50 protein-coding genes and 1 pseudogene (2 of these 51 cut by a window edge) are annotated in these 57671 nt (G+C 60.1%); 23 read left to right on the top strand and 28 right to left on the bottom strand.

Features of this window, described 5'->3' with window-relative positions; translation table 11 throughout:
• The 4 genes from QYH43_RS02080 to QYH43_RS02065 all read left to right on the top strand — a co-directional run.
• On the top strand, positions 1-1341 hold the 3' portion of the coding sequence (locus tag QYH43_RS02080; RefSeq protein WP_301156083.1) for a glycosyltransferase. Its footprint begins 1251 nt before the window's first position; 1341 of the gene's 2592 nt are visible here — the last part of the coding sequence; the start codon falls outside the window, past its left edge; it ends in the stop codon at positions 1339-1341.
• Between the two features lie 188 nt (positions 1342-1529).
• Positions 1530-2681, top strand: coding sequence for a succinyl-diaminopimelate desuccinylase (gene dapE / locus QYH43_RS02075; protein ID WP_095058931.1), 1152 nt, complete (start codon positions 1530-1532; stop codon positions 2679-2681).
• Entirely contained in the window at positions 2681-3490 is an 810-nt protein-coding gene (locus tag QYH43_RS02070) for a putative RNA methyltransferase (RefSeq protein WP_095058932.1), read from the top strand. The genes dapE and QYH43_RS02070 overlap by 1 nt, the downstream gene beginning before the upstream one ends.
• A gap of 76 nt (positions 3491-3566) precedes the next feature.
• The gene (locus tag QYH43_RS02065; protein WP_095058933.1) at positions 3567-3944 is read left to right on the top strand and encodes a hypothetical protein; all 378 of its coding nucleotides are present in this window, start codon (positions 3567-3569) and stop codon (positions 3942-3944) included.
• A 110-nt stretch (positions 3945-4054) separates the two neighbouring features.
• On the opposite strand, the gene QYH43_RS02060 is transcribed toward QYH43_RS02065, so the two are convergent.
• Positions 4055-4264, bottom strand: coding sequence for a cold shock domain-containing protein (locus QYH43_RS02060; protein ID WP_053159625.1), 210 nt, complete (start codon positions 4262-4264; stop codon positions 4055-4057).
• Positions 4265-4501: 237 nt separating this feature from the next.
• On the opposite strand from QYH43_RS02060, the gene plsB reads away from it, so the two are divergent.
• From plsB to QYH43_RS02045, 3 genes and pseudogenes are all read left to right on the top strand, one after another.
• Positions 4502-7003, top strand: a complete 2502-nt coding sequence (gene plsB, locus QYH43_RS02055; protein WP_095152006.1) for a glycerol-3-phosphate 1-O-acyltransferase PlsB — start codon at positions 4502-4504, stop codon at positions 7001-7003.
• Positions 7004-7024: 21 nt separating this feature from the next.
• Positions 7025-7159, top strand: a pseudogene (locus QYH43_RS02050) (YbaY family lipoprotein); the annotation flags it as partial.
• A gap of 37 nt (positions 7160-7196) precedes the next feature.
• Positions 7197-7886, top strand: a complete 690-nt coding sequence (locus QYH43_RS02045; protein ID WP_095152005.1) for a DUF4197 domain-containing protein — start codon at positions 7197-7199, stop codon at positions 7884-7886.
• A gap of 109 nt (positions 7887-7995) precedes the next feature.
• On the opposite strand, the gene QYH43_RS02040 is transcribed toward QYH43_RS02045, so the two are convergent.
• Positions 7996-9333 (bottom strand): Fic family protein, encoded by a 1338-nt coding sequence (locus tag QYH43_RS02040; protein ID WP_095152004.1) that lies wholly within the window; start codon positions 9331-9333, stop codon positions 7996-7998.
• 142 nt (positions 9334-9475) lie between these two features.
• Positions 9476-9757, bottom strand: coding sequence for a DUF6124 family protein (locus QYH43_RS02035; protein WP_095152003.1), 282 nt, complete (start codon positions 9755-9757; stop codon positions 9476-9478).
• A gap of 1197 nt (positions 9758-10954) precedes the next feature.
• Between QYH43_RS02035 and QYH43_RS02030 the strand changes: the two genes are divergently transcribed.
• Positions 10955-12492 (top strand): IS3 family transposase gene (locus QYH43_RS02030; RefSeq protein WP_095152002.1). Its coding sequence is split into 2 segments (ribosomal slippage): positions 10955-11423 and positions 11423-12492, totalling 1539 coding nucleotides; the frame shifts between segments, so codons are not numbered across the junction.
• A gap of 160 nt (positions 12493-12652) precedes the next feature.
• On the opposite strand, the gene QYH43_RS02025 is transcribed toward QYH43_RS02030, so the two are convergent.
• A complete protein-coding gene (locus QYH43_RS02025; protein WP_095152001.1) occupies positions 12653-15718 on the bottom strand; it encodes an efflux RND transporter permease subunit in 3066 nt (1021 codons plus the stop codon).
• 6 nt (positions 15719-15724) lie between these two features.
• Positions 15725-16825 carry an efflux RND transporter periplasmic adaptor subunit gene (locus tag QYH43_RS02020; RefSeq protein ID WP_301156077.1) on the bottom strand — a complete coding sequence of 367 codons (1101 nt, stop codon included), beginning with the start codon at positions 16823-16825 and terminating at the stop codon, positions 15725-15727.
• 93 nt (positions 16826-16918) lie between these two features.
• Between QYH43_RS02020 and QYH43_RS02015 the strand changes: the two genes are divergently transcribed.
• Entirely contained in the window at positions 16919-17563 is a 645-nt protein-coding gene (locus QYH43_RS02015) for a TetR/AcrR family transcriptional regulator (RefSeq protein WP_095151999.1), read from the top strand.
• Positions 17564-17694: 131 nt separating this feature from the next.
• Here QYH43_RS02015 and QYH43_RS02010 read toward each other — a convergent pair whose 3' ends face one another.
• Positions 17695-18477 (bottom strand): class I SAM-dependent methyltransferase, encoded by a 783-nt coding sequence (locus QYH43_RS02010; protein ID WP_095061703.1) that lies wholly within the window; start codon positions 18475-18477, stop codon positions 17695-17697.
• Between the two features lie 93 nt (positions 18478-18570).
• Between QYH43_RS02010 and QYH43_RS02005 the strand changes: the two genes are divergently transcribed.
• Positions 18571-19191 (top strand): energy transducer TonB, encoded by a 621-nt coding sequence (locus QYH43_RS02005; RefSeq protein WP_095061705.1) that lies wholly within the window; start codon positions 18571-18573, stop codon positions 19189-19191.
• A 29-nt stretch (positions 19192-19220) separates the two neighbouring features.
• On the opposite strand, the gene QYH43_RS02000 is transcribed toward QYH43_RS02005, so the two are convergent.
• From QYH43_RS02000 to ppc, 6 genes are all read right to left on the bottom strand, one after another.
• Positions 19221-20042, bottom strand: a complete 822-nt coding sequence (locus tag QYH43_RS02000) for an oxaloacetate decarboxylase (RefSeq protein ID WP_095151998.1) — start codon at positions 20040-20042, stop codon at positions 19221-19223.
• A gap of 33 nt (positions 20043-20075) precedes the next feature.
• Positions 20076-20936, bottom strand: a complete 861-nt coding sequence (locus QYH43_RS01995) for a DUF72 domain-containing protein (protein WP_301156071.1) — start codon at positions 20934-20936, stop codon at positions 20076-20078.
• Positions 20936-21241 (bottom strand): hypothetical protein, encoded by a 306-nt coding sequence (locus QYH43_RS01990; RefSeq protein WP_095061711.1) that lies wholly within the window; start codon positions 21239-21241, stop codon positions 20936-20938. The genes QYH43_RS01995 and QYH43_RS01990 overlap by 1 nt, the downstream gene beginning before the upstream one ends.
• A gap of 217 nt (positions 21242-21458) precedes the next feature.
• Positions 21459-22133 carry a tRNA (adenosine(37)-N6)-threonylcarbamoyltransferase complex dimerization subunit type 1 TsaB gene (gene tsaB, locus QYH43_RS01985; protein ID WP_095058697.1) on the bottom strand — a complete coding sequence of 225 codons (675 nt, stop codon included), beginning with the start codon at positions 22131-22133 and terminating at the stop codon, positions 21459-21461.
• Between the two features lie 93 nt (positions 22134-22226).
• On the bottom strand, positions 22227-22874 hold the full coding sequence (gene adk, locus QYH43_RS01980) for an adenylate kinase (RefSeq protein WP_095058696.1): 648 nt from the start codon (positions 22872-22874) through the stop codon (positions 22227-22229).
• Between the two features lie 287 nt (positions 22875-23161).
• Positions 23162-25792, bottom strand: a complete 2631-nt coding sequence (gene ppc / locus QYH43_RS01975; protein WP_095151996.1) for a phosphoenolpyruvate carboxylase — start codon at positions 25790-25792, stop codon at positions 23162-23164.
• A 199-nt stretch (positions 25793-25991) separates the two neighbouring features.
• Here ppc and QYH43_RS01970 point away from each other — a divergent pair, with 199 nt between their 5' ends.
• From QYH43_RS01970 to QYH43_RS01960, 3 genes are all read left to right on the top strand, one after another.
• Positions 25992-26336, top strand: a complete 345-nt coding sequence (locus QYH43_RS01970) for a pilin assembly protein (RefSeq protein ID WP_095058694.1) — start codon at positions 25992-25994, stop codon at positions 26334-26336.
• A 318-nt stretch (positions 26337-26654) separates the two neighbouring features.
• Positions 26655-27068, top strand: a complete 414-nt coding sequence (locus QYH43_RS01965; protein ID WP_095151995.1) for a DUF4398 domain-containing protein — start codon at positions 26655-26657, stop codon at positions 27066-27068.
• A 46-nt stretch (positions 27069-27114) separates the two neighbouring features.
• Positions 27115-27912, top strand: coding sequence for an OmpA family protein (locus tag QYH43_RS01960; RefSeq protein WP_095151994.1), 798 nt, complete (start codon positions 27115-27117; stop codon positions 27910-27912).
• A gap of 77 nt (positions 27913-27989) precedes the next feature.
• On the opposite strand, the gene QYH43_RS01955 is transcribed toward QYH43_RS01960, so the two are convergent.
• The 15 genes from QYH43_RS01955 to QYH43_RS01885 form a co-directional block, all read right to left on the bottom strand.
• Positions 27990-28319, bottom strand: a complete 330-nt coding sequence (locus QYH43_RS01955; protein ID WP_095058691.1) for a hypothetical protein — start codon at positions 28317-28319, stop codon at positions 27990-27992.
• Positions 28316-29230 (bottom strand): alpha/beta hydrolase, encoded by a 915-nt coding sequence (locus tag QYH43_RS01950; protein ID WP_095058690.1) that lies wholly within the window; start codon positions 29228-29230, stop codon positions 28316-28318. Before QYH43_RS01950 ends, QYH43_RS01955 begins: the two co-directional genes overlap by 4 nt.
• Positions 29231-29377: 147 nt before the next feature.
• A complete protein-coding gene (locus QYH43_RS01945; protein ID WP_095058689.1) occupies positions 29378-30655 on the bottom strand; it encodes a flavohemoglobin expression-modulating QEGLA motif protein in 1278 nt (425 codons plus the stop codon).
• Positions 30656-30688: 33 nt separating this feature from the next.
• The gene (locus QYH43_RS01940) at positions 30689-31243 is read right to left on the bottom strand and encodes a hypothetical protein (protein WP_095151993.1); all 555 of its coding nucleotides are present in this window, start codon (positions 31241-31243) and stop codon (positions 30689-30691) included.
• Positions 31244-31282: 39 nt separating this feature from the next.
• Positions 31283-31999 carry a TetR/AcrR family transcriptional regulator gene (locus QYH43_RS01935; protein WP_177450558.1) on the bottom strand — a complete coding sequence of 239 codons (717 nt, stop codon included), beginning with the start codon at positions 31997-31999 and terminating at the stop codon, positions 31283-31285.
• A 99-nt stretch (positions 32000-32098) separates the two neighbouring features.
• On the bottom strand, positions 32099-33601 hold the full coding sequence (gene lysS, locus QYH43_RS01930; RefSeq protein WP_095151991.1) for a lysine--tRNA ligase: 1503 nt from the start codon (positions 33599-33601) through the stop codon (positions 32099-32101).
• Positions 33602-33696: 95 nt separating this feature from the next.
• Positions 33697-34792, bottom strand: a protein-coding gene (prfB, locus tag QYH43_RS01925; protein ID WP_143498399.1) for a peptide chain release factor 2 whose coding sequence is annotated in 2 segments (ribosomal slippage) — positions 33697-34719 and positions 34721-34792 — 1095 coding nt in all. Because the reading frame shifts where the segments join, the coding sequence is not laid out codon by codon here.
• A 246-nt stretch (positions 34793-35038) separates the two neighbouring features.
• Positions 35039-36040: a PleD family two-component system response regulator gene (locus QYH43_RS01920; RefSeq protein WP_095058682.1), complete on the bottom strand. Its 1002-nt coding sequence runs from the start codon at positions 36038-36040 to the stop codon at positions 35039-35041.
• A 48-nt stretch (positions 36041-36088) separates the two neighbouring features.
• The gene (locus QYH43_RS01915) at positions 36089-37099 is read right to left on the bottom strand and encodes a chemotaxis response regulator protein-glutamate methylesterase (RefSeq protein ID WP_095058681.1); all 1011 of its coding nucleotides are present in this window, start codon (positions 37097-37099) and stop codon (positions 36089-36091) included.
• Positions 37096-39372, bottom strand: a complete 2277-nt coding sequence (locus tag QYH43_RS01910) for a hybrid sensor histidine kinase/response regulator (protein WP_095151989.1) — start codon at positions 39370-39372, stop codon at positions 37096-37098. Before QYH43_RS01910 ends, QYH43_RS01915 begins: the two co-directional genes overlap by 4 nt.
• Positions 39369-40049, bottom strand: coding sequence for a chemotaxis protein CheW (locus tag QYH43_RS01905; RefSeq protein WP_095151988.1), 681 nt, complete (start codon positions 40047-40049; stop codon positions 39369-39371). The genes QYH43_RS01910 and QYH43_RS01905 overlap by 4 nt, the downstream gene beginning before the upstream one ends.
• Positions 40046-41317: a protein-glutamate O-methyltransferase CheR gene (locus QYH43_RS01900; RefSeq protein ID WP_095151987.1), complete on the bottom strand. Its 1272-nt coding sequence runs from the start codon at positions 41315-41317 to the stop codon at positions 40046-40048. Before QYH43_RS01900 ends, QYH43_RS01905 begins: the two co-directional genes overlap by 4 nt.
• A complete protein-coding gene (locus QYH43_RS01895; RefSeq protein WP_095058677.1) occupies positions 41314-41850 on the bottom strand; it encodes a chemotaxis protein CheW in 537 nt (178 codons plus the stop codon). Before QYH43_RS01895 ends, QYH43_RS01900 begins: the two co-directional genes overlap by 4 nt.
• Positions 41850-43472 (bottom strand): methyl-accepting chemotaxis protein, encoded by a 1623-nt coding sequence (locus tag QYH43_RS01890; protein ID WP_095151986.1) that lies wholly within the window; start codon positions 43470-43472, stop codon positions 41850-41852. Before QYH43_RS01890 ends, QYH43_RS01895 begins: the two co-directional genes overlap by 1 nt.
• 230 nt (positions 43473-43702) lie before the next feature.
• On the bottom strand, positions 43703-44395 hold the full coding sequence (locus QYH43_RS01885) for a tellurite resistance TerB family protein (RefSeq protein WP_095151985.1): 693 nt from the start codon (positions 44393-44395) through the stop codon (positions 43703-43705).
• Positions 44396-44589: 194 nt separating this feature from the next.
• Here QYH43_RS01885 and QYH43_RS01880 point away from each other — a divergent pair, with 194 nt between their 5' ends.
• The 8 genes from QYH43_RS01880 to QYH43_RS01845 all read left to right on the top strand — a co-directional run bounded on the left by QYH43_RS01880 (position 44590) and on the right by QYH43_RS01845 (position 54181).
• Positions 44590-45504, top strand: coding sequence for a LysR family transcriptional regulator (locus QYH43_RS01880; protein WP_095058674.1), 915 nt, complete (start codon positions 44590-44592; stop codon positions 45502-45504).
• 101 nt (positions 45505-45605) lie between these two features.
• Positions 45606-47093, top strand: coding sequence for a gamma-aminobutyraldehyde dehydrogenase (locus tag QYH43_RS01875; RefSeq protein WP_095058673.1), 1488 nt, complete (start codon positions 45606-45608; stop codon positions 47091-47093).
• 225 nt (positions 47094-47318) lie between these two features.
• The gene (gene ydcS, locus QYH43_RS01870) at positions 47319-48470 is read left to right on the top strand and encodes a putative ABC transporter substrate-binding protein YdcS (RefSeq protein ID WP_095058672.1); all 1152 of its coding nucleotides are present in this window, start codon (positions 47319-47321) and stop codon (positions 48468-48470) included.
• Positions 48471-48634: 164 nt separating this feature from the next.
• Positions 48635-49672: an ABC transporter ATP-binding protein gene (locus QYH43_RS01865; RefSeq protein ID WP_095151984.1), complete on the top strand. Its 1038-nt coding sequence runs from the start codon at positions 48635-48637 to the stop codon at positions 49670-49672.
• A gap of 1 nt (position 49673) precedes the next feature.
• Positions 49674-50621 carry an ABC transporter permease gene (locus QYH43_RS01860; RefSeq protein WP_053162175.1) on the top strand — a complete coding sequence of 316 codons (948 nt, stop codon included), beginning with the start codon at positions 49674-49676 and terminating at the stop codon, positions 50619-50621.
• Entirely contained in the window at positions 50611-51420 is an 810-nt protein-coding gene (locus tag QYH43_RS01855; protein WP_095151983.1) for an ABC transporter permease, read from the top strand. The genes QYH43_RS01860 and QYH43_RS01855 overlap by 11 nt, the downstream gene beginning before the upstream one ends.
• Positions 51421-51596: 176 nt before the next feature.
• Entirely contained in the window at positions 51597-53021 is a 1425-nt protein-coding gene (locus QYH43_RS01850) for a gamma-aminobutyraldehyde dehydrogenase (RefSeq protein WP_095151982.1), read from the top strand.
• 653 nt (positions 53022-53674) lie between these two features.
• Positions 53675-54181, top strand: a complete 507-nt coding sequence (locus QYH43_RS01845; RefSeq protein WP_095151981.1) for a Bro-N domain-containing protein — start codon at positions 53675-53677, stop codon at positions 54179-54181.
• 300 nt (positions 54182-54481) lie between these two features.
• Here the strand turns inward: QYH43_RS01845 and QYH43_RS01840 are convergent, their stop codons facing one another.
• The gene (locus QYH43_RS01840; protein WP_095058665.1) at positions 54482-54667 is read right to left on the bottom strand and encodes a hypothetical protein; all 186 of its coding nucleotides are present in this window, start codon (positions 54665-54667) and stop codon (positions 54482-54484) included.
• A gap of 415 nt (positions 54668-55082) precedes the next feature.
• Here QYH43_RS01840 and QYH43_RS01835 point away from each other — a divergent pair, with 415 nt between their 5' ends.
• Complete coding sequence (locus tag QYH43_RS01835; protein WP_301156061.1) at positions 55083-56708, top strand: glucan biosynthesis protein D; 1626 nt, start codon at positions 55083-55085, stop codon at positions 56706-56708.
• Between the two features lie 366 nt (positions 56709-57074).
• Positions 57075-57671: the 5' portion of a glutamate/aspartate ABC transporter substrate-binding protein gene (locus QYH43_RS01830; RefSeq protein WP_095058663.1), read on the top strand. The gene runs 318 nt beyond the window's last position; the window shows 597 of its 915 coding nt (coding positions 1-597); its start codon is at positions 57075-57077; its stop codon lies off the right edge, out of view.

The following is a 57671-nucleotide window of genomic DNA, read 5'->3' as shown; positions in this document are numbered from 1 at the left end:
ACGTACCGCCCGAAAGTGTCGATCCACGTGCCTTGCTACAACGAGCCGCCGGAGATGGTCAAACAGACCCTCAACGCCCTGGCCAACCTCGACTATCCGGATTTCGAAGTCCTGATCATCGACAACAACACCAAGGACCCGGCCGTGTGGGAACCGGTGCGCGACTACTGCGAAACCCTCGGCCCGCGCTTCAAGTTCTTCCACGTCGCACCGCTCGCCGGTTTCAAGGGTGGCGCGCTGAACTACCTGATTCCGCACACCGCCAAGGACGCCGAAGTGATCGCGGTGATCGACTCGGACTACTGCGTACACCCGAACTGGCTCAAGCACATGGTCCCGCACTTCGCCGACCCGAAAATCGCCGTGGTGCAGTCGCCGCAGGATTACCGCGACCAGAACGAAAGCACCTTCAAGAAGCTCTGCTACGCGGAATACAAAGGCTTCTTCCACATCGGCATGGTCACCCGCAACGACCGCGATGCGATCATCCAGCACGGCACCATGACCATGACCCGCCGTTCGGTGCTCGAAGAACTGGGCTGGGCCGACTGGTGCATCTGTGAAGACGCCGAACTGGGTCTGCGCGTGTTCGAAAAAGGCCTGTCGGCGGCGTATTACCACGACAGCTACGGCAAAGGCCTGATGCCCGATACCTTTATCGACTTCAAGAAGCAGCGTTTCCGCTGGGCCTACGGGGCGATTCAGATCATCAAGCGTCACACCGCCAGCCTGCTGCGCGGCAAGGACACCGAACTGACCCGCGGCCAGCGTTACCACTTCCTCGCGGGCTGGCTGCCATGGGTCGCGGACGGCATGAACATCTTCTTCACCGTCGGCGCCCTGCTGTGGTCGGCGGCCATGATCATCGTGCCGCAACGGGTCGATCCGCCGCTGCTGATCTTCGCAATCCCGCCGTTGGCGCTGTTCGTGTTCAAGGTCGGCAAGATCATCTTCCTGTACCGCCGCGCAGTGGGCGTGAACCTGAAAGATGCGTTCTGCGCGGCTCTGGCCGGGCTGGCGCTGTCGCACACCATCGCCAAAGCGGTGCTGTACGGTTTCTTCACCAGCAACATTCCGTTCTTCCGCACGCCGAAAAACGCCGATAACCACGGCTTCTGGGTGGCGATTTCGGAGGCCCGTGAAGAGATGTTCATCATGCTGCTGTTGTGGAGCGCCGCGCTGGGGATCTACCTGGTGAATGGCCTGCCGAGCAACGACATGCGCTTCTGGGTCACCATGCTGCTGGTGCAGTCGCTGCCGTACGTCGCGGCGCTGATCATGGCGTTCCTGTCGTCGCTGCCTAAACCTTCGGTCGAGACTGAAACGGCACCAGCGGTCTAAATCTTTGCCGATGCACTAAACGGCGGCCAATGGTCGCCGTTTTGCTTTAAGATAACCGCCATTTTGCGCGCGCCACCCCAACACTGTAGGAGCTGGCTTGCCAGCGATCAAAACCACGCGGTTCGCCTGATACACCGCTATCGCCGGCAAGCCGGCTCCTACAAAATGCCTTGCACCGGAGTTTTCCCATGACGGCCTACGCCGACCTTTCGCCGACCCTCCAACTCGCCATCGACCTGATCCGCCGTCCGTCCGTGACGCCGATCGACGCCGATTGCCAGAAGCAGATGATGCAGCGCCTGGGCGATGCCGGTTTCACACTGGAGCCGATGCGCATCGAAGATGTGGATAACTTCTGGGCGACCCACGGCAAACACGACGGCCCGGTGCTGTGCTTCGCCGGTCACACCGACGTGGTCCCGACCGGTCCGGTCGCCGCCTGGCAGATCGAGCCGTTCAACGCGCTGATTGACGAGCACGGCATGCTCTGTGGTCGTGGCGCCGCCGACATGAAAGGCAGCCTCGCCTCCATGACCGTCGCCGCCGAACGCTTCGTCGCTGACTACCCGGATCACAAGGGCAAGGTCGCGTTCCTGATCACCAGTGACGAAGAAGGTCCGGCGCATCACGGGACCAAGGCTGTGGTTGAGCGCCTCGTCGCGCGCAAGGAACGTCTGGACTGGTGCATCGTCGGCGAACCGTCGAGCACCACGCTGGTGGGTGACGTGGTCAAGAACGGCCGTCGCGGCTCCCTCGGCGCCAAGCTGACCGTCAAAGGTGTGCAAGGTCATGTGGCCTACCCGCACCTGGCCAAGAACCCGATCCACCTCGCCGCCCCGGCCCTGGCCGAATTGGCCGCCGAGCATTGGGACCACGGCAACGATTTCTTCCCGCCGACCAGCTTCCAGATTTCCAACGTGAACTCCGGCACTGGCGCGACCAACGTCATCCCCGGTGACCTGGTGGCGGTGTTCAACTTCCGTTTCTCCACCGAGTCCACCGTCGAAGGCCTGCAAAAGCGCGTCGCCGACATCCTCGACAAGCATGGCCTGGACTGGCACGTCGATTGGGCGTTGTCCGGCCTGCCGTTCCTCACCGAGCCGGGCGCATTGCTCGATGCGGTGTCGTCGAGCATCAAGGACATCACCGGCCGCGAAACCAAGGCGTCCACCAGCGGTGGCACGTCCGACGGCCGCTTTATTGCGACCATGGGCACGCAAGTGGTTGAGCTGGGGCCGGTCAACGCGACCATCCACCAGGTCAACGAGCGCGTGCTGGCCGCTGACCTCGATGTGCTGACCGAAATCTACTACCAGACCCTGATCAAGTTGCTCGCCTGATGCTTTCTTGCCCAATCTGCAGCGAGCCGCTCAATGCGGTGGACAACGGCGTGGTGTGCCCCGCCGGGCATCGCTTCGACCGTGCACGTCAGGGTTACCTGAACCTGTTGCCGGTGCAGCACAAGAACAGCCGTGACCCTGGGGATAACCAGGCGATGGTCGAGGCTCGCCGTGACTTCCTGAACGCCGGCCACTATGCGCCGGTGGCCAAGCGTCTGGCGGAGCTGGCCGCTGATTACGCGCCGCAGCGTTGGCTCGACATCGGTTGTGGCGAGGGTTACTACACCGCGCAAATCGCCGAAGCCCTGCCAAATGCCGAAGGCTATGCGCTGGACATATCCCGGGAAGCGGTCAAACGCGCCTGCAAACGCAACCCGCAACTGACCTGGTTGATCGCCAGCATGGCGCGGGTGCCGCTGGCTTCGGGCAGTTGCCAGTTCCTGGCCAGCGTGTTCAGCCCTCTGGATTGGGCAGAAGCCAAACGCCTGCTCAGCCCTGGCGGCGGCCTGATGAAAGTCGGCCCGACCAGCGGCCACCTGATGGAATTGCGCGAACGGCTGTACGACGAAGTCCGCGAGTACATTGACGATAAGCATCTGGACTTGGTGCCGGAAGGCATGACGCTCGCCCACAGCGAAACCCTGGAATTCAAGCTGACGCTGGTCAGCGGTCAAGACCGGGCGAACCTGTTGGCGATGACACCCCACGGCTGGCGCGCCAGTGCCGAACGCCGGGCGGCAGTCATCGAACAGGCCGAGCCGTTCGAGACCACCGTGTCGATGCGCTACGATTACTTCGTTCTTCAATAACTTTTTGGTTCCGGGCGAGTGCCCGAGGCCGGCTAAATCCGCGAATGGATTTTTCAGACACGCAGTGAGGACATCCATGCGCCAACCCGATATCGAGATTTACCTCAAAGACGCCGACGTCGACCACAAGGCCATCTCGGCCTGGCTGGGCGCGGCATTGGGCCCATGCACCGACTGGGTGCAAAAGGGCCAGACCTACAAGTGCAAGGCCGGCAACGTGCCGGTGACCTGGTTACCCAAAGCCGTAGGCAAATGGAACAGCCTGTACCTGGAAAGTGACCAGACGCCGTGGGAAGACGACATCGCCTGCGCCCGCGCCGCATTTGCCGCGCTGAACGTCGAAGTGCGTTGCGCACCGGGTACGTGGGTCGAGGAAGAAGGCGAAGAAACGGCGGATCGCTGGATTCGCATCAGCGTCGACGGTGAAGAAGAAATCACCTGGAAAACCGCCTGACATTGCTGGATGTAACGTGAACCTGTAGGAGCCGGCTTGCTGGCGATCCATGCACCTCGGTGCATCAGGATTGTCGCCTTCGCTGGCAAGCCAGCTCCTACAGGACCGTATTACAGACCTACCACATCCTCAGCCTGCAACCCCTTCTGCCCTTCCACCACCGCATATTCGACCTGCTGCCCTTCAGCCAGCGAGCGGTGTCCTTCGCCGCGAATCGCGCGGTAATGCACGAACACATCCACCCCGTCTTCGCGCTGAATAAAGCCATAACCCTTGGCGTCGTTGAACCACTTCACGTTGCCGGTTTCACGTGTTGCCATTTGTTCATACTCCCTTTTTATTATTGGTCGGGCTTTTCGCAGGAAAGCCTCGGGAACGTCAATCTGCACCCGGCGTCCCCTTGAAGGGCTCCGGCAACAGACGGCCGAGTATATGACAGGTAACAAAACTCTCAACTCAAGATTACTTCGCCGCTTTTTTGCCGATTTTCGATGAATCCGGCACACTATCGGCCTCCCGAGCAAACGCTCGGTTTTATTCACTCATGCAGAAGCCGTATGACCCGCTCCCCGTTCCGCCGTCTTGTGTTTGGCACCCTGCGCCGACTGTTGTATCTCTGGGTTCGCTCCGAAACGATCAACCAGTCGTCGTTCACCCTCAACCTCGACCGCAGTCGCCCGGTGTTCTACGTCCTGCAAAACCCTTCGCTGACCGACCTCGCCGTGGTCGACACCGAATGCAGCAAGGCCGGCCTGCCGCGCCCGGTGCTGCCGGTCTCGGTGGGCAATCTGCTGGAACCTGCCGCGTTCTTCTACCTGACGCCGGAACCGGACTGGCTCGGCCGCCAGGACAAGCGCGGTGCGCCGCCCACTTTGACCCGCTTGGTCAGCGCCTTGAGCCAGAACGCCGCTGAGGATGCGCAGATCATTCCGGTCAGCGTGTTTTGGGGTCAGTCGCCGGACAGCGAAAACAGCCCATGGAAATTGTTGTTCGCCGACAGCTGGGCCGTCACCGGTCGCTTGCGCCGACTGCTGAGCGTCATAGTGCTGGGACGCAAGACCCGCGTTCAATTCTCCGCGCCGATCCACCTGCGCGAGCTGATCGATCACAACAAGGGCCACGAACGCACCGTGCGCATGGCCCAGCGCATCCTGCGGGTGCACTTCCGCAACCTCAAGGCGGCAGTGATCGGCCCGGACATTTCCCACCGGCGCAATCTGGTCAAAGGCTTGCTCAATCAGCCGATGGTCAAGCAAGCGATCCTCGACGAAGCCGAGCGCGAGAACATCTCGCCGGAGAAAGCCAAGGCTCAAGCGCTGCGCTACGGCAACGAAATCGCCTCGGACTACACCTACACTGCGATCCGCTTTATGGAAGTGGTGCTGAGCTGGTTCTGGAACAAGATTTACGACGGCGTCAAGGTCAACCACATCGAGGGCGTGCAGAAGGTTGCCCAGGGTCACGAAGTGATCTACGTGCCGTGCCACCGCAGCCACATCGACTACCTGCTGCTCTCCTATCTGCTGTTTCGCAACGGACTGACCCCGCCGCACATTGCCGCGGGCATCAACCTCAACATGCCGGTGATCGGCGGTCTGCTGCGTCGCGGCGGCGCCTTTTTCATGCGCCGCACGTTCAAGGGCAATCCGCTGTACACCTCGGTGTTCAACGAATATCTGCACACCCTGTTCACCAAGGGCTTCCCGGTGGAGTACTTCGTCGAGGGTGGCCGCTCGCGCACCGGGCGCATGCTGCAACCGAAAACCGGGATGCTGGCGATCACCCTGCGCAGTTTCCTGCGCTCGTCGCGCATGCCCATCGTCTTCGTGCCGGTGTACATCGGTTACGAGCGCGTGCTGGAAGGCCGCACCTACCTCGGCGAACTGCGCGGCGCGGCCAAGAAGAAAGAGTCGATCTTCGATATTTTCAAAGTGATTGGTGCACTCAAGCAGCGCTTCGGCCAAGTGGCGGTGAACTTCGGTGAGCCGATCAAACTGGCGGAATTCCTCGACGGCGAACAGCCGGACTGGCGCAAACAGGAACTCGGCCCGCAGTTCCGACCGGCCTGGCTCAACGAAACCACCAACCGCCTCGGCGAGAAAGTCGCCCGGCATCTGAACGAAGCGGCGGCGATCAACCCGGTCAACCTGGTGGCACTGGCGCTGCTGTCGACCACCCGACTGGCGCTGGACGACCGGGCGATGGCGCGGGTGCTGGATCTGTACCTGGCGCTGCTGCGCAAGGTCCCGTATTCGCCGCACACCACCCTGCCGGAAGGTGACGGTCGAGCGTTGATTGACCATGTAAAAGATATGGACCTGCTGTCAGAGCAGAGCGATGCCTTGGGCAAGATCCTGTATCTGGACGAACAGAACGCCGTCCTGATGACCTACTACCGCAACAACGTCCTGCACATCTTCGCGCTGCCGGCACTGTTGGCGAGTTTCTTCCAAAGCGCCTCACGCATGAGTCGCGAACAGATCCTGCGCTACACCCGCGCACTGTATCCGTACCTGCAATCGGAACTGTTCATTCGCTGGTCGATGGACGAACTGGACGCCGTGATCGATCAATGGCTGGAGGCCTTCGTCGAGCAAGGCCTGCTGCGTTTCGAAAACGACGTGTACCTGCGTCCGGCGCCGAGCTCGCGGCATTTCGTGCTGCTGACCTTGCTGTCAAAAAGCATCGCCCAGACGTTGCAGCGCTTCTACATGACCGTGTCCCTGCTGCTCAACAGCGGTCAGAACAGCATCAGCGCCGAAGAACTGGAAGACCTGTGCACGGTCATGGCCCAGCGCCTGTCGATCCTCCATGGCCTGAACGCCCCGGAATTCTTCGACAAGAGCCTGTTCCGCCACTTCATCCAGACCCTGCTCGACCTCGAGGTGCTCAAGCGCGATGAAGCGGGCAAACTGAGCTATCACGAACTGCTCGGCGAACTGGCTGAAGGCGCAGCCAAACGGGTATTGCCGGCGGATATTCGTCTGTCGATCCGTCAGGTAGCGGTGCATCGCAGTGAAGATGCGGCGGATCAGATCGCGCCCCCACCACAAGCCTGATGCAAAAACTGAGGGAGCGAGCCTGCGATCGTGCTCGATGAACAGAAAGGCCCGGTCAAAGGCCAGGTGCCCCTGCCATTCCATCTGAGTTACGATCCGGCCCAGGACAAACCGGGTCATCGCTACTCTTTCAGCACGCGTATTGAAGTCGACGGCAGTCCGCTAAATTCATCCTTCGAACAAGGAAGCTCTCATGCTCCGCCCTACCCTTCGCTTTGCCGGCCTGTGCGCAGGCTTGATGATCAGTGCCAACGCCATGGCATTGGCACTGACCGACCTGTCACAGAAAGACGCCACCGGCGGACTCAAGGACGCCCTGACCCAAGGCGCGCAACTGGCTGTTAAACAACTGGGTACGCCAGGTGGTTTCAGCAACAACCCGGATGTAAAAATCGAACTGCCGGGCAAGTTGGGCAAAGTCGCCAGCAAAATGAAACAGTTCGGCATGGGTGATCAGGTCGATGAGCTGGAAGCCAGCATGAACAAAGCGGCGGAAACCGCCGTGATCCAGGCCCAGCCGATCCTCGTGGACGCCGTGAAGAAAATGACCGTGGAAGATGCCAAGGGCCTCCTCAGCGGTGGCAACGATTCGGCCACCCAGTACCTGAACAAGACCAGCCGCGAACAGATCCGCGCCAAATTCCTGCCCATCGTCAAACAAGCCACCGACCAGGTGGGCCTCGTCCAGCAGTACAACTCGTTCGCAGGGCAAGCGGCGACCATGGGCGTGGTAGATGCGAAGAGCGCCAACGTCGAAAACTACGTCACCGAGCAGGCGTTGAATGGCTTGTTTGAAATGATCGGTAAACAGGAAGAAACCATCCGCCAGAACCCGGCGGCTGCGGCGACCAGTTTGGCGAAGAAGGTGTTTGGTACGCTCTAAACACGCCCCCATGTAGGAGCGAGCTTGCTCGCGATGAGGCCTCATGCGTCAGCATTGATGTTGGCTCATGTATGTACCGCAATCGCGAGCAGGCTCGCTCCTACGGGCATCAGGTTGCCTGCTGCGGACGTAAAAAGAACACCCATTCGCGCCCCATCTTGCGCCTCTCGAACAACTTCAACGCGACCAGCCCATTCAGGGTGGCCGACGCCATGCGGTAAGAACAGCCCAGATTCTCGCTCGCATTGACCGCCGTGAACTCCTTGGCCATTCCGCTCCTGGCCACTTGAAACAAGGTTCGCTGTTTCTCTGTGAGTCGGTCGAGAAAACCACTGGCCCGCAACCAGCAATCAAACTGCTGCGCATCGTCGAGACTTTTCCGATACGCCTCGGTAAAACTGCCCACAGCCCGCAGCACCACCGAACACTGGAACTCGATGAAATAGGTCAGGTCCAGGTCATCCGCTTCGGTATTCAAATACGATCGTCCGTACTTCAACGGCGCATTGCGCAACAGAACACTGATGGCGATGTAGCGGAACGCCGAAAAGTCATTCTTGAACATGAACCAGTAAAACAACGCCCGCGCCACCCGACCATTGCCGTCGCGAAAAGGATGCTCGTAACCCAATACAAAATGCAGCGCGATGGCTTTGATCAACGGATGAAGGTAGTCCGCTTGATGGGGGTTGTTGTGGGACTGGTTCATCCACTTCGCCAGCGCCTGCAAACGTGACACGAGCCCTGCCGCAGGTGGCGGTGAATGCACGGTGTTGCCCTCGCCATCCTGGACCACGACATCATCGTTGCTCCTGAAGGCGCCAGGCGAGTACTGCGAATCATCGATACCCTCGACACCCACTCGGTGCAGGGTTGCGATCAGCTCAACGCTCAGCGGCTCGTAACGCTGCTCCCAGGCAACGTTCATCATCTTGAAGTTGCCGATGACCATTCGCTCATCCGGCGTACGCGGCAAACGATGGCGCTTAAGCATGTCCTTGGCCACCCGCGTCGTTGTGGCTGCGCCTTCGAGCTGGCTGCTGCTGATGGCCTCGTCTTCGATCAGGTCATTGAGCCAATAACTGAAATGCGCGCGCTCGCCGATCTGGCCGGCTATGTATTCCAACACTGCGGTGGTGGCCTGACGATCAATGGCTTTTTGCGCCAACGGCGTCAGCAGCAATTGCAGCCAGCGCTCCGGCTCACCCAGTGGCAACAGTCTCGAATACTGTGCAGCTCGCGCTTTCTTGACCAAGGCCCAGCACAACGTCGAATCCAGACCCGGCGCCCAGCGACGACGCAAAGCATCAAAAGGCAGATAACGCCCTTGAACGTCCAGTGGCTTGAGCAAAGCCAGGTAGTCCGAAAGTCGTTCCTTGTGGGGCGAGCGCAACAGCCGATCGAACACCGGATCGGACCGGCCCAACAAGGTGGGTGGAGTTTTCATGGTGCTGTCTCAAACGGGTGTGGAACCGGGGTCTGAGTACAACACCTGAGCTTTGCAGCCTCAATATCAGACCGGTCCGAGATCAATGTAGGAACAAAGAATGCCCGCTGGCCGGTCCAGGTTCAGCGGGCTTTTTGTGGTGCTACTGCTTTTCTTCCAATTGGTCCAACACGCCGTTCACCGACAACTGCGCCAGGACAATCATCTGCTGAATGCCGAGCGCCAGATTGCACGTCGGGCCATTCAGGAAGGACGACAGCTCAGTTGCCATCACATTCGCCGAGGCGAGGGTTTCGTAGGCATGGACAAGGAGGGTTTCAGAATCGACACCTGGGCGGATGGTGAAGATTGGGCAGGGGCGAACGGTAGTGTCTTCGGACTGCTCAGGATTTTTTTCTGGGGGATTTGGGCTGGGCTTTATCATTGTGAAGCTCCTAACGAAAGTTGGAGCAGCCAGCATCACTTGCAGATGATGGGTGGCAGCTGTGTGCAGGTCTGCAAGACCGAGTCGTTAGGCAACCTCGGCAGACCCGAAGATCTCCCGCACACAGCCACCATAAATCGGTGGTCGCTAAAAAGCGCCACGATTATAGGTGCGCCTGTAGGCGCCTAACAAACTATTGGCGGGCTTGCAGTCCCGGTCACTGAATTGGCAGCGACGGTCACAGGCTAGAGATCGTGTTTCTGACGGGCAAGCTGAAAGTCTTGTGGGAAGGGTCTGATTATTTGATCTGGATCGACGAACATCGTTGACTGTCAGGCCGCCATCGCGAGCAAGCTTGCTCCTATGGGGATGCGCGGTGTACATGCAAAACCTGTAGGAGCGAGCCTGCTCGCGATGGTCGTTAACGATGACGCGGGCTGACTGACGGAGCGCGCTGCTCTTACGTTTTTCGCGAGCAGGCTCGCTCCTACAGAAGAGCAAAGCAGGGCAGCGTACACCCAAGCTCCTCACCACTTATCAGGCCGAGCGTTAGCTCGCCTGCAGCTTTTGATCCTGATCCACCCGCCCCCTCGAGAGGCCGAGAGGAGGTTCTGCGTAGTGGGTCACAGGCTAGAGATCATGTTTCTGACGGGCAAGTTGAACGTCTTGTGGGAAGGGTCTGAATGTTTGATCTGGATCGACGAACATCGTTGACTGTCAGGCCGCCATCGCGAGCAAGCTTGCTCCTACGGGGATGCGCGGTGTACATGCGATTCTGGCCACACCACAAAAACCTGTAGGAGCGCGTTGCTCTTACATTTTTCGCGAGCAGGCTCGCTCCTACAGAAGAGCAAAGCAGAGCAGCGTACACCCAAGCTCCTCACCACTCATCAGGCCGAGCGTTAGCTCGCCTGCAGCTTTTGATCCTGATCCACCCGCCCCCTCGAGAGGCCGAGAGGAGGTTCTGCGTAGTGGGCAACCCGGCATGGATGCCGGGTTAGCCGCCCCCGGCCATGGATGGCCGATGGCGGCGGGCCCACGGAGCAGGACCGGAGCGAGGGCATGCCGAGCCTGGGCGAGGCACCGAACGTCAGGGGCGAGACCTTTTGGTTCCTTTTGGGGCGTTCCCTCAGTGTCAGGCTACCTGTCGCCCTTGTTGATTGACTCAATCATTCAAGAGGGCGAAGGTGCACAACAATGTCCAACCTAGGCAAACGCTACGACAACGACTTCAAAGACTGGGTCGTTTTGCAAATGATGCCGCCCCTCAATCGATCAGTGGCAGAACTTGCCGTCGCGCTCAATCTCACGCCACAGTCGCTGCGAAACTGGAGACAAATGGCTAGAGATAAAGGCTTGATCGTTCCGGGAAACGGCAAGACCAGTGACCAATGGACTAGCACTGATAAGTTCAATGCTGTCATGGAAACGGCGCCGTTGAGCGAGGTGGAGATCTCTCAGTATTGCCGAATCAAGGGAATTTACCCTGAGCAAATCCAGCAGTGGCGAATGGCATGCCAGAACGCCAATCCGGTCGTTGACCTCAACTCTCGAACCTCTAAGACGGCTGAGCAGCGGCGTATCAAAATACTTGAACGTCAATTGATCCAGTCTGATGCCGGACGTGCGGAGGCGGAGGCCTTGCTGGATCTCAGAAAAAAAGCCAATGCGATCTGGGGCAAGGACAAGGAAGACTGATCGACGCCTCTGATCGTACGCAAGCCATGAAGTTGATAGCAGACGCGGTGCTAAATGGCGCTCGTCGATACCGAGCCTGCAATGAGCTGGGGCTGAGCCTGCGCACAGTTCAACGCTGGCGACACGCTGACTGTGACGGACGACAACTGGCTCAGCGGGCAGCTCCGGCTAACAAGCTCAGTGATACGGAGCGCCAAGCGGTGCTTGCCGCTGCCAATCAGGCTGGCTACGCCAGCCTCACCCCGCACCAAATCGTCCCGAAACTGGCCGATGAAGGTATCTATCTGGCGTCGGAGTCGACGTTTTACCGTGTGTTAAAAGCCGCTAACCAAAACGTGCGTCGCGGCCGAACCAAAGCCCCGAAACGCAGGGTACTGACGACGCATCGCGCTGACGCTCCCAATCAGGTGTGGTGTTGGGACATCACTTGGTTGCCCAGCACTGTCAGAGGTCGTTTTTTCTACTGGTATATGGTCAAGGATGTCTACAGCCGCAAGCTCGTCGCCAATGAAGTGCATGAGGTGGAATGTGCCGAACACGCCTGTGAGCTGCTTAGAAAGGGATGTTTGCGTGAGCATACTGCGGGTCGTCCGTTTGTGTTGCACTCGGATAACGGCCACGTTATGAGAGGCTCCTTGTTACGTGAAAGCATGGTGGCCCTGGGCGTAGAGCCGTCTTTTAGCCGGCCAAGGGTGAGCAATGATAACGCCTATGCGGAGGCACTTTTCCGCACTGCAAAATACTGCCCGCTTTGGCCGGATCAACCATTTGATACGGTCACTGATGCAAGGCTTTGGGTGCAGAAATTTATCGAGTGGTACAACGAAGATCACCGACACAGCGCCTTGAAATACGTGACGCCAAACGAGCGACACGAAGGCAAAGCGACGGCTCTATTACAAGCTAGAGCAGCACTTTATGAGGATGCCAGGGAAGCTAATCCGAGTCGCTGGAGTACTCGGACACGCAACTGGAAACTGGCAGATGCGGTGTATTTAAACCCAGAACGCCCTGCAATTAAGGGCGCAACGGGCTAACAACTGTAGGAGCAAGGCGACAGGTACCTTGACACGTACCGCGTTTGCCAAAAGGAACTCGCCGTAAGGGCGAAACCATAAGTGGCCATTACCGCAGAAATGGATATGTACTCAATCAACCAAGAACCTGGTCGGCCCGAAGGCCGCCAAGGTCAAACCCTCAAACCGACTCGTTGCGAACCCGAAACCACGCAGCATAAAGCGCTGGCAAAAACAGCAGGGTCAACGCCGTAGCCACAATCAACCCCCCCATGATCGCCACCGCCATCGGCCCGAAAAACACACTGCGCGACAACGGAATCATCGCCAGCACCGCCGCCAGCGCCGTCAACACAATCGGCCGGAACCGCCGCACCGTCGCCTCGATAATCGCCTGCCAAGGCTTCAGCCCCGCAGCAATATCCTGCTCGATCTGATCCACCAGAATCACCGAGTTACGCATGATCATCCCCGACAACGCGATCGTCCCGAGCATGGCCACAAACCCGAACGGCTGACGGAACACCAGCAAGAACAGCGTCACCCCGATCAACCCCAACGGCGCCGTCAGAAACACCATCGCCGTGCGTGAGAAACTGCGCAGTTGCAGCATCAGCAACGTCAACACCACCACGATGAACAGCGGCACCCCGGCCTTCACCGAGTTCTGTCCGCGCTCGGAATCCTCTACGGTGCCACCGACATCCAGCAAATACCCGTCCGGCAATTCGGCGCGAATCGGATCAAGCGTCGGCATGATCTGCTGCACCAACGTTGCAGGCTGTTCCTTGTCATAAATGTCGGCGCGCACCGTCACGTTAGGCAGGCGATTACGGTGCCAGATCACGCCCTCCTCGAAGCCGTACTCCAGCGTGGCGATCTGCGACAACGCTACACTGCGACCGTTGTCCGTCGGTATGGCCAGGCTCGGCAGCAACGACAGCTCCGTACGTTCATGCACGGTGCCGCGCAGCAGGATCTCGATCAACTCGTTGTCTTCACGGTACTGACTGACACTGGAACCGGTCAGCGAGCTTTGCAAAAACTTCGACAGGTTCGCCGTGCTCACGCCCAATGCCCGGGCGCGGTCCTGATCGATGTTCAGATACACGACTTTGCTCGGTTCTTCCCAATCGAGGTGAACGTTGACCACATGCGGGTTTTCCCGAACCTTGGCCGCGACTTTGCGCGCCAAGGCCCGAACTTCCTCGATGTGCTCACCCGTGACACGGAACTGCACCGGATAGCCAACCGGCGGGCCGTTTTCCAGACGCGTGACCCGCGAGCGCAGCGTCGGGAATTGTTCGTTGAGCGTCGAGATCAACCACGCACGCAGGGGTTCGCGGTCCTCGATGGTCTTGGCCAGCACCACAACCTGGGCGAAGCTCGCAGCAGGCAGTTGCTGATCCAGCGGCAGGTAAAAACGCGGCGAACCGGTACCGACGTAAGCCACGTAGTTATCGATCCCGGCCTTGTCCTTGAGCAAGGCTTCAAGGCGTTTGACCTCCTCGGCGGTGTTGCTCAAGGAAGCGCCTTCGGCGAGTTTCAGGTCGACCATCAACTCCAGTCGGCCGGACGCGGGGAAGAACTGTTGCGGCACAAAACGGAACAGCACGATGGAGGCAATGAACAACACCACGGTCGCCGCGATCACGGTTTTACGCCAGCGCACACACCATTCCACCACACGCCGGACGCGCTGATAGAACGGTGTTCCGTAAGGGTCTGGCTGACCAGGACCATGTTTCGCCGCATGAATTTTCGCCAGGTCCGGCAGGAGTTTTTCCCCCAGGTAAGGCACGAACAGCACCGCGGCCACCCACGACGCCAGCAGCGCGATGGTCACCACTTCAAAGATCGAACGGGTGTACTCCCCCGTGCCCGATTGCGCCGTGGCAATCGGCAGGAAACCGGCGGCGGTGATCAGCGTGCCGGTAAGCATCGGGAACGCGGTGCTGGTCCAGGCATAGCTCGCCGCTTTGACCCGGTCGAAGCCCTGCTCCATTTTGATCGCCATCATTTCCACGGCGATGATCGCGTCATCCACCAGCAGTCCCAGCGCCAAAACCAACGCGCCGAGGGAAATCTTGTGCAGGCCGATGCCAAGGTAATACATGCAGGCAAACGTCATCGCCAACACCAGAGGAATCGCCAGGGCGACCACCATGCCGGTGCGCACGCCGAGTGAGAAGAAACTCACCAACAGCACGATGGCCAATGCTTCGACCAACACCTGAATGAACTCACCAACGCCGGTTTTCACCGCCGCCGGTTGATCGGATACTTTGCGCAACTGCATGCCGATCGGGAGGTTTTTCTGGATACGGGCGAACTCGCCTTCCAGCGCCTTGCCCAGCACCAGAATGTCGCCGCCCTCCTTCATGGCGACAGCCAGACCAATCGCATTTTCCCCCATGAAGCGCATACGCGGCGCCGGTGGATCGTTGAACCCACGGCGCACATCCGCCACATCGGAGATGCGGAACGTACGATCACCTACGCGGATCGGGAAGTTCTTGATCTCGTCGACCGTACGAAAATTCCCCGTCACCCGTAGCTGCAATCGCTCGCTGCTGGTTTCGAAGAAGCCCGCCGTGGACACCGCGTTCTGTTCTTCAAGCGCCTGCTGCACCGTCCCCAATGGCAAGCCGAGGGTGGCGAGCTTGACGTTCGACAGCTCGATCCAGATTTTCTCGTCCTGCAAGCCGAGCAGGTCGACCTTGCCCACGTCCTTGACCCGTTGCAGCTGGATCTGGATGCGGTCGGCGTAATCCTTGAGCACGGCGTAGTCAAAACCTTCGCCGGTCAGGGCGTAGATGTTGCCGAAGGTGGTGCCGAATTCATCGTTGAAGAACGGCCCCTGAATCCCTGGCGGCAAGGTGTGGCGAATGTCGTTGACCTTCTTGCGCACCTGATACCAGAGCTCCGGGATCTCCACCGAGTGCATGGAGTCACGGGCGATGAAGGTGACCTGGGATTCTCCGGGGCGAGAGAACGAAGCGATGCGCTCGTACTCGCCAGTTTCCATCAGTTTCTTTTCAATGCGTTCGGTGACCTGGCGCGAGACTTCCTCGGCAGTCGCCCCCGGCCAATTGGTGCGGATCACCATGGCCTTGAACGTGAATGGCGGATCCTCGCTCTGGCCAAGCTTGGTGTAGGAAAGTGCGCCAACGATCGCCAGCAAGAGCATCAGGAACAGGACGATCTGGCGATTGCGCAGCGCCCAGGCAGAAAGATTGAAGCCCATCGGGGATTACTCCTTGTCGGCCAGATTGACCACGCGGTTGGAGCGATCCACCGGGCGCACGGATTGTCCGTCCAGAAGCACATGAACACCCGCGGCCACGACCCAGTCGCTGGCGTTGAGGCCTTCGAGCACCGGTACGTTTTTCTCGCCAAAGGCACCGATCCGCACCGGGGTCTTCTTCAAGGTGCTGTTGGCGCTGACGACCCAGACGTAGGTCACACCGCCTTCTGCGGTCAGCGCGGACAATGGCACCGACAGGGCCACGGTTTCGGCGGTCGGCACAAAGACACGGGCGCTCTGGCCGAGTTCGGCGGGCACTTTGGCGCTACTGAAAGCGATGCGCGCCGCGAAGGTGCGGGACTTGGGATCGGCAGCCGGCGACAGTTCGCGGATACGTCCGTCGAAACGCTGGTCCGGTTGCGTCCACAGCTCCACTGATACTGGCTGACCGACCTTGAAGCGACCGAAGCTTTGCTCTGGCAGGCTGATCAAGACTTCACGCTCGCCGTCGGTGGCCAGGGTAAACACGGTTTGCCCGGCCGCGACGACTTGCCCGACTTCCACCGCACGCTTGGCGACCACGCCATCCTGCGGCGCACGCAGCACGGCGTAGCTGGCCTGATTGGTCGAGACGTTGAATTCGGCTTTGATTTGTTTGAGACGCGCGTCACCGGAACGGTAAAGGTTTTCGTGATTGTCGTACTGCGAGCGGCTGACCAGCTGACGCTCCATCAGCGTTTTATAGCGATCACGCTCGGCGCGCACCATGCTCAGGTTGGCCTCGGCGGCCGCGACCTGGGCGCGCGTGGCTTCCAGTTGCAGGCGCACGTCCTGGGGATCAAGTTCCGCCAGAGGCTGATCGGCCTTGACCCGCTGCCCTTCGTCGACCAATCGTCGGCTGACCTTGCCGCCGATACGGAACGCCAGGTCCGGCTCATAGCGGGCGCGGACTTCACCGGGATAGCTTTCCATCGCCTGCGCCGACGGCTCTGGCTGAACCACCATGGCCGGACGGATGCTGACTTGCGGCGCTTCTTCGTGACCGCACGCCGTCAATAGAAATGCCAGGCTGACCGGCAACGCGAGGGGCAAGGCATAGCGGAACATGGTGAAGGACCTTTCGCTAATGGTGCTTGGAATAATTATACTGGCGAGTATGTTATTAATAGCAAACTCACCAGTCCAGTAATAAAAGCGAATATGCCGAACAATCTTTCAGCACCCAATGGCCCAGGCCGCCCCAAGGATCTGGCCAAGCGCCAGGCGATCCTCGACGCAGCGAAAACGCTGTTTTTGACCAAGGGTTATGCCAACACCAGCATGGATGCTGTCGCAGCAGAGGCCGGTGTGTCGAAGCTGACGGTCTACAGCCACTTCAACGACAAGGAGACGCTGTTCTCCGCCGCCGTGGTGGCCAAGTGCGAAGAACAACTGCCACCGCTGTTTTTCGAATTATCGGAAGGCGTGGCGGTGGAAACGGTGCTGCTGAACATCGCGCGCGGCTTCCATCAGTTGATCAACAGCGATGAGTCGGTGAACCTGCACCGCTTGATGATGACCCTGGGCAGCCTGGACCCGAAACTCTCGCAGATCTTCTTCGAGGCCGGGCCCCAGCGCATGGTGCATGGCATGGAGCGCTTGCTGAGCAAGATCGACGAAAGCGGCGCGTTGAGCATCGACAAACCGCACAACGCAGCCGAGCACTTCTTCTGCCTGCTCAAGGGCGCGGGGAATTTTCGTTTGCTGTACGGCTGCGGCGAGCCGCCGGTGGGTGAGGCGGCGGAGAGCCATGTGCGGGAAGTGGTGGGGTTGTTTATGCGGGCTTATCGGCCTGAGCGAACCTGATGGTTTGAGGGTGTCCGGGCTGACGCCTTCGCTGGCAAGCCAGCTCCTACAGGGTCCGAGGTGTTCCAAAATCCCGGGGCCGACACAAAACCTGTAGGAGCTGGCTTGCCAGCGATGAAGGCGACTCGGTCCTAAGGCTTGAGCGCCTTCTTCGGATAAATGTCATACCGACTGGACTTGCCATCCAGCGCATGACTCGGCTTCGGCCCTTCAATGCAGGGCGCCTTGCGCGGCCGCTTGACCACCACCCGGTGACTGGCCAGCGCGAGTGCCGCTTCGAGCAATGCCGGTGCATCCGGATCATCGCCCACCAGCGGCCGGAACAGGCGCATTTCTTTCTTCACCAGCGCGGTTTTCTCACGGTGCGGAAACATCGGATCGAGGTAGATCACCTGCGGCGGCTCCCCCTCCCAATTGCGCATCACCTCAATCGAATTGCCCTTGAGCAACCGCATGCGCGCCACGATCGGCGCCACGTCGAAATCTTCTGCACCCCGCGCGAGGCCATCCTCCAGCAAGGCGCCAATCAACGGCTGACGCTCGATCAGGCTCATCTCGCAGCCTAGGCTGGCCAGCACGAACGCATCCTTGCCAAGCCCCGCCGTGGCGTCCAGCACGCGCGGACGCACGCCTTGGGCGACGCCAACAGCCTTGGCGATCATCTGCCCGCTGCCGCCACCGTACAAACGGCGATGGGCCGCACCGCCCTCGACGAAGTCCACCCGCACCGGCCCCGGCGCATCCGGCCCAAGCTGTTGCAGTTGCAAACCCTGCTCGCCCACCTGCAAGGCAAACTCGCCGTCAGCCACTTGCAGCGGCAAGCCCAGGCGCTCGGCCCATTGTTCGGCTTGTGGCGCGAAGGCAGGGTTCAGCGCCTCGACATGGATGCGGCACACCGCGGGTTGATCAATCATCGGAAAACACGCTCAAAAAATTAATGATCGGCAAAAACGGCCGATAACAAAACTATCGAGCATTTTGCCAGAGCTGAGCGTCGACCGAGAGAAATGTCAGACTTTCAACCCACAATCACAGGTTTTATCTCGCCCTACGGCGATTACAACCTGCGAAACACCCAGGCACTGAGCGGTGTCAGTCACATCTGGCAAGATTTCTTTGCCCGTGCGCTGGCCGAACAGTCGGGTGAAGTGCTACCTGAATCTCTGAATTTTCCACCGGTCGATCTGGAAAGCCCGGTCGAACCCACCGTCGGCAGCGACTTGCTGGCGCACATCGTGTCCCAGCGTGAATGCGATGTGCAGGACAACGAAGTCCGCCCGCCCGAGCCGCTGTTCCTGCCGATTGCCGAATTCGAAATGGACCTGGCCGACAAGCCTTTCCCACCGTTCCCGGCGGATGAAATCGTCGCTCAGCAGAAGCAACAAAACTTCGAAAGCGGCTGGGTTCGCCCGATCGTCCTGAACGCCGGCCAACCTGTGCCGCACATCACCCCGGCGCCGCAACCCCGTCCACTGCACTTGCCGATTGCCGAATTTGAACTCGATTTGCTCGACAAGCCGTTCCCGCCGTTCTCGTCGGAAGAACGGGTGGAGCAACAGAAACAACTCGACTTCGACAACGGCTGGGCACGCCCGATTGTCCTGCAGAACCTGCGCATCGCCGCCTGATCCTCGTCCCCCCGCTACACACTCTATGTTCAACCCTTGAACAATTGATTGGCTTGGGCAAACGGCATGGAACGTGAAGTGAACCCGAACGTACCCGACGTCTGGATTTCTTCGGCGGCGCGGAAGAATTCGCCATACGCCGCCAGCGCGAGCGCCGAGCCCACGCTGATGCGCTTGACGCCCATTTCACTCAACTGCGCGACCGTCAGCTTCAGACCGCCCGACATCAAAATGTTCACCGGCTTGGGCGCCACCGCACGCACCACCGCCAGTACATCCTCGGCGTTGCGCAGGCCCGGTGCGTAAAGCACGTCGGCGCCCGCCTCGGCGAATGCCTGCAAGCGGCGGATGGTGTCTGGCAAATCCGGATTACCGTGCAGAAAGTTCTCCGCCCGGGCCGTCAGGGTGAAAGGAAACGCCAAGCTGCGAGCAGCAGCGACGGCAGCTTCGATGCGCGCCACTGCATGTTCAAAGCAGTAGATCGGGCCCTCTTCGCGGCCGGTGGCATCTTCAATCGAACCACCGACGGCGCCCGCCTCTGCCGCGCGCAAAATACTCTTGGCGCAATCGGCGGGGTTGTCGGCAAAACCGTTTTCCAGGTCCACCGCCACCGGCAAGTCCGTGGCGCCGACAATCGCCCGGACGTTTGCCAGCGTGTCGTCCAGGGTCAGGCCGCCATCGGGACGAGCCTGGGAAAAGGCATAGCCGGCACTGGTGGTCGCCAGCGCCTCGAAGCCCAGACTGGCGAGCATTTTCGCCGAGCCGGCATCCCACGGGTTGGGAATCACAAAAGCACCGCTGCGTTCGTGCAAGGCTTTAAACGCTTGGGCTCGAAGGGTTTGCGCATCCATTGGCAGGCTCCTGAAAGGGGAACGAATCCGCCTTCAGAGCAGGCCAAGTTGCTCGGCGGCGGGTTCTCTGTATAGCTCAGGCAGCGCCGGCAAGCCAGGCAAACGTAGCATCAATCTGGCGTGAAAACGTTGCGCCAGTTTGGCTGCGAGCAGGTTGTCGGCAGTGTGCAGGAAGATGTAAGGCGCGCGGCCCTCTTCGATCCACAGGGCGATTTTCTCCACCCACGGCAGCAGGAAGGGATCGTTGGCCTCAAGTTCGGGATGACCGATGAAGCGCACCTGCGGGAACTGCGTGAACGCTGCCGGGCGCGTTGGGACTCGGGGTTTCTTGGATTGAGCATGCAGCACCGAAGGTTCGGTCGAGGTGCAGCTGAACAGCGCACGCGGATCGAGGCAGATGCGTTCGACACCGCGATCCAGCAACAGGCGATTGAGCATGCGCTCGCTATCGCCCTTGGCGAAGAAGTCGTCATGCCGCACTTCCACGGCCAGAGGCCGTTCCAGGGCATCGATAAATCCAGCCAGTTCCGGCAAGCGTTGCGGCGTGAAGCTTTTCGACAACTGCAACCACAGGGGCGACACACGTTCGCCGAGCGGGCTGAGCAACTGCAGAAAGGTTTCGGCGGCAGTGAGCTGTTCGCGCAGGTCACCGCCGTGGCTGATCTCGCCGGGAAATTTGGCGGTGAACCGAAAATGTTCGGGCATGGTGTCGGCCCAGCGCTGCACCGTCGTGGCAGCCGGACTCGCGTAGAAGGTCGTGTTGCCTTCCACGGCGTTGAATACTTGGGAGTAGAGATTCAGAAATTCAGCGGGTCTGGCGTCTGGCGGATACAGATAGTCACGCCAGGCGTTTTCACTCCAGGAGGGGCAGCCGAGGTAGTAAGGCAGATCCATCAGATGTACAGGTCGAGACCCAGCACTTCCGCATCCCAATCGACGAACCCGGCGGTGCTCAGGTAGCTGGCCAACGCCATGGCCACACTTTTGCTCATCGCACGGTGATAAAGCATGTCCTGCTGGCGGGCCGGGAGATTGCTGAGCTTTTGCGCAGAGGCTTTGGCGGCACGGGCAGCCAGTTGCTCTTGAGTCGGAAATTCCAGCTCGCCGTCGATATCGACGGACTCGTCTTCCACCACATGGCCTTTGCGAGGCTTGCGCTTGATCGGGTAGGACTGAGAGGAAACGCCGTCTATACGCATAAAGGTATGCTCGGGATCAGTGATGGCAGTTTAGTGGCGCGGAATCCACTTCGCAAACGGCCGAGTGATCACTAGAACACATAAAAGGGAAAAGGTTTAAAAGCTGGGGTTAGAAACCGATGATTGGTGGTGCCTGTAGAAGATCGCAGCCTGCGGCAGCTCCTACGGGGGAATGCGATCTCTGTAGGCGCCGCCGAAGGCTGCGATCTTTCAAGGTTTAACGCGCTTTAGGCGTCGCCACTTTATCGCGCAGATAAACCGGCTGAGCTTCATCGGCGACGATGGCCTCGCCGCGCTCCCAGGCAAACCGCGCCAGGGTCAGCAGGTCTTCAGCGTGAGGCAGCATGCCCGCGTCCTGCCCGCTCAGGCTGACAGCGATACGCTCGGCATACCCCCAACCCGTGCCCGCACCAAACCATTCGCCACTGGCATCGGCCGGCAATGCAGCCGACTCCGGAGGCAATACCGCTTCGGCGCCGACCAGTCGCATTTCCCCTGCCGTCTCGCGGTAGCAACCCCAATACACTTCGTCCATGCGCGCATCAATGGCCGCAGCGACCTGGCTGGCACCGTGTTCGCGATAGGCGCGCTGGGCCAAAACGGCGAGGTTCGACACCGGCAGCACCGGGCGCTCCAGCGCGAATGCCAAGCCTTGCACGACACCGATGGCAATGCGCACGCCGGTAAAGGCACCCGGCCCGCGACCGAACGCAATGGCATCGACCGCTTGCAGGGTGGTCCCGGCATCAGCCAGCAACTGCTGAATCATCGGCAACAGCTTCTGCGCATGCAGGCGCGGGATCACCTCGTAATGGCTCGTCACTTTGCCGTCATGCAGCAAGGCAACGGAGCAAGCTTCAGTCGCGGTGTCCAGGGCCAGCAAGGTGCTCATCGATGTATCCACAAGAGAGGTCGGAAAAAGTGCGTCAGTATAAACAACTACGGCCCGCAAGCGGGCCGTAGAAGGTGAAGCGATTCAGACTTTTCAGCTCAGCGCTGCAAGCACCTTGGCGGTGATGGCTTCAACCGAACCCACGCCTTCGATGTGGCTGTACTTCGGCTTGCCGTTGGCGGCCGACAGCTTCTGGTAGAAATCCACCAGCGGCTTGGTCTGCGAATGGTAGACCGACAGGCGATGACGCACGGTTTCTTCAGTGTCGTCCTTGCGCTGTACCAGCTCTTCGCCGGTGACGTCGTCTTTACCGGCAGCTTTCGGCGGGTTGTAGACGATGTGGTAAACGCGGCCGCTGGCCTCGTGAACACGGCGACCGGCGATACGCTGGACGATTTCTTCGTCTTCAACGGCGATTTCAACCACGGCATCCAGTTCAACGCCGGCAGTCACCAGAGCTTCAGCCTGAGGAATGGTGCGCGGGAAGCCGTCGAACAGGAAGCCGTTGGCGCAGTCGGACTGAGCGATACGGTCTTTGACCAGCGCGATGATCAGGTCGTCGGAGACCAGGCCGCCGGCATCCATGATGCTCTTGGCCTTGATGCCCAGCTCGGTGCCAGCCTTGACCGCGGCACGCAGCATGTCGCCGGTGGAGATTTGCGGAATGCCGAATTTTTCGGTGATGAACTGTGCCTGAGTACCTTTACCGGCCCCGGGAGCTCCCAGCAGAATGACGCGCATCGATGTGCTCCTCAATTTTTTATATAGATAACGTCAGATTCGCCTCGTGGGGCCAATCTCAAAATAGGGTCGTGACCGCCCAAACGGCCAAAGGCTGATCAAGATACACAGCAGGCTGCGACCACACAAGCCGCCGAAAGTCGGAGAAACCGCCGCCTCTTGCGACCATTGCGCGCAGTTCCCCAAGTCGCAACCCCATCATTAACTGTCGCTTGGCAGCACTTTTGGACCTGTCACACGACGGCATCCGACTCAAGCGCCGGATGCCTGATCCCACGACAAAATCGTTAGCCGGTGTTACGCAATCCGGCGGCAATCCCCGCTACAGACACCAGCAGCGCCTGTTCTACCGGGCTGCCCTGCGCCACGTCCTGTTGCCGCGAACGGGCCAGCAATTCGGCCTGCAATAGATGAAGCGGGTCGAGGTAGGTGTTGCGCAACCGGATGAACTCAAGGGTCGCTGGGCTATGTGCCAGCAGCTGTGACTGCCCGGTCAGGCCGAGGACGATGGTGCACGCCTGCGACAATAGGTCGCGTAAGTGCGCGCCCAACGGCAACAGATCCGGCGTGACCAGACGCAAATCATAGGATTGGGCAATCTCTGCGTCGGCTTTGGCCAGGACCATTTCCAGCATATCGATGCGGGTGCGGAAGAACGGCCACTGCTCGCGCATTTGCCCCAACAGCTCACCTTCGCCGCGTTCCAGTGCCTTGCTCAGGGCCGCTTCCCAGCCGAGCCAGGCCGGCAGCATCAAGCGCGTCTGGGTCCAGCCGAAGATCCACGGAATCGCCCGCAGGCTTTCAATCCCGCCGGCCCGACGCTTGGCCGGGCGACTGCCGAGCGGCAAGCGCCCCAGTTCCTGCTCTGGCGTTGACTGCCGGAAGTACTCGACGAACTGCGGGTTTTCCCGCACCACGGCGCGGTAAGCACTGACGCCGTCTGCGGCCAATTCATCCATCAAGTGCCGCCATTCAGGCGTCGGCGGCGGTGGCGGCAACAGCGTCGCTTCGAGCACCGCTGCCAGGTACAGATTGAGGTTCTGCTCGGCGATGTCCGGCAGACCGAATTTGAATCGAATCATTTCGCCCTGTTCGGTGGTGCGGAAGCGCCCCGCCACCGAACCCGGTGGCTGCGACAGAATCGCCGCATGCGCCGGGCCACCACCACGGCCCACGGTGCCGCCACGGCCATGGAACAACAGCAGTTCCACTTGTTGCTCGCGGCAGATATCCACCAGTCGCTCCTGCGCCCGATACTGCGCCCAGGCCGCCGCCGTGGTGCCGGCGTCCTTGGCCGAGTCGGAGTAGCCGATCATCACTTCCTGCGGTCCTTGCAGGCGCGCGCGATAGCCCGGCAACAGCAACAGCTTCTCGATCACCGGTCCGGCGTTGTCGAGGTCGGCGAGGGTCTCAAACAACGGCACCACACGCATCGGCCGCAACACGCCGGACTCTTTGAGCAGCAGTTGCACCGCCAGCACATCGGAAGCCGCCCCGGCCATAGAGATCACATAGGAACCGAGGGACGCCCCCGGCGCAGCGGCGATTTCGCGGCAGGTCGCCAACACTTCGGCCGTGTCGGCGGACGGTTTGAAGTACGTCGGCAACAACGGTCGACGGTTGTTCAGCTCACGCATCAGGAAGGCGATGCGCTCCTCTTCGCTCCAGTCTTCGTAGCGACCGAGGCCCAGGTAATCGGTGATTTCAGTCATCGCAGCGCTGTGCCGCGACGAATCCTGACGCACATCGAGCCGCACCAGGAACAGCCCGAACGTCACCGCCCGACGCAGGCAATCGAGCAGCGGCCCGTCGGCGATCACGCCCATGCCGCATTCGTGCAACGAGTGGTAACAGAGCTCCAGCGGATCGAGCAGTTCGCGATTGTTTTGCAGCACCTCGGCGGGGGCCGGCGTGAGTGTCGACAGCGACGTGTGCGCCCAGTTGCGAGTCGCACGCAGGCGTTCGCGCAATTGTTTGAGCACCGCCCGATACGGTTCGGCGCTGTCCCCGGCCTTGGCTTTCAATTCATCACTGGCTTGCTGCATCGACAGTTCAGCGGCCAGGTGATCGACATCGCGCAGGTACAAGTCAGCCGCCATCCAGCGCGCCAGCAACAGCACCTCGCGGGTCACGGCCGCTGTCACGTTGGGATTGCCGTCACGGTCGCCGCCCATCCATGAGGCAAAGCGAATCGGCGCGGCCTCCAGCGGTAAACGCAGGCCGGTGGCCGCATGCAGCGCCTGATCGGCCTTTCGCAGGTAGTTGGGAATCGCCTGCCACAGCGAATGCTCGATCACCGCGAAACCCCACTTTGCTTCGTCCACGGGCGTGGGGCGCGTGCGGCGGATTTCTTCGGTGTGCCAGGCTTCGGCGATCAGGCGTTGCAGCGTGGTTTTGATCTGATCGCGTTCGGCGCCGGTCAGATCGCGATGGTCCAGTGCGGCCAGTTGCGCGGCGATGGCGTCGTATTTCTGGATCAGCGTACGCCGCGCGACTTCGGTCGGGTGCGCGGTCAGCACCAGCTCAATCTCCAGCCGTCCCAACTGTCGGGCCAGGGCTTCGGCCCCGTGCCCTTCGGCGCGCAGGCGAGCGAGCAATTCCGGCAACACGCGAGATTCGAACGGTGCCTGTTGGGATTCTTCGCGCCGGTGAATCAACTGGTACTGCTCGGCGATGTTGGCCAGGTTGAGAAACTGGTTGAACGCCCGCGCCACCGGCAGCAATTCATCGTCGGTCAGCTGGTTGAGGCTGGCGCTGAGTTCGGCGTCCATGGAGCCGCGACGGTCAGCCTTGGCGCCCTTGCGGATCTGCTCGATCTTGTCGAGAAAGCCGTCGCCATACTGCTCACGAATGGTATTGCCCAGCAGCTCACCCAACAGGTGAACGTCTTCGCGCAAGCGTGCATCAATATCAGTCATCAGCAGTTCTCCAGCAGAAATCCGGGCGGCCAAGCCCTAGAGAGTGCCGCTCCAGACCGGTTCTTACAAGCCAGACGACGAAGGGCCTTTAAACCTTGCGCGTTGAAGCTAGTCTGAACAGTAGCCGTATAGCGGCTGTCGTCGGCCATGGCCGAACACTCTCCAGACCTGCCACGAGCAGGCGTGCATTGAGGTCTTTATGAAAATCCGTGAGCTCGCCCACCACTGGGAAGAAAACGCCAAAGGTCGCCTGACCGATACCGGTTATGCGATCCATCTGGACGTGGAAGCTGCCGCACGGTTGGCGGCGATTATCGAGATGTACCCCAAGCGGCAGCCTGAAGAACTGCTCGGCGACCTGATCGGCGCCGCGCTGGAAGAACTGGAAAGAAGCTTTCCATATGTGAAGGGCTCGACAGTGGTCGCCACCGATGAAGAAGGCGATCCGCTGTATGAGGACGTCGGGGCGACCCCGCGTTTCCTTGCGCTGTCCCGCCAGCATTTGCACGATTTGTCATCCGGTCACGACAAGCAGAAACACTGATTCCTTTCCCCGCCAAACTGCTCAAGGTGGGAGCGAGCCTGCTCGCGATGGTCGTCAACGAAAACTGCGTAGTGACTGAAAAACGCGGTGTCTTGAAGTCCATCGCGAGCAGGCTCGCTCCTACAGTTTTTCGGATGAGCTCCCCGCCCATCCAGCCGCATCTTTTTCGATAGCTAGCTAAATTCTCTGAACTTTCAAAAAACGCCTCGGGTCAACCCAAGTAACCACGCCTGGGACGAGCGTTTCAGAACGCCCCGCAAATGACGGTTCAAGCTCCTTGCCCAGGATGGATGTCGACGTTTTTCAGGAGCTGGCCCAATGGAGTTGAAGACCATGAAAACCCGAACTGGCACATCCTCGTTCACTCAACTGCGTAGCCTGAAACTGGCGGCGTTGGCCCTCGGCAGCAGCCTGGTACTGGCCGGTTGCGCCGGCAATCCGCCGACCGAGCAATACGCAGTGACCCAATCGGCCGTCAACGACGCCGTGAGTGCAGGCGGCACCGAATTCGCAGCCGTGGAAATGAAGTCCGCACAGGACAAACTCAAACAAGCCGAAATTGCCATGCACGACAAGCAATACGATCAGGCCCGCCTGCTCGCCGAGCAGGCCGAATGGGACGCTCGCGTGGCAGAGCGCAAGGCCCAGGCAATGAAGGCTGAACAATCAGTGAAGGACGCTCAGCAAGGCGTTCAGGAACTGCGTCAGGAAAGCCAGCGCACCGTTCAGTAGCCGCGCAGCGAGACGTCATTCCTAATCGACTAAAAAGGACGAAATCATGAAACCTAATCAACTGATGATCCCTGCCCTGCTGGCCGTCACCGTTGCGCTGGCAGCCTGTTCCACACCGCCCAACGCCAGCCTCGAACAGGCCCGCACCAATTACTCCGGCCTGCAAGCCGACCCGCAAGCAGCCAAGGTCGCGGCGCTGGAAACCAAGGAAGCCAGCGATTATCTGGCCAAGGCCGATCAGGCGTACAGGGAAAGGGAGGATGCCGCCAAGGTTGACCAACTTGCCTACTTGACCAACCAGCGGGTTGAAGTGGCCAAGCAAACCATCGCCCTGCGCACAGCTGAAGCAAACCTGAAAAACACCTCGGCGCAGCGGGCCGAAGCGCGTCTGGACGCTCGTGATCAGCAAATCAAACAGCTGCAAAACAGCCTCAACGCCAAGCAAACGGATCGCGGCACGCTGGTGACGTTCGGTGATGTGCTGTTTGCCACCGACAAGGCGGAACTCAAGTCCACCGGTCTGATGAACATCAACAAACTCGCGCAGTATCTTCAGGAAAACCCGGAGCGCAAAGCGATCGTCGAGGGGTATACCGACAGCACCGGCACGGCGTCGCACAACCAGTCGCTGTCGGAACGTCGCGCCGGTTCGGTGCGTGCGGCGCTGGTGAAAATGGGCGTGGACCCGACCCGCATCGTTGCCCAGGGTTACGGCAAGGAATACCCGGTGGCGGATAACACCAGCACCTCAGGCCGTGCGATGAATCGTCGGGTGGAAGTGACGATTTCCAATGACAATCAGCCGGTGATACCGCGCTCGGCGGTGAGTTCTTACACCCAATAAGCTGTCATCACACAAAAAACTGTGGGAGCCAGCCTGCTGGCTCCCACATTGGTTCTGGGCTGCTTTCAGGAATTGATTTACTGTTCCAGCTTCTGCGGCGTTTCCTGCCCCATGCAGCGCACAGCTTTTTTCTTGTTGTTGATCAGCACGCCGGTCAGGCCTTTCTGTTCCATGTCGAACAACACCAGCACGCCATCGATGCACTGCGCCACTTGGGCGGCCGGTTCCAGGGAGACTCGATAGTCTTCGCCCGGCACGGTCTTGAGCATGGTGAATTCGTTGAGCAGCAGCGCATCTTCGGGCTTGGCAAAGTGCAGGTAGCCGTACCACCACAGGGCACCGACGGTGCCGAGGATGGTGCAGATACCGGTGATGATCAGCGGGATGGCGTTACGTTCTTCACTCATTGCGGGCTCTCTGGTGGTTCATTTTCAGAATTCGGGGGGGCCGGGTAATTGGGGATTTCACCCAGGCGGCGCAGACCGTTGAAATGTTGCGGGTCTTCAAGATAACGCAGCATGACAGTGCGCCAGACCGGGTCGGCGAACGTCTGCACATGCCCGCCGCGAGTCAGTTGCAACACCCTCGGCGGCGGCGCAGCTTGATACAGACGGATGCCGTTGGAAAGAGGCACGATCGGATCGTCGATGCTGTGGTAGAGCAGTTTCGGCACGCCATTGAGTTGCGCCATGGAGTTGATCGCACTGTCGCCGTCCGGCACCAGCCACGACAAAGGCACCTGGAACGGCCAGGTCAGCCATGAAGTACTCAACGCAAACTGCCCGATGCTTCGATAGCTGGCGGGCACACCATCAAGGACAAACGCCTTCAGTTGTTTCTGTCGTTCCGGGTGCTGGACCAGGTAATGCACGGCCATCGAGCCACCGAGGCTCTGGCCGAGCAGGATCAGCGGCTTGCCTTTGACCTCCGGCGCCTGGTCGAGCCATTTGAAGGCCGCGTCGATGTCTTGATAGATCGCGGGCAGGCTCGGCTCGCCTTCGGACAAGCCATAACCGCGGTAGTCCACCAGCAACACCTGGTAACCCTCTTTCGGCAACCAATAGCTTCCGCCCAGGTGCATGGGCAGGTTTCCGCCATTGCCATGCAGGTGCAGCACCGTGCCTTTGACCTCGACACCTTGTTTCGCCGGCAGCCACCAGGCGTTCAGCTTGAGGCCGTCGGCAGTGGTCAGGGTGATGACTCGGTATTCGAGCCCGGCTTTTTCCGGGGTGAACAACTGGCCGGGTTCGGGGTAAAACAGCAGCGAACTGCAACCGCTCAAGGTCAGGAGAAGGCAGAGGGTGCCGAGGATTCTCATCCGGTGAAACCTCGCAGATAACGGGATTGGAATGCATCCCCTGTAGGAGCTGGCTTGCCAGCGAAAGCGGTTCAACATGCAACATGGTTGTTGTCTGATATGACGCATTCGCTGGCAAGCCAGCTCCTACAGGGAAGGTCGCCAGGATTACAGGATATTTGAGTAATCCGCTTCGATCCGGTCCAGGCTCAGGTGGTTGAGGAAGTTCGAGAAACACATCCACGCCGACAGCGCGTTCATGTCGCGGAACTGTTCCGGCAGGTACTTGGGCGGCACCACAAGGCCTTCATCCACCAACTGGCGCAAGGTGCGCATATCTTCCAGCGTGGTCTTGCCGCAGAACAGCAGCGGGATCTGCTCCAGCTTGCCTTTGCGCACGGCCAGCTGAATGTAGTTGTAAATCATGATGAAGCCCTTGAGGTAGGACAAGTCTTTGGTAAATGGCAGACCTGTCGGCACCGAACCACGGAAAACGCGGCTGGTGTTGCTGTAGCTCTCGGGCATTTCGAAACCTTGCTCGCGGAAGAACTCGAACACCTGCAGGAAGTCGGCCCCCTCCTCCACCATGTGAATCGCGCGGGTACGGTTGGTCAGTTTGCGCAGGCGGCTCGGGTAAGAGGCGAAGGTGATGATTTCCATCAGGATCGCCAGGCCTTCCTGGGTCACCGTCGACGAGGGCGGACCTTTAGCCAGGAAGGTGCAGATCGGCTGGTTCAAACCATTGAGCGTGGTGCCGACGTGCACCAGCCCTTCGTGGACTTCCAGGGCGCGCACATCACGGTTGTTGAACATCGCATCGGAACGGATCTTGATGTAGTCGGCGCCCGCCGCGGCATCCGCGACGATGCCGTCTGACTCGAACACCCGAATGGTTTCCTCGGCCTCGCCAAACACCTTGTTCAACCGATGCTGGAGCATCTCGACCGCTTCCTTGGCGGTCAGCGTCTTGGGCTCATCCTTGAGGTCGCCACGGCCGTCGATGTTATTCAGGTAATCGGAGAGCATCAGGCCCAGGTCGGACAGGGTCGGGTCGCCGGCATGGAACGCGTCGGACGCGGCGCCGTACAACTCTTGGGAGATCAGGCCGAAGTCCTCGGTGCCGCGCGCTTCGAGCATGCGGATCACCATGCGGTATTCCTTGCACATGCGTCGCATGATCTGGCCGACCGGGTTGAACTGACCGAGCTGGCGGGTGATATCGCGCTCGATGTTCTGGAATTCCAGCTTCACCTTGCTGGAGTCGAACGCCAGCGGCCGGTTGAGGTAATAGTCGCGATCGACCGCTGGCATTTCCTTGCCCTTGGCCTTGAGGAATCCCTGGCGAATGCTGTCGTCCCACTTGACCGCATCAAGGACGCGAATGGGCGTCTGCGCCAGCACAATGCGATCGGACAATATGCGTATCGACTGCTGGTAATCGTCCACCCGAAACTCCTGTAAGTACCTGTTGTGTGCTGGTTATTTGGCCTTGGCCTGGCGCTGATAGCGCACCGCCTCGATGAACACATCGGAATTGGCCGGGTCGTCGAGGTAAGCGGCGACTTTATCCATGGGGCTGTTGATCAACACGCCTGCGCCGTCCTCAGTCTGAAACGCTTCGCCGCTCAGGGCATTTTGCTTCAGCGCCTGGTTGATCTGTTCGAGGTCGAGGTTGTACAGCACCAGCTCACGCTTGTCGGTCAATTCAAAGCCGCCAATGATGAAATGCCCGCCGAACTGCGCCGGCACCTTCGCCGACAGGTACCAGCGGCTGCCATGGTGCGAGACCGTGAAGGGATAGGCTTCACGCTCCTTGGGTTTGGCCTTGAAATAGCTGACGGCCTGATAGCGGTTGTCAGCGATGCGCGTCAGTTCCAGATTGACGGGTTCGCCCCAGGCGCTGGTGCTGGTCCATTTGCCGAGCAATCCTTTGGGCGCGGGGTCGCTCGTGGGCAGCGGCTCCTTGAAGGTCACCAGACAGCCACTGAGCAACAGGAACGACAAGGCGATCACAACGACACGCCAGGCTTTCATTCAACACTCCCTTTGAACACATACCGCTTTTGCAGGGGATCAGACTGACGCCAACACCAGATGCATGTACCGCGTCAGATTGCCGAGCATTTCCTCTTCGGCGACCGGATCGGCGTCGTTGAGCAGGCCCTGATATTCCATCCGTCCGATTATGGCCGTCAACACTTTGGCATCTTGTTGCGGCTCATGCGAGCCCAAGACCTGGAAAAGCTGGCAGGATCCCTGCAACAGAATTTGCTGATGCGAGCGCACCAACTCAGCCAGGCGCGGGTTCAACAGCGCTTCCTGACGGAACGCCTGTTCGGCCATCAAATGCTCTCGGCGTGTGATCAGTTGCCGGTGAACATAGTCCGTCATCAGCCGCGCAATGTCGTCCGCCAGCGTTGAACGAGCCTGCGGGCTGCCATCGCCACTGGCGATCATGTCGCGCAGCAGGCCTTCGTTGTTCACCCACAGCTTGGCCATGTAGGCGGCGCTACGTTCCACGTATTGCGCGAAGGTATCGGTGAGCAGGTCATCGATATCCTTGAAATAGTAGGTGGTCGCCGACAACGGCACTTGCGCCTCGGCGGCCACTGCACGGTGCCGCACGGCGCGCACGCCATCGCGCACGACGATGCGCATGGCGGCGTCGAGAATGTCCTGTCGCCGCTGTTCACTGCCCTGTCGGCTGGCCTTGCGACCCTGGTACTGAACACTTTCAGCGACCGCAGTGGCGATATCCGCTGCACCTTCTTGAGCCATTGCACCGTTCACGACAGGAATCCTCTCTCTTCAAAAGTAACCAATTGATACGTTTGTACCAGACAGGCAATAAAAAGCCGCCCATTTCAGGCGGCTTTTTAATTGAAACACTTACGCTTGCGGTCGCATGTGCGGGAACAGGATCACGTCGCGGATCGACGGGGAGTTGGTCAGCAGCATCACCAGACGGTCAATACCGATGCCTTCACCCGCCGTTGGCGGCATGCCGTACTCCAGCGCACGAACGAAGTCGGCGTCGTAGTGCATGGCTTCGTCGTCACCGGCGTCCTTGTCGGCCACTTGAGCCATGAAGCGCTCGGCCTGGTCTTCCGCGTCGTTCAACTCGGAGTAGGCGTTGGCGATTTCGCGGCCACCGATGAACAACTCGAAGCGGTCGGTGACGTTCGGGTTGTCGTCGTTGCGACGGGCCAGCGGCGACACTTCGAACGGGTACTGGGTAATGAAGTGCGGCTGTTCCAGCTTGTGCTCGACCAGCTCTTCGAAAATCATCACCTGCAGCTTGCCCAGACCTTCGAAGCCCAGCACCTTGGCGCCGGCCTTCTTGGCGATGGCACGAGCCTTGTCGATGTCATTCAGGTCGTCAGCGGTCAGCTCAGGGTTGTACTTGAGGATCGAGTCGAACACCGACAGACGCACGAACGGCTCACCGAAGTGGAACACCTTGTCGCCGTACGGCACGTCGGTGCTGCCCAGAACCAGCTGCGCCAGTTCGCGGAACAATTCTTCGGTCAGGTCCATGTTGTCTTCGTAGTCGGCGTAAGCCTGGTAGAACTCCAACATGGTGAATTCAGGGTTGTGACGGGTCGAAACGCCTTCGTTACGGAAGTTGCGGTTGATCTCGAACACTTTCTCGAAGCCGCCAACCACCAGGCGCTTGAGGTACAGCTCCGGCGCGATACGCAGGAACATGCCCATGTCCAAGGCGTTGTGGTGGGTTTCGAACGGCTTGGCTGCCGCGCCGCCCGGAATGGTCTGCAGCATCGGCGTTTCCACTTCCAGGAAGTCACGCTGCATCAGGAAGCTGCGGATGTGGGCGATGACTTGCGAACGCACGCGGAACGTCTGGCGCACGTCTTCGTTGACGATCAGGTCAACGTAACGCTGACGGTAGCGCTGTTCGGTGTCGGTCAGGCCGTGGTGCTTGTCCGGCAGCGGGCGCAGGGATTTGGTCAGCAGGCGCACGTTGGTCATTTCGACGTACAGGTCGCCCTTGCCGGAACGGGCCAGGGTGCCTTCGGCGGCAATGATGTCGCCCATGTCCCAGGTTTTCACCGCGGCCAGGGTTTCTTCGGACAGGGTCTTGCGGTTGACGTAGACCTGGATACGACCGGTCATGTCCTGGATCACCATGAACGAGCCACGGTTGAGCATGATGCGACCGGCAACCTTGACCGGGATTGCAGCCTCTGCCAGCTCTTCCTTGGTCTTGTCCGCGTACTGTTTCTGCAGCGCATCGCAGTAGTTGTCGCGGCGGAAGTCGTTCGGGAAGGCATTGCCCTTGGCACGCTCGGCAGCAAGCTTTTCCTTGCGCAGGGCGATCAGGGAGTTTTCTTCCTGTTGCAGGGCTTGCGGGTCGAGTTCTAGGTCGCTCATGTCTTTAAATATTCCATCTGGTTCGTTGTCCCCGGCCTGCGGCCGGGGATCGCCGGCGAGCCGGCTCCTACAGGGGATCGCGGTGTGTCAGTAACTTACAGCCCGGATTTCAGGCTGGCTTCCAGGTATTCGTCGATGTCGCCGTCGAGCACCTTGTCGCAGTCGCTGCGTTCGATGTTAGTGCGCAGATCCTTGATGCGCGAGGCATCGAGTACATAAGAGCGGATCTGATGACCCCAGCCGATATCCGACTTGGTGTCTTCCAGCGCCTGGGACGCCGCGTTGCGCTTCTGCATTTCCTGCTCGTACAACTTGGCCCGCAGCATTTTCATGGCGGTGTCCTTGTTGGCGTGCTGGGAACGTTCGTTCTGGCAGCTGACCACGGTGTTGGTCGGTACGTGGGTGATACGTACGGCCGAGTCGGTGGTGTTTACGTGCTGACCACCGGCACCCGAGGAACGATAGGTGTCGATCCGCAAGTCTGCCGGGTTGATTTCGATTTCCACCTTGTCATCGATCTCTGGCGAGACAAACACTGCGCTGAACGAGGTGTGGCGACGGTTGCCGGAGTCGAACGGGCTCTTGCGCACCAGACGGTGGACGCCGATCTCGGTACGCAGCCAGCCAAAGGCGTATTCGCCCTTGATGTGCACGGTGGCACCTTTGATCCCGGCGACTTCACCGGCCGACAGCTCCATGATGGTCGCTTCGAAACCGCGTTTGTCGGCCCAGCGCAGGTACATGCGCAACAGGATGTTGGCCCAGTCCTGGGCTTCGGTGCCGCCGGAACCGGCCTGGATGTCCAGGTAGGCGTTGTTCGGGTCCATTTCATGGCTGAACATGCGCCGGAATTCCAGCTTGGCGAGGTTTTCCTCGAGACGGGCCAGCTCGGCGACGACATCGCCCACTGCGCCTTCGTCGTTTTCTTCGACGGCCATGTCCAGCAGGTCGCGGCAATCGGCCAGACCGGTGTTCAGTTCGTCGAGGGTCTCGACGATCTGCGCCAGCGCAGCGCGCTCGCGGCCCAGTTCCTGGGCGTATTCAGGTTTGTTCCAGACACTCGGATCTTCAAGCTCGCGATTGACTTCGGTCAGACGCTCATGCTTTTGATCGTAGTCAAAGATACCCCCGAATAGTTTCGGAGCGCTCGGACAGGTCCTTGATGGTGTTCAGGATCGGGTTGATTTCCATGACGGGCAGCACTCGTTGGCGAACTTTTGAAAGCCGGCGAGTATACCGGGAAACAGCTGAAAACGGCAGTCCGCTTGGCCGAAAAGGCACCTTTACAGGCGATCTCTGCAGCGACACGGAACCCTGTGGGAGCCGGGCTTGCCCGCGATGACGGTGTATCAGTCAAAGAAAGCATCGACTGTCAGGCCCTCATCGCGGGCAAGCCCGGCTCCCACAGGTTCTACGTCGCCTGGTAGATGGTGCAGATCACGCCACACCCACCTGATTACGCCCGTTTTTCTTTGCCGAATACAGCCCCTTGTCCGCCGCCGAGATCAGCTCACGGCAGTTGCTGCCCGCTTTGGGGATAATCGTCGACAGGCCGATGCTGACGGTCAGGCTCGAACCTTCGCCAGGCGAGTTGTGCGGAATTTTCAGGGCTGCGACGGTCTGGCGCAGCTTTTCCGCCACCAGTCGCGCGCCACCTGGCGAGGTGTTGGGCAGCACCAGCGAGAACTCTTCGCCGCCGTAGCGGGCCGGCAGGTCGGAAGGCCGGGAGCCGGCGTCCTTGATCGCCGCCGCCACCTTGCGCAGGGCTTCATCGCCTTCCAGGTGGCCGAAGCTGTCGTTGTAGGCTTTGAAGTAGTCGACATCGATCATCAGCAACGACAATTGGCTCTGCTCACGCAGCGAACGGCGCCATTCCAGTTCCATGTATTCATCGAAATGACGACGGTTCGACAGCCCGGTCAAGCCATCGGAGTTCATCAGGCGTTGCAGCACCAGGTTGGTGTCGAGCAACTGCTGCTGACTGACGCGCAGTGCACGATAAGCCGCGTCACGCTGCAACAGCGTCATGTAGGAACGCGAGTGATAGCGGATGCGCGCGACCAGTTCAATGTTGTCCGGCAGCTTGACCAGATAATCGTTGGCCCCGGCCGCGAACGCCGCGCTCTTGATCAGCGGGTCTTCTTTGGTCGACAGCACAATGATCGGGATGTCCTTGGTCGCCGGATGATTGCGGTACTCGCGCACCAGGCTCAGGCCGTCAAGGCCGGGCATGACCAGGTCCTGCAGGATCACTGTCGGCTTGATGCGCACCGCGTGGGCGATGGCCTGGTGCGGGTCGGCGCAGAAGTGGAAGTCGATATTCTCTTCGTTCGCCAACCCGCGGCGCACGGCTTCGCCGATCATGGCCTGATCGTCTACCAGCAACACCATGGCCGCGTTTTCGTCGGTCTTGAAGTCGTCGAGCTGTAAATCATTCATGGGCGTTCACCTGAATACTGCCTGGGCCAGGACTGCTGAAAAAACCATTCATTTAGTAAATATCTCCAGCAATCGTGGCGCTATCTTGTTCAGCGGACGAATCTCTGCCGCAGCGTCGATGGCCGCAGCCGCTTTCGGCATGCCATACACCGCACTGCTGTTCTGGTCTTGTGCGATGGTCAGGTAACCCTGTTGGCGCATGAGTTTAAGCCCCTGAGCGCCATCACGCCCCATGCCGGTGAGCAAAACACCGACGGCATCACCATTCCAGTAATTGGCCACACTCTCGAAGAAAACGTCGATGGAGGGTCGATAAATTTCATCGACCGGTTCAGCGGTATACGCCAGCGTGCCGTTTTTCAACAAGCGAATATGGTGATTGGTGCCGGCCAGCAACACCGTGCCGCTTTGCGGCGGCTCACCTTCCTGGGCCAGGCGCACATCAAGGCCACTGGTGCTGCCGAGCCATTCAGCCATGCCGGCGGCGAATACCTGATCAACGTGCTGCACCAGCACAATGGCCGGTGAAAAGTGGCGCGGCAGCCCCTTGAGCAGGACTTCCAACGCGGCCGGCCCGCCAGCGGACGAGCCGATGGCGATCAGGCTTTGGCACGACCCCGTACTGCGTAACGGGGCCGGAGCTTGATTCGGCCGGTTGCCTTTCTCGCCGATCAACCAGCCGATGTTGATGATTTTACGCAACAACGGCGCGGCGGCTTCCTGGGCATTGCCTGCGCCGAGGGCCGGGGTGTCGACCACATCCAGCGCGCCATGGCCCATGGCTTCGAAGACGCGGTGCACGTTCTGTTGACGATCCACGGTGACGATGACGATGGCGCAGGGGCTTTCCTCCATGATCCGGCGGGTTGCCTCGACGCCATCCATCACCGGCATGATCAGGTCCATCAGGATCAGGTCCGGCGTGTCCTGCGCGCACAAGTGCACCGCTTCGCTGCCATTGCCCGCCACCCAGACCACCTGATGCGACGGCTCGAACGCCAGGGCGCGGCGCAAGGCCTCTACCGCCATGGGCATATCGTTGACGATTGCAATCCTCATGCCCTTGCTCCTCCAATGAGCTCGACGACTGCATCGAGCAAGGCGTCATCATGAAAACTGGCCTTGGCCAAATAATAGTCGGCTCCGGCATCCAGTCCACGACGGCGATCTTCCTCGCGATCCTTGTAGGACACCACCATCACCGGCAGCGATTGCAGACGCGTATCCCGACGCAGCAAAGTGACCAGCTCGATGCCGTCCATGCGCGGCATATCAATGTCCGTGATCAACAGATCGAATGCCTCTGAACGCAGGGCGTTCCAGCCATCCATGCCGTCCACCGCGACGGCCACATCGTAGCCGCGATTGAGCAAGAGCTTGCGTTGCAACTCTCGCACGGTCAGGGAATCGTCGACCACCAGAATCCGTTTGCGAGCCGCTTCGACCACCTGACTGCTGTGACGCGCAATGCGCTCCAGGCGCCCGGTATTGAGCAGTTTGTCCACCGAGCGCAGCATGTCTTCGACGTCGACGATCAGCACCACCGAACCGTCATCGAGCAAGGCTCCGGCAGAAATGTCCTGCACCTTGCCCAGACGCTCATCCAGTGGCAGCACCACCAAGGTCCGCTCGCCGATAAAGCGCTCGACCGCCACGCCGTAGATCGCATCGCGCTCGCGAATCACCACGACTTTCAGGGTTTGCTGGTCGCTCTGGCTCGCCGGACGCTGCAACAATTGGCTGGCCGCCACGAGGCCGACATGCCGGCCTTCATGCCAGAAATGCTGACGCCCCTCGACCTGCACGATGTCCGAGGGTTCCAGGTCGCACATGCGTTCGATGTGAGCCAACGGGAAGGCGTAAGCCTCAGCGCCGACTTCCACCACCAGGCTGCGCACCACCGACAAGGTCAGCGGTACCTCGAGATGAAAACGGCTGCCCTCGCCCGCCGTTTGTTCCAGCTCCACCGCGCCGCGCAACTGGCGGACCATGTGTTGCACCGCGTCCAGCCCGACGCCGCGCCCGGAGACTTCCGTAACGGTGTCGCGCAGGCTGAAGCCCGGCAGGAACAGGAACGTCAGCAGCTCGTCTTCACTTAACTGAGCGGCCGTTTCAGACGGTGAGAGATTGCGTTCAACGATGCTGCGACGGACCTTTTCCAGATCGACGCCATTGCCGTCATCGCTCAATTCCAGCACCAACAGGCCGGCCTGATGGGAGGCACGCAAACGGATCACGCCTTCCGCCGGTTTGCCCGCCAGCAGGCGTTGTTCCGGGGTTTCGATGCCGTGATCGACTGCGTTGCGCAGCAAATGGGTCAGCGGCGCTTCGAGCTTTTCCAGCACGTCGCGATCGACCTGGGTTTTCTCGCCCTCGATCTCCAGCCGCACTTGCTTGCCCAAGTCGCGTCCCAGATCGCGGACCATGCGCGCTTGCCCGGTCAACACATCGGCGAACGGCCGCATGCGACAGGCCAGTGCCGTGTCATATAACACCTGCGCGCGCTGACTGGCCTGCCAGGCGAACTCATCGAGTTCGGCATTTTTCGCCACCAGCAATTGCTGGGATTCCGCCAGCAACCGCCGCGCATCTTCGAGCGATTCCCGTGCTTCCAGACTCAAGGCGTGATCCTTGAGGTGCACGTTGAGATTCTCCAGCGCGCGCAGGCCGTTGCTCTGCATGCGCTTGAGCCGCTGCATGGTTGCCAGGTGCGGTTTGAGCCGCAGGGTTTCCACCAGGGATTTGCTCGATAAATCGAGCAAACTGTTGAGGCGCTCGGCCGTGACGCGCAGGACCCGTTCGCCGTTTTCGGTGGCGCGTTTGGTTTTGCGCGGTGCAGGCGCTGGCGCGGGTTCTACGTCCGGCGCCGGGGCTTCGATCGTGGGCGCGGGCGCCTCGAGCTGTAACTCGGCCATCACCGAAGCGGCGACCGCCAGCGGGGCTGCCGGGTCCAGCAGCCGCGCCATCAACGCCACGTAGGCGTCGATGTTCAACGACGCCGGATTGTTGTTCGGCGTGGCGATGCGCATCAGCAAATCGGTGCCTTGCAGCAACGCATCAATGTGTTCGGGACTCAGCAGCAGACGCCCTTCCTGGGCACTGACCAGGCAGTCCTCCATCACATGAGCGACGCTGACGCCCGCATCGACGCCGACAATTCGTGCCGCGCCCTTGAGCGAGTGCGCCGCGCGCATGCACGATTCAAGGTGATCGGCCTGGGTCGGATCGCGCTCCAGTGCCAGCAGGCCGGTGCTCAGCACCTGGGTCTGGGCTTCGGCCTCCAGGCTGAACAGCTCCAGCAAAGAGGCGTCGCGCATTTGGTCGGGGGTCATGTGAGGCTCCGGGTCACGGCGGACAGCAGCTGTTCTTCATCCAGCCAGCGCAGGCTGCGACCTTTGAATGGCAACACGCCCCGGGTGTACTTGGCACTGGCCTGGGTCCCCGACTGCGACGCGGCATCAAGGATGCGCTCATCAATGGCGTGAATCCCGTCAACTTCGTCCACCGGCACCACGACCGGCCCGCCGTGAGCCGCGATGATCAGCATGCGCGGCATGACTCGCGCACCGCTTGCCACGCTGCCGGCGTCTTCGAGCCCGAGCAAATCCACCAACGACAGACACGCCACCAGCGCACCGCGCACATTCGCCACGCCGAGCAAGGCCCGGGAACGCTGGTGGGGCAAGGAATGAATCGCTTGCAGCGGCGCCACCTCCACCAGACTGCGCGTGGCCAGTCCGAGCCATTCATCGCCGAGGCGGAACATCAACAGCGACCGTGTTTTGACCTCACTCTCGAGCGCGACGGACACGTGCCCGCGATCTTCCTGCTGCAACGCATAACGATCCAGCAAACGCGTCGCCGCCGTCGAATACACCGCGCAGTTACGGCAATGGATATGCTCGCTCAATAGCGGGCAAGACGTGTCCCCATGGATACCGATGCGGTTCCAGCAGTCGTCGATGGCCTGGGCATCCCGGCTGACGCTAAAGGTGTCGGAGACAATCATCGTTTACGCTCACTGTCGGCGGCGCGTGTGCTGCGGGCGGCACGCTCCTGCAATCGTCTGGCACCCGCCGTGTCGCCCTGGGCTTGCAGCAACGCCGCCAGGTGCATCAACGCTTCGGGATGTTGCGGTTCGAGGTACAACGCCTTGCGGTAAAAACCCTGGGCTTCGAAGGCATTGCCGGCCACATCGCTGAGCAGCCCCAACCAGCAGAACACCTGGGCCACGGGTTCATGGCTGCGCAAATAACGTTCACAGGCGGCTCGCGCTTCGGCACTTTTGCCTTCGTTAGCCAGGGCTCCGATGTTCGCCAGCAATGCGACGGTGTCGGAGACCGACGTTTTGGGCGCAAAAACCGCGGGTTCGGCGCTGGCAAACGGACGGTTGCGCACCACGGTCGAGTGGCGACTGCGCGGCACCGATGGCACCGGTAACGGCGCGGGAACCAACGTCGGCAGCGGCAATGGCTCCGGCGCCCCTTGCCGACTGAAAGCAAAGGACTGCGCGATACCCATCGAACGCATACCAAAACGCCCCAGCAGACCGCCCTCGGCCGGCCCGATAAACAGCACACCGTCGACGTGGGTCAGGCGCTTGAGCACCTCGAATACCTGCTTCTGCGTCGTTTGATCGAAATAGATCAGCAGGTTGCGGCAGAACACGAAATCAAACGCCGGCTCATTGGCGAGCAAGACCGGGTCCAGCAAATTGCCGACCTGCAAACGCACTTGTTCGAGTACCCGTTGATTGAGGCGGTAGCCCTCACCTTCGGCGCTGAAATGGCGATCACGAAACTCGATATCCTGACCGCGAAAGGAGTTTCTCCCGTACACCGCCCGCCTGGCTTTTTCCACCGACAACGGGCTCACATCCATGCCGTCAACTTTGAACTGGTGCGGCTTGAGCCCGGCATCGAGCAGTGCCATGGCAATCGAATACGGCTCTTCACCAGTGGAACACGGCAGGCTGAGAATCCGCAGTGCGCGCAAGTTGTTGATCTCGACCAGGCGTTTGCTCGCCAGTTTGGCCAGGGTAGCGAAGGATTCCGGGTAACGAAAGAACCAGGTTTCCGGGACGATCACCGCTTCGATCAACGCGTGCTGTTCGTCACGCGATCCCTGCAACGTGAGCCAGTATTCATCGACTGTCTGCGCTTGCGCAGCCTGACTGCGCTGGCGTACGGCGCGCTCAATGATGGCCGGCCCCACCGACGTCACGTCGAGGCCGATGCGCTCCTTGAGGAAGTCGAAAAACCGCTGATCACTACTCATGACCGTCCCTCAAGCAGCGCCAGGTCCAACGGCGGCGACGGGAACAGCAGCGCGCGAACCTGATCGTCCAGCAAATCGGCGACCCGCACCCATTGCAGCAAGCCTTGCTCGTCCTTGCGAACCGGCCCCAGGTAAGGCGTCTGGCGATTGTCCAGGCCGTAGGGTTGAAAGTCCGCCGGATCGCAACGCAAGGTGTCGGTGGCTTGCTCCAGAATCAGCCCGAGCAATTGTGCTTCAGCGGTCTCATCGGGACGGTAATTGACCAACACCAGTCGCGTGCTGGTGCGTGCCAGGGCAGGCCTACCAAAGGTCAGCGCGCTCAGGTCGATCACCGGCACCACCGCCCCACGATAGGCGAACACCCCGGCGACCCAGTCGGGTGTATGGGGAATCGGTTTCAACGGCAGACACGGCAACACTTCCGCCACCTCGATGGCCTTCAGGGCATACCGTTCGCTACCGATGCGAAACACCAGGAACAACGCGTGCAACGCCTGCTTCACAGCAGGACGTTTAGCCGTGATTTCGCTCATCAGACTTTGAATCGCGAAACGCCGCTGCGCAGCCCGACGGCCACCTGACTCAGCTCATCGATGGCGAAGCTGGCCTGACGCAAGGACTCGACCGTCTGGCTGCTGGCATCACCCAATTGCACCAGCGCGTGATTGATCTGTTCGGCACCGGTGGCCTGGGCCTGCATGCCTTCGTTGACCATCAGCACGCGCGGCGCCAGCGCCTGCACCTGATGAATGATCTGCGACAGCTGCTCGCCGACCTGCTGCACTTCGGACATGCCGCGACGCACTTCTTCGGAGAACTTGTCCATGCCCATGACCCCGGCCGAAACCGCCGACTGAATCTCGCGCACCATCTGCTCGATGTCGTACGTGGCGACAGCCGTCTGGTCTGCCAGACGCCGCACTTCCGTGGCAACCACGGCAAAGCCACGACCGTATTCACCGGCCTTTTCAGCTTCGATGGCGGCGTTGAGCGACAACAGGTTGGTCTGGTCGGCCACCTTGACGATGGTCACGACCACCTGATTGATGTTGCCGGCCTTCTCATTGAGGATCGCCAGTTTGGCGTTGACCAGATCGGCCGCGCCCATCACCGAATGCATGGTTTCTTCCATGCGCGCCAGCCCTTGCTGGCCAGAACCGGCGGCCACCGAAGCCTGATCGGCGGCGGTGGACACTTCGGTCATGGTGCGCACCAGATCGCGGGAGGTGGCGGCGATTTCACGGGAGGTCGCACCGATCTCGGTGGTGGTCGCCGCGGTTTCGGTGGCAGTGGCCTGTTGTTGCTTGGAGGTGGCAGCAATCTCGGTGACGGACGTGGTGACCTGCACCGACGAGCGCTGGGCCTGGGACACCAGGGACGTGAGCTCGGTCATCATGTCGTTGAAGCCGGTTTCCACCGCGCCGAACTCGTCCTTGCGCTCCAGGTTCAGACGACCGCTGAGGTCGCCGGTACGCATGATTTCGAGGATAGTCACGATGCGATTCATCGGCGCCATGATCGCGCGCATCAACAACAGACCACAAAGCGCGGCGGCCAATACCGCCACCAGCAGGGAAACACCCATGCTGATTTTCGCCGCCGCCACCGCGTCATCAATGGCATCCATTGCGTTGTCGGCGACGACTTTGTTCTCGCGAATAATATCGTTGAGTTTCATGCGCCCCTTTGTCCAGGCAGGCGTCAGCCTTGTTTCGAACAGTTCAATTGCCTGATCGCCCTGGTTGCGCTGGTGCAGATCGAGGACAGCGGCCTGAATCTTGTTGAAGTCCAGCACGTCCTGCTCGAAGAGCGCGAACTCGGTCTTGTCCTCATCGGTGGTGACCGTACTGCGGTAGTTGGCAATCTGCTCTTGTAGACGCGTTTCAAATGCCTTGAAGTCCGCCGCATCCTCGGCGTTGATGCCCTGCCCCTTCTTGAGGCCAAGCAACTCCTGCGTCTGCACGTAACTGTCGACCCAGGCACTGCGGATCATGGAGCTGTGATACACCCCGGGAATCGCGTCGTCACGCACGCGCTCCTCGTCGGCTTCAATTTTCAACAACCGCGAATACGAGACGACGACCATCAGAAGCATGATGGCGATAATTACCGCAAAGCTCGCCAAAATGCGTTGGCGCAACGTCCAGTTCTTCACAGTCAGTCCTCGGGGCGGTTTCGAAATGCGAGGAGTATAGCCGAGGGCGGTGTTTCATTTATAAGCCGGTTGCGTGCCGCTTCTCATCCTGCTGAAAAAGCCTGGCACGCCAGTGGCGATACGGCAGAAACAGGCCGTGAATTGGCCGGCATAAAGCAAAAGATCGCAGCCTTCGGATGACGCGGATCCCGTAGGAGCTGCCGAAGGCTGCGATCTTTTAAGCAAACAAACTACATCGAAGCCTGGCGAACCTGCTTCTCTAGCTCGGCCTTCAGCCCCGGCTCCAGTTTGAGCTGGCGTGCCAGTTCGTCGAGATAGGATTTCTCCATGAAGCTCTCTTCATCCACCAGCATCACACTGGCGATGTACATCTCGGCGGCCATTTCCGGGGTCCTGGCAGCGCGGGCGACATCGCTGGGGTCCAGCGGTTTGTTGAGCTCGGCGTGCAGCCAGTGTTGCAGTTCCTGATCGTTATCCAGTTTGGTGAACGCGCCTTCGATCAGCTCGCGCTCACGCGCATCGATATGCCCGTCGGCCTTGGCCGCGGCCACCAGCGCCTTGAGAATCGCCTGACTGTGCTGCTCGACCTCGGCCATCGGCAACCGGTCAAGGGTTTGCGGTTCGGTCTTCGGTGCAATGCCTTGCTGGGTCTGCCAGTTACCGTAGGCCTTGTAGGCAATCACGCCCAACGCCGCGAGACCGCCATAGACCGCCACCTTGCCACCCACCTTGCGGGCTTTCTTGTTACCCAGCAGCAACCCCATTGCCCCCGCCGCCAATGCACCGCCGCTGGCACCGGAAAGCAAACTGCCAAGGCCACCAGAGCTACTGCTCGCCCCCTTGTTCTGCGCGCTGCCGGCCTTGTTTTGCAACATGTCCTGGCCAGACTTGAGTAACTGCTCGAGCAATCCACGGGTGATCATTTGCGCCTCCATAAAAAGGTTTAACCGGTCCTTCAGGCCACCAGACTAGATCGAAAGTGCCCGAAAACTGCCAGCGAGAGTGCTTCCAGATGTTGCTCGACAGCGCGTCAACGCTGACAGGTTGAATCCTCCTTCAGAATTATCGATATACACTGTAACAAATCGATAAAAACAGCCCACCGGGTACCCTCTCCATGATGACCCTGCGTCAAATCCGCCACTTCATCGCCGTTGCCGAGACCGGCTCGATCTCGGCTGCCGCACAAACGGCATTCATCTCCCAGTCGACATTGACCCTGGCGATCCAGCAGCTGGAAGAAGAAATCGGCGTCAGCCTGTTCAGCCGTCACGCCAAGGGCATGACGCTGACCCATCAGGGCCATCAATTCCTGCGCCAGGCACACCTGATTCTGGCCACGGTGGATAACGCCAAGCGCAGCCTGCAACAGAGTACCGACCAGGTCGCAGGACAGTTGATCATCGGCGTGACCAGCCTGGTGGCCGGTTATTACCTGGCGGACTTGCTCACCCGTTTTCAGCGCGCCTACCCCAACGTTGAAATTCGCGTGATGGAAGACGAGCGCCCCTACATCGAGCATTTGTTGGTCAGCGGCGAGATTGATGTCGGCGTGCTGATCCTCTCCAACCTCGAAGATCGCCACGCCTTGCAGACCGAAGTGTTGACTCATTCGCCCCATCGCTTGTGGCTGCCGGCCCAGCATCCCTTGCTTGAACACGACAGCATCAACCTCGCCGACGTGGTTCGCGAGCCGTTGATCCAGCTGAACGTCGATGAAATGGACCGCAACGCACAACGCATGTGGTCCGCCGCGTCGTTGCAGCCGCGCATCACGCTGCGCACCGCCTCGACCGAAGCGGTGCGAAGCCTGGTGGCTGCCGGCTTGGGCGTATCGATCCAGCCCGACATGACTTACCGCCCTTGGTCGCTGGAAGGCGACATCATTGAAGCGCGGCCGATTGCCGACCTGAACCAGACCCTCGATATCGGCTTGGCGTGGCGTCGCGGCACCGCCCGCCCGGCGTTGGTGGATCCGTTTCTCACCGTCGCGCGTGAACAACCCCACGGCAAACGCAAGCCATCTATTTAATCGAACGCCACCTTCAGTATTTAGTATTTGTCGACCTCGGGGCCGCGCACTAGTCTTGTTACATCTATATAAGACGGCCAGCCCCAGTCACAGGGAGCAGCATGGCCACACAAGAAAAGAGAACCCGAAAAATGGCTGGCGCGCAGACCCCGTTGTTCACCGCATTGTTGATCGATGGTGAATTAGTCGCCGGACAAGGCTGCGTCGAGCCGATTCTCAACCCCGCCACCGGGGAGGTTCTCACCCAGATCGCCGAAGCCAGCACCGAACAAGTCGAAGCGGCCATCCTCGCCGCCCACCGCGCCTTCACCGGTTGGTCACGGACCACGCCGCAGCAACGCTCGAACCTGTTGCTGGACATCGCCAACGCCATCGAAAAAAACGCCGACCTGCTCGCTCGCCTCGAATCCATGAACTGTGGCAAGCCGCTGCACCTGGCCCGTCAGGATGACCTGAGCGCTACGGTTGATGTGTTCCGTTTCTTTGCCGGTGCCGTGCGTTGCCAGACTGGCCAGCTCAGCGGTGAATACATGCCTGGCTACACCAGCATGGTCCGGCGCGATCCCATCGGGGTCGTGGCGTCGATTGCGCCATGGAACTACCCGATCATGATGGCCGCGTGGAAAATCGCCCCGGCCCTCGCCGCCGGCAATACGTTGGTGTTCAAGCCGTCGGAACACACGCCGCTGTCGATCCTGGCCCTGGCGCCGGCGCTGGCCGAGATCCTGCCGCGCGGTGTGATCAACATCATTTGTGGTGGCGGTGAAGGCGTCGGCAGCCATTTGGTCAGCCACCCTAAAGTGCGCATGGTGTCGCTGACCGGCGATATCGTCACCGGCCAGAAAATCCTCCAAGCCGCTTCGAAAACGCTCAAGCGCACCCACCTCGAACTCGGCGGCAAGGCCCCGGTGATTGTCTGCAACGATGCCGACATTCAAGCCGTGGTCGAAGGCGTGCGCGCCTACGGCTACTACAACGCTGGCCAGGACTGCACCGCCGCCTGCCGAATCTACGCCCAGGCCGGGATTCATGACCGATTGGTGGCCGAACTCGGCGCCGCCGTCAGCAGCCTGCGCTTTGCCGGCAAACGCGATGCCGACAATGAAATCGGCCCGCTGATCAGCACCCGCCAGCGCGACCGCGTGGCCAGTTTCGTCGAACGAGCCCTCGGCCAGCCGCACATTGAACGGGTAACCGGCGCCGCCGTGCATTCCGGCGCTGGCTTCTATTACCAGCCGACCTTGCTGGCCGGCTGCAAACAGAACGATGAAATCGTCCAGCGCGAAGTGTTCGGGCCGGTGGTTACCGTGACCCGTTTCGATCAACTCGAACAAGCGGTGGATTGGGCCAACGATTCGGAATACGGCCTGGCCTCGTCGGTCTGGACCCAGAACCTCGACAAGGCCATGCAGGTCGCTGCCCGGTTGCAGTACGGCTGCACCTGGATCAACAGCCATTTCATGCTGGTCAGCGAAATGCCCCACGGCGGTTTGAAACGCTCCGGCTACGGCAAAGACCTGTCCAGCGACTCGCTCCAGGACTACAGCGTGGTGCGGCACATCATGGCGCGCCACGGACAGCATTTGTAAAAGAGCACTACGCTAACAATTAGCCGTAAAGGCATTGATGTTGAAACGTTGGAACAAAGCGGTGCCCTTGTAGGCGCTGGCTTGCCAGCGATGGCGTCCATCAGGAGACCGCAAGGTTTGAGGGACTCATCGCCGGCGAGCCTGCTCCTGCAGGATCTTGTTTACGACGTTGAAAACCACGTTCAAAAACTGCCCCGACCATAATTTAAAGAAGAGGGATACCCCATGTTCGTGCACAAGACCGCACTGCTCAGTGCAATCACCACCGCGCTGCTGGCCAGCGTCAGTGTCCAGGCCGCCGAGCCGCTCAAAGCGGTCGGCGCCGGCGAAGGTCAGCTGGATATTGTGGCGTGGCCCGGCTACATCGAACGTGGCGAGAGCGACAAGGCCTACGACTGGGTCACCGGTTTCGAGAAGGAAACCGGCTGCAAGGTCAATGTGAAAACCGCCGCCACTTCCGATGAAATGGTCAGCCTGATGGCCAAGGGTGGGTACGACCTGGTGACGGCATCCGGCGACGCGTCCCTGCGCCTGATCGTCGGCAAGCGTGTGCAGCCGATCAACACCGCGCTGATCCCGAACTGGAAGAGCCTCGACCCTCGCCTCAAGGATGCGCCGTGGTACGTGGTCAACAATCAAACCTATGGCACCCCGTATCAGTGGGGCCCGAACGTGCTGATGTACAACACCAACGTATTCAAGACCCCGCCTACCACCTGGGGTGTGTTGTTCAACGCGGAAAACCTGCCGGACGGCAAGCCGAACAAGGGTCGTGTGCAGGCCTATGACGGCCCGATCTACATCGCCGACGCGGCGCTGTATCTCAAATCAACCAAACCGGAACTGGGTATCCAGAACCCCTACGAACTGACCGAGGCACAGTACAAGGCCGTGCTCGATCTGTTGCGCGCCCAGCAGCCGCTGATCCACCGCTACTGGCATGACACCACCGTGCAAATGAGCGACTTCAAGAACGAAGGCGTAGTCGCCTCCGGTGCCTGGCCTTATCAGGTCAACGGCCTGATGAACGAGAAGCAGCCGATCGCTTCGACCATCCCGAAAGAAGGCGCCACCGGATGGGCCGACACCACCATGCTGCACGCCGAAGCCAAGCACCCGAACTGCGCCTACAAGTGGATGGACTGGTCGCTGCAACCGAAAGTCCAGGGCGACGTAGCGGCGTGGTTCGGTTCGTTGCCAGCGGTGCCGGCAGCGTGCAAGGGCAGTGAACTGCTCGGCGCCGAAGGCTGCAAGACCAACGGTTTCGACCAGTTCGACAAGATCGCCTTCTGGAAAACCCCGCAGGCTGAAGGCGGCAAGTTTGTGCCGTACAGCCGCTGGACCCAGGACTACATCGCGATCATGGGCGGTCGTTAACGCCTCTTATCGCCAGCAAGCCGGCTCCTACACAGTCCACGTACCCCTGTAGGAGCTGGCTTGCCAGCGATAGAGCGCGAAGCGCTCTTCTCTACCGATTCAGCTTTTTCAGAAGTCCAGGCAGGGCCGCTGCGACGGCCTTCGTCTTTTTGGAGCACCGCACCATGAAGCTTGCAGTCCAATTCACCAACGTTTCCCGTCTATTCGGCGAAGTGAAAGCCGTAGACCGGGTTTCCATCGACATCCAGGACGGCGAGTTCTTCTCCATGCTGGGGCCTTCCGGCTCGGGCAAAACCACCTGTTTGCGCCTGATCGCCGGGTTTGAGCAACCGAGCGCAGGTTCCATCCGTATTCATGGCGAAGAGGCCGCCGGCCTGCCGCCGTACCAGCGCGACGTGAACACCGTGTTCCAGGATTACGCGCTGTTCCCGCACATGAACGTTCGCGACAACGTAGCCTACGGCCTGAAAGTCAAAGGCGTGGGCAAAGCTGAACGTCTGAAACGAGCCGAAGAAGCCCTCGACATGGTTGCCCTCGGCGGCTACGGCGAGCGCAAACCGGTACAGCTCTCCGGCGGCCAGCGCCAGCGTGTGGCCCTGGCCCGTGCCTTGGTTAATCGTCCACGGGTTTTGCTGCTCGATGAACCGCTCGGCGCGCTGGACCTGAAGCTGCGCGAGCAAATGCAAAGCGAATTGAAGAAGCTGCAACGCCAACTCGGCATCACCTTCATTTTCGTCACCCACGACCAGACCGAAGCGCTGTCGATGTCCGACCGCGTGGCGGTGTTCAACAAGGGCCGTATCGAACAAGTCGATACACCGCGCAACCTGTACATGAAACCGGCGACCACCTTCGTCGCCGAATTCGTCGGCACCTCGAATGTGATTCGCGGTGACCTGGCCAAGCAGCTCAGTGGCAATCCGCAGCCGTTCTCGATTCGTCCGGAACACGTGCGTTTCGCCGAGGGTCCGCTGGCCAGCCACGAAATCGAAGTCAGCGGTTTGCTGCACGACATCCAGTACCAGGGCAGCGCCACGCGCTATGAACTAAAACTGGAAAACGGCCAGACCCTGAACATCAGCCAGGCCAACAACCAGTGGCTGGACACCAGCGCGCAGCATCAGACCGGGCAACGCCTCAGCGCACGCTGGGCGCGGGAAGCGATGGTCCAGTTGCACGACACCGTTGTGGGTGGGGTGTGACATGAACACCTTGGCTGTTTCTCAATCCCCTTCGGGCGGCTCGCCGTTGCGCAGGTTTTCCAACCTGCTGTATCGCCGGCCGAACCTGTACCTGTCGATGCTGCTGGTGCCGCCGCTGCTATGGTTCGGCGCGATCTACCTGGGCTCGTTGCTGACTTTGCTGTGGCAAGGTTTCTACACCTTCGATGACTTCACCATGGCGGTCACGCCGGACCTGACGCTGGCGAACTTCGCCGCGCTGTTCCAGCCGTCGAACTTCGACATCATCCTGCGCACCTTGGGCATGGCGATTGTCGTGTCGATTGCCAGCGCCATCGTCGCGTTTCCGATTGCCTACTACATGGCGCGTTACACCACCGGCAAGACCAAGGCGTTTTTCTACATCGCCGTGATGATGCCGATGTGGGCCAGTTACATCGTCAAGGCCTACGCCTGGACGTTGCTGCTGGCCAAGGGCGGCGTGGCGCAGTGGTTCGTGCAGCACCTGGGGCTGGAGCCGGTTTTGCAGTTCGTGCTGGGCATTCCGGGCGTGGGCGGCAGCACCTTGTCGACCTCGCACTTGGGGCGCTTCATGGTGTTCGTCTACATCTGGCTGCCGTTCATGATCCTGCCGATCCAGGCCTCGCTGGAACGCCTGCCGCCGTCGCTGCTGCAAGCCTCCGCCGACCTCGGTGCCAAGCCGCGCCAGACCTTCATGCAAGTGATTCTGCCGCTGTCGATCCCGGGCATTGCCGCCGGTTCGATCTTCACGTTTTCACTGACCCTGGGCGATTTCATCGTGCCGCAACTGGTGGGCCCGCCCGGCTACTTCGTCGGCAGCATGGTGTACGCCCAGCAAGGTGCCATCGGCAACATGCCAATGGCTGCAGCCTTCACTCTGGTGCCGATCGTACTGATCGCCATTTACCTGTCCATCGTCAAACGTCTGGGGGCCTTCGATGCACTCTGAAAAGGCTTCACTGGGTCTGAAAATCGCCGCTTGGGGCGGGCTGGTGTTTCTGCACTTCCCGATCCTGATCATCTTCCTGTACGCCTTCAATACCGAAGACGCAGCGTTCAGCTTTCCGCCCAAGGGTTTCACTTGGAAGTGGATCGGCGTGGCGTTCTCGCGGCCGGACGTGCTGGAAGCGATCAAGCTGTCGTTGCAGATTGCCTCGATTGCCACGCTGATCGCCATGGTGCTCGGCACGTTGGCTTCGGCGGCGTTGTATCGCCGCGACTTCTTTGGCAAGCAAGGCATCTCGCTGATGCTGATCCTGCCGATTGCGCTGCCGGGGATCATCACCGGTATCGCGTTGCTGGCGACGTTCAAAACACTGGGGATCGAACCGGGGATGTTCACCATCATCGTCGGCCACGCGACCTTCTGTGTGGTGATCGTCTACAACAACGTCATCGCCCGCTTGCGTCGCACTTCCCACAGTTTGATCGAGGCCTCGATGGACCTCGGCGCCGACGGTTGGCAGACCTTCCGCTACATCATCCTGCCGAACCTCGGCTCGGCGTTGCTGGCCGGCGGCATGCTCGCGTTTGCGCTGTCGTTCGACGAAATCATTGTCACCACCTTCACCGCCGGCCATGAACGCACCCTGCCGCTGTGGCTGCTCAACCAGCTCAGCCGCCCACGGGACGTGCCGGTGACCAACGTCGTGGCAATGCTGGTGATGATGGTGACCATGCTGCCGATCCTTGGTGCTTATTACCTGACCCGCGGCGGCGAAAGCGTTGCGGGCAGTGGCGGCAAGTAACCGACAACCCTTTCCAACTGTGGAAAAAAAACCTTGTAGGAGCCGGCTTGCTGGCGATAGCGGTAGGTCAACCGGCTTAGATGCTGGATCTGATGACGCCATCGCTGGCAAGCCAGCTCCTACAGGAGAACCGGCTTCCACAGAAAAAAACAATCGTCTGTAAGAGGACACTTGCCATGCAAACCAAACTCTTGATCAACGGCCAACTGCTCAACGGCGAAGGCCCCGCCCAAGCGGTGTTCAACCCCGCGCTGGGCCGTGTGCTGGTGGAAATCAACGAAGCCAGCGAAGCCCAGGTCGATGCCGCCGTACGCGCCGCCGACGCCGCATTCGACAGTTGGTCGCAGACCCCGCCGAAAGAGCGTTCGCTGCTGCTGCTCAAACTCGCCGACGTCATCGAAGCCCACGGCGAAGAGCTGGCCAAACTGGAATCGGACAACTGCGGCAAGCCTTACAGTGCCGCGCTGAACGACGAGATCCCGGCGATTGCCGACGTGTTCCGTTTCTTCGCTGGCGCCAGCCGTTGCATGAGCGGTTCGGCCGGTGGCGAGTACCTGCCCGGCCACACCTCGATGATCCGCCGCGATCCGGTGGGCGTGATCGCATCCATCGCGCCGTGGAACTACCCGTTGATGATGGTCGCCTGGAAAATCGCCCCGGCCCTCGCCGCCGGTAATACCGTGGTGCTCAAGCCGTCGGAACAAACCCCGCTGACCGCCCTGCGTCTGGCCGAACTGGCGTCGGAGATTTTCCCGGCCGGCGTGCTCAACCTGGTGTTCGGCCGTGGTCCTACCGTCGGCAGCCCACTGGTCACTCACCCGAAAGTGCGCATGGTGTCGCTGACCGGTTCGATTGCCACCGGTTCGAACATCATTTCCAGCACCGCCGACAGCGTCAAACGCATGCACATGGAGTTGGGCGGCAAAGCCCCGGTGATCATCTTCGACGACGCCGACATCGACGCCGCCGTCGAAGGCATCCGTACCTTCGGGTTCTACAACGCCGGGCAAGACTGCACCGCCGCTTGCCGCATCTATGCGCAGGAAGGCATCTACGAGAAATTCGTCGAGAAGCTTGGCGCGGCCGTCAGCAGCATCAAGTACGGCTTGCAGGATGACCCGTCCACCGAACTCGGCCCACTGATCACCGCGCAACACCGCGACCGCGTGGCCGGTTTCGTCGAGCGCGCCATCGCTCAGCCGCACATTCGTTTGATCACTGGCGGCAAAGCGGTTGAGGGCAATGGATTCTTCTTCGAACCGACCGTGCTGGCCGATGCGCAACAGGACGACGAAATCGTCCGTCGCGAAGTGTTCGGGCCGGTGGTATCCGTCACCAAATTCACCGATGAAGCACAAGTGCTGGGCTGGGCCAACGATTCGGACTACGGTCTGGCCTCTTCCGTGTGGACCGCCGACGTCGGCCGCGCCCATCGCCTATCCGCCCGTTTGCAGTACGGCTGCACCTGGGTGAATACGCACTTCATGCTGGTCAGCGAAATGCCCCACGGCGGTCAGAAATTGTCCGGCTATGGCAAGGACATGTCCATGTATGGGCTGGAGGACTACACCGTCGTTCGGCATGTGATGTTCAAGCACTAAGAAAAAGCATCGCCAGCAAGCCGGCTCCTACACGTCCGCGTCGTTCCTGACTCACACAAAACCTGTAGGAGCTGGCTTGCCAGCGATAGGGGTCACCTCGGTTTCAAGGCAGAAACCGGCAGTACGCACCACCAGGCTCCACCCCAAAGAAAACAAAACAATAACCACCGATCCGGGCGGCGCCCCCAAGGCCCCGTCACCTCTGTAACCGCCGCCGATCGTAGGATTACGTATTCCCAATATTCGAATAGCTAACTGAAAAACTGCACCTCAGGTGCCGCTTCTCTGTAGCAAGTGCAAAAACAGGAAATTCCTACAGACGCAACCTTCCTGAAAAACCCTCGATTCCTACGACACGCGTCGCCAGAGTAGACTTGGCGCCGCGAGTGCCTGACCGATAGGCTTTGTTCCGTCGCTGCCAAATCAGCGGCCCGGAGTCGAAGCCGGAACAAGTCAAAACGGTGCTCGTGTGCCCCCATAGGACTGTGGCTGCTTTATGCCTTCAGTTCTGCATTATGGCGGGCCGTGTGGCGCGGGCCTTTCGGCTTCCGTTTTGACCTGGAAGTGTCCCGACTTCGAACGCCACTCGGTCCGCCACCCAACCCGTCGAAGGGTTGGGGGCGACTTTCCAAGTCAAAACGGAAAATCACGCCATGCCAATGCACTTTCAAGACTCGCCCCTTCCTTATTTCACTCCCACCGTCTTTACCCGCCACAACCGTTTCCTCCACGCCTTCATGCAAGACAACCAAGCCTGGTTCTGCGCCCAGGACCTTGGTCGCCTGATGGGCAAACCACTCAATGAACGCCTCACCTTGAAACTCGACCCCGATCAGCGTCGCAGCGTCTGGCTCCGCAAGGACGGCAAAACGGTCGAAACACTGATGATCAGTGAGTCAGGCATGTACGCCTTGCTGGTTCACCACTTCGTCCCGGAAAACCGCAACCTGCGCCAATGGCTGAGCAACGAAGTCATCCCCTCGCTACGTGATGCGAAATCAGCGCCTGTGGAAAACCTGCCAAGCCTGAGCTCTCTGAATTGGGCCGGAGTCTCGGTGCCTTTGCTGCATTACCAACATCACGCCTGGGTCAAATGGCGTGACATGCCTGAGTTGATGCAGGTGCAGCGTCCCTTCCCAATTGCTGGCACTTGTCGTTGAAGGAATAAAGCGAGCTGAAAAAAGGGACAGACTTCACAGTCCGTCCCTTAGGTTTGAATCCTTTCAATTGATTGTCCTGCTGAATGAGTTATATCCATATGAACGAAACTCGCAGCGTCAAGCGAGACATCGAAATGATTCCATGTGATACCTCGTTTGCAGAGACGTATCTCCATAAGCTCGACCAGCAAGCAGTCCTCCAGCAAGAAATTGACGCTGGCATAGCCGACGCTGACGCGGACAGGTTAACCAGCCTGGCCACCGTGAAGGCCAAATGGCTCTCACGGTGACCAGCTGAGATCAAAACCGCGAAACACTCCTCATCGCATCCACCAGATACCTCATCGCGATCCGGTCGCTTTCCGACAGTTCCCGATAGCGCTCCACCAGTTTCAACTCTTCGGAATTCAATCGGCGCCTTCGCCGTCCCATGGCCAGGCACGGAAAGATTCCCAACATTTCAGTGATGCCTTGTACTTTCGACATGGACGATGTCCTTCTCTACGTCAAAGAAAACTTAAGAAACCGCATCGCCCTCACCCTTTTTCAGCAGCGCCTCGTGCCAACTGAACCGCACCGGCCCGAAGGGCATAAACCGGTCATGTACACAGGATAGAAATAATCCGGGCGCTGAAAAGTGGTTTTTAGAGTAATTAGTCGAAAAAAGCAGAAATGCCCTGTAATTCAGAAGACGCTGTCGGAAATCTTTCCCGACACTTCTTGTTTCATTCCAGCGCCAGCGTCTTGCCACCAATCAATTTTGCTCTGCAATCGAACGGTTTAAGCTGTTGGGCATCTGTTTAAAAGTCCGTTGTGTTTGGCCGAAGGCATGTCCGAACCGATATTTCTGATCCAGCACGTGCCAGGAACGGCGCGGGATTGTTCACGACAGGTTGTATTTATGCATCGCAGGAATTTGCTCAAAGCGTCCATGGCCATTGCGGCTTACACCGGTCTTTCGGCCACCGGTCTGCTGGCCGCCCGGGCCTGGGCCGCGTCTGACACCGCCGATGGCGAGGCCAAGGCCTTTGATTTCGAAGCGCTGAAAGTGCAGGCCAAGCAACTGGCCAGCAATCGCTATCAGGACACCAAACAGGTGCTGCCGCCGACGCTGGCGACCATGACCCCGCAGAACTTCAATGCGATCCGCTACGACGGCAATCATTCGTTGTGGAAGGACCTCAAGGGCCAACTGGACGTGCAGTTCTTCCACGTCGGCATGGGTTTCAAGCAACCGGTGCGCATGTACAGCGTCGATCCGAAAACCCGGATGGCCCGCGAGGTGCATTTCCGTCCTTCGCTGTTCAACTATGAAAACACCACGGTCGATACCGCGCAGCTCAAGGGTGACTTGGGTTTCTCGGGTTTCAAACTGTTCAAGGCCCCGGAGCTGGACAAGCACGATGTGGTGTCCTTCCTCGGCGCCAGCTATTTCCGTGCGGTGGACGCCACTGGCCAATATGGCCTGTCGGCTCGTGGCCTGGCCATCGACACTTACGCCAAGAAGCGTGAAGAATTCCCCGATTTCACCAAGTTCTGGTTCGAGACGCCGGACAAGAACAGCACCCGCTTCGTGGTCTACGCCCTGCTCGACTCGCCGAGTGCCACCGGCGCTTATCGCTTTGATATCGATTGCCAGGCCGAACGCGTGGTGATGGAGGTCGACGCCCACGTCAATGCGCGTACTGCCATCGATCAACTGGGCATCGCGCCGATGACCAGCATGTTCAGCTGCGGCACCCACGAGCGCCGGATGTGCGACACCATTCACCCGCAAATCCATGACTCGGATCGACTGGCCATGTGGCGCGGCAACGGCGAGTGGATCTGCCGCCCGCTGAACAACCCGGCCACGTTGCAGTTCAACGCTTTCGCCGACAAAGACCCGAAAGGCTTCGGCCTGGTGCAGACCGATCACGAATTCGCCAGCTATCAGGACACGGTCGACTGGTACAGCCGCCGTCCGAGCCTGTGGGTCGAGCCCACCACCGCGTGGGGCGAAGGCTCGATCGACCTGCTGGAAATCCCTACCACCGGCGAAACCATGGACAACATCGTCGCCTTCTGGACACCGAAAAAACCGGTGGCCGCCGGCGATTCGCTGAACTACGGCTACAAGCTCTACTGGAGCGCATTGCCGCCGGTCAGCACGCCACTGGCGCGGGTGCAGGCGACCCGTTCGGGGATGGGCGGTTTCACCGAGGGCTGGGCGCCGGGCGAACACTATCCACCGGTCTGGGCGCGACGCTTTGCCGTGGACTTCAACGGCGGCGGCCTGGACCGCCTGCCGGAAGGGACGGGCATCGAGCCGGTCGTGACCTGCTCGAACGGCGAGGTCAAGGATTTCTGCATTCTGAAACTCGACGACATCAAGGGCTACCGCATCCTGTTTGACTGGTACCCGACCAACGACAGCGTCGAGCCCGTCGAGCTGCGTCTGTTCATCCGTACCAATGACCGCACGTTAAGTGAAACCTGGTTGTACCAGTACTTCCCGCCAGCGCCGGACAAACGCAAATATCCGTGACTGTCACCCCGTAGGAACCGGCTTGCTGCGAGCGGCGTTCCGACGATGGCGACCTCGAGAGCGCTATCGCCAGCAAGCCGGCTCCTACGAAAAGCAATGCATGACACGTCATCATTCGGTTTTCCGAACGCGACCTGCCGGTCGGTTCGGTTAACCGGATCTTTCAATCGGAATATCAGCGCCATAAAAATTTAATTTCCTTATTAATCAATGCTTTGACCATTTCAGACTGGTCTGGCACGAGTCATGCTCTACACTTCTTCGATGAATGACCTTTGCGCACACACTCAATAGCGCTCAGGTAGCTGCAGCACAAAAGGGCCGGTGAACTGGCTCCATAAAAAAAACAATGTCGAGGAAAATTTGATGCGCATCGTTCCCCATATCCTGGGCGCAGCCATTGCTGCCGCTCTGATCAGCACGCCAGTTTTCGCCGCCGAACTCACCGGCACCCTGAAGAAGATCAAAGAGTCCGGCACCATCACCCTGGGCCATCGCGACGCTTCCATTCCGTTTTCCTACATTGCAGACGCTTCCGGCAAACCGGTCGGCTACTCCCACGACATCCAGCTGAAAGTCGTCGAAGCCATCAAAAAAGACCTGGACATGCCCAACCTCCAGGTCAAATACAACCTGGTGACTTCGCAAACCCGTATCCCGCTGGTGCAGAACGGCACCGTGGACCTCGAGTGCGGTTCCACCACCAACAACGTCGAGCGTCAGCAGCAAGTTGACTTCTCCGTCGGCATCTTCGAAATCGGTACCCGTCTGCTGTCCAAGGCAGACTCCAAGTACAAGGATTTCGACGACCTGAAAGGCAAGAACGTCGTGACCACCGCTGGCACCACGTCCGAGCGCATCCTCAAGGCGATGAACGCCGACAAGCAGATGGGCATGAACGTCATCTCCGCCAAAGACCATGGCGAGTCCTTCCAGATGCTGGAAACCGGCCGTGCCGTGGCC

This window comes from Pseudomonas sp. C32, from assembly GCF_030417915.1.
Taxonomy (GTDB): Bacteria; Pseudomonadota; Gammaproteobacteria; order Pseudomonadales; family Pseudomonadaceae; genus Aquipseudomonas.
Note: the sequence above shows the minus strand (reverse complement) of the source record. Positions and strands in the feature narration are given on the sequence as shown.

Bases quoted from the DNA above. Each gene is read 5' to 3' on its own strand.
- dapE (WP_095058931.1), top strand. From the start codon at position 1,530: ATGACGGCCTACGCCGACCTTTCGCCGACCCTCCAACTCGCCATCGAC.
- QYH43_RS02070 (WP_095058932.1), top strand. From the start codon at position 2,681: ATGCTTTCTTGCCCAATCTGCAGCGAGCCGCTCAATGCGGTGGACAAC.
- QYH43_RS02065 (WP_095058933.1), top strand. From the start codon at position 3,567: ATGCGCCAACCCGATATCGAGATTTACCTCAAAGACGCCGACGTCGAC.
- QYH43_RS02060 (WP_053159625.1), bottom strand. From the start codon at position 4,264: ATGGCAACACGTGAAACCGGCAACGTGAAGTGGTTCAACGACGCCAAG.
- plsB (WP_095152006.1), top strand. From the start codon at position 4,502: ATGACCCGCTCCCCGTTCCGCCGTCTTGTGTTTGGCACCCTGCGCCGA.
- QYH43_RS02045 (WP_095152005.1), top strand. From the start codon at position 7,197: ATGCTCCGCCCTACCCTTCGCTTTGCCGGCCTGTGCGCAGGCTTGATG.
- QYH43_RS02040 (WP_095152004.1), bottom strand. From the start codon at position 9,333: ATGAAAACTCCACCCACCTTGTTGGGCCGGTCCGATCCGGTGTTCGAT.
- QYH43_RS02035 (WP_095152003.1), bottom strand. From the start codon at position 9,757: ATGATAAAGCCCAGCCCAAATCCCCCAGAAAAAAATCCTGAGCAGTCC.
- QYH43_RS02025 (WP_095152001.1), bottom strand. From the start codon at position 15,718: ATGGGCTTCAATCTTTCTGCCTGGGCGCTGCGCAATCGCCAGATCGTC.
- QYH43_RS02020 (WP_301156077.1), bottom strand. From the start codon at position 16,825: ATGTTCCGCTATGCCTTGCCCCTCGCGTTGCCGGTCAGCCTGGCATTT.
- QYH43_RS02015 (WP_095151999.1), top strand. From the start codon at position 16,919: ATGCCGAACAATCTTTCAGCACCCAATGGCCCAGGCCGCCCCAAGGAT.
- QYH43_RS02010 (WP_095061703.1), bottom strand. From the start codon at position 18,477: ATGATTGATCAACCCGCGGTGTGCCGCATCCATGTCGAGGCGCTGAAC.
- QYH43_RS02005 (WP_095061705.1), top strand. From the start codon at position 18,571: ATGTCAGACTTTCAACCCACAATCACAGGTTTTATCTCGCCCTACGGC.
- QYH43_RS02000 (WP_095151998.1), bottom strand. From the start codon at position 20,042: ATGGATGCGCAAACCCTTCGAGCCCAAGCGTTTAAAGCCTTGCACGAA.
- QYH43_RS01995 (WP_301156071.1), bottom strand. From the start codon at position 20,936: ATGGATCTGCCTTACTACCTCGGCTGCCCCTCCTGGAGTGAAAACGCC.
- QYH43_RS01990 (WP_095061711.1), bottom strand. From the start codon at position 21,241: ATGCGTATAGACGGCGTTTCCTCTCAGTCCTACCCGATCAAGCGCAAG.
- tsaB (WP_095058697.1), bottom strand. From the start codon at position 22,133: ATGAGCACCTTGCTGGCCCTGGACACCGCGACTGAAGCTTGCTCCGTT.
- adk (WP_095058696.1), bottom strand. From the start codon at position 22,874: ATGCGCGTCATTCTGCTGGGAGCTCCCGGGGCCGGTAAAGGTACTCAG.
- ppc (WP_095151996.1), bottom strand. From the start codon at position 25,792: ATGACTGATATTGATGCACGCTTGCGCGAAGACGTTCACCTGTTGGGT.
- QYH43_RS01970 (WP_095058694.1), top strand. From the start codon at position 25,992: ATGAAAATCCGTGAGCTCGCCCACCACTGGGAAGAAAACGCCAAAGGT.
- QYH43_RS01965 (WP_095151995.1), top strand. From the start codon at position 26,655: ATGGAGTTGAAGACCATGAAAACCCGAACTGGCACATCCTCGTTCACT.
- QYH43_RS01960 (WP_095151994.1), top strand. From the start codon at position 27,115: ATGAAACCTAATCAACTGATGATCCCTGCCCTGCTGGCCGTCACCGTT.
- QYH43_RS01955 (WP_095058691.1), bottom strand. From the start codon at position 28,319: ATGAGTGAAGAACGTAACGCCATCCCGCTGATCATCACCGGTATCTGC.
- QYH43_RS01950 (WP_095058690.1), bottom strand. From the start codon at position 29,230: ATGAGAATCCTCGGCACCCTCTGCCTTCTCCTGACCTTGAGCGGTTGC.
- QYH43_RS01940 (WP_095151993.1), bottom strand. From the start codon at position 31,243: ATGAAAGCCTGGCGTGTCGTTGTGATCGCCTTGTCGTTCCTGTTGCTC.
- lysS (WP_095151991.1), bottom strand. From the start codon at position 33,601: ATGAGCGACCTAGAACTCGACCCGCAAGCCCTGCAACAGGAAGAAAAC.
- QYH43_RS01920 (WP_095058682.1), bottom strand. From the start codon at position 36,040: ATGAATGATTTACAGCTCGACGACTTCAAGACCGACGAAAACGCGGCC.
- QYH43_RS01915 (WP_095058681.1), bottom strand. From the start codon at position 37,099: ATGAGGATTGCAATCGTCAACGATATGCCCATGGCGGTAGAGGCCTTG.
- QYH43_RS01910 (WP_095151989.1), bottom strand. From the start codon at position 39,372: ATGACCCCCGACCAAATGCGCGACGCCTCTTTGCTGGAGCTGTTCAGC.
- QYH43_RS01905 (WP_095151988.1), bottom strand. From the start codon at position 40,049: ATGATTGTCTCCGACACCTTTAGCGTCAGCCGGGATGCCCAGGCCATC.
- QYH43_RS01900 (WP_095151987.1), bottom strand. From the start codon at position 41,317: ATGAGTAGTGATCAGCGGTTTTTCGACTTCCTCAAGGAGCGCATCGGC.
- QYH43_RS01895 (WP_095058677.1), bottom strand. From the start codon at position 41,850: ATGAGCGAAATCACGGCTAAACGTCCTGCTGTGAAGCAGGCGTTGCAC.
- QYH43_RS01885 (WP_095151985.1), bottom strand. From the start codon at position 44,395: ATGATCACCCGTGGATTGCTCGAGCAGTTACTCAAGTCTGGCCAGGAC.
- QYH43_RS01880 (WP_095058674.1), top strand. From the start codon at position 44,590: ATGATGACCCTGCGTCAAATCCGCCACTTCATCGCCGTTGCCGAGACC.
- QYH43_RS01875 (WP_095058673.1), top strand. From the start codon at position 45,606: ATGGCCACACAAGAAAAGAGAACCCGAAAAATGGCTGGCGCGCAGACC.
- ydcS (WP_095058672.1), top strand. From the start codon at position 47,319: ATGTTCGTGCACAAGACCGCACTGCTCAGTGCAATCACCACCGCGCTG.
- QYH43_RS01865 (WP_095151984.1), top strand. From the start codon at position 48,635: ATGAAGCTTGCAGTCCAATTCACCAACGTTTCCCGTCTATTCGGCGAA.
- QYH43_RS01860 (WP_053162175.1), top strand. From the start codon at position 49,674: ATGAACACCTTGGCTGTTTCTCAATCCCCTTCGGGCGGCTCGCCGTTG.
- QYH43_RS01855 (WP_095151983.1), top strand. From the start codon at position 50,611: ATGCACTCTGAAAAGGCTTCACTGGGTCTGAAAATCGCCGCTTGGGGC.
- QYH43_RS01850 (WP_095151982.1), top strand. From the start codon at position 51,597: ATGCAAACCAAACTCTTGATCAACGGCCAACTGCTCAACGGCGAAGGC.
- QYH43_RS01845 (WP_095151981.1), top strand. From the start codon at position 53,675: ATGCCAATGCACTTTCAAGACTCGCCCCTTCCTTATTTCACTCCCACC.
- QYH43_RS01840 (WP_095058665.1), bottom strand. From the start codon at position 54,667: ATGTCGAAAGTACAAGGCATCACTGAAATGTTGGGAATCTTTCCGTGC.
- QYH43_RS01835 (WP_301156061.1), top strand. From the start codon at position 55,083: ATGCATCGCAGGAATTTGCTCAAAGCGTCCATGGCCATTGCGGCTTAC.